The sequence below is a fragment of the Nocardioides sp. SRI_004 genome (assembly GCF_057586415.1).
On record NZ_JBYCZV010000020.1, the window covers coordinates 1 to 56,626 of the forward strand.

Here is a 56,626-nt window from a genome sequence, read left to right on the forward strand (position 1 = left end):
CGTCACCGGGCTCGTCACCGGGCTCGTCACCGGGCTCGTCACCGGGCTCGTCACCGGGCTCGTCGCCGGACGGGGATCCGCCCAGCAGGTCGCCGACGATCGGCAGGCCCGCGACGGGCGACGATCCGCCGCCGAGGAGGTCGCCCAGGACCGGCAGTCCGGCCGTCGGGGATCCCGCCGGGTCGTCGCCGTCGGGCACCGTCACGGTGTAGGTCTTGCCGCCGATGGTCACCTTGCCGTCGCGCACGGCGTACTTGACCCCGTCGACGGTGACGGTGTCGCCCTCGACCGGGTAGGTCTTGCCGCCGATGACGATCGAGCCGGCCGGGGCCTTCGTACCGCCGCCGAGGATGCCGCCCAGGACCGGGATGCCGCTGGTGAGGTCGCCGGTCGGCAGCGCCCCTTCGACGTCTCCGGTCATGACCCCGGCGAGCAGGTCGCCGACGACCGGGATGTCACCGGTGAGGTCGCCGTTCGGCGAGTCGCTCCCGGGCAGGCCGGGGAGTCCGAGCGACTCCAGGGTCTTGATGTTGTCGGTGATCTGCAGGACCTCGAGGACGGCGGCGGGATCGCCGCTGCCGACCTTCTCGAGCGCCGTCTGCCAGAGCAGGCGGAAGGCGTCGAAGTTGTTGCCGGCGAAGGCGAGGTACTCGTCCGGCGTCAGCACGGTCTCGGGCCCGAGGCGGTTCATGATCTCGGTGATCGCGAGGGTGTCGTAGAGGTAGTTCGGGTCGAGCAGCTTCGGCAGCGACGGCAGGGTCGGCAGCCCGTCCTGGATGAGGGCGGTCACCTTCTCCGGCGTGGGCAGCTTGTCGAGGTCGACGCTGAGGGTCTTCGGGTCGATCGGGATCCCCATGCCGCCGCAGCCCGTGAGCAGCGTGACGTAGTCCGTGCCGTGGCCGCGGACGTGCGACGGATTGAAGATCGGGATCCAGCCGAGCGGCCCGCCGTAGATGTCGATGATCGGCATCTCGGAGTTCCCGATCGCACCGCTCGCGAGCGAGAGGATCAGGTTCTTGTAGTCGGGGTCGGTGTGGAACGTCAGGAAGTGCTGGTTGGTGCCGATGACGGGGATGCCGTCCTCGTTCTTCCACATGTGGTCGAGGAAGAAGTCGCAAGCGTCGCCGCCCTGGGTGTGGCCGCCGGAGTGGCCGCCCGAGGAGCTGGTCGAGCCGTTGCTCGCCGAGGTCTGGACGGTCTCCCCACCGAACAGGCCGCCGGTGAAGATCCCTCCGCCGAGGACGTCGGTCCCGAGGAAGCTGCCGACGATCGGCAGGCCCGAGAGTGCGGACCCGGACAGAGTCGTCGAGGTCTTCGTCGAGGTCTTGGTCGAGGTCTTGGTCGAGGTCTTGGTCGAGGTGGTGGTGGGCGTCGTACCGGCGCCACCGGCGTCCGCGTGCGGCGTCGAGGTGACCGAGACGTCGGCGCCCGGGGTCGGCATCACACCGACCTGAGCGGCGGCCGACGAGACGACGCCGAGGGTCGCGGCGAGCGCGACACCGGGGGCGATGAGGGTCCGGGCGGACCGGCTGGCGCGAGCGACCGCGATGCTGCGGACGGTGGCGTCAGGCTCCAGGGGCGTGGCGAGCCCGATGGGCTGCCAGCCCGTGTTGCGCGAAGCGCGGGGTTGCATGGACATGCTGGTTCTCCTGGTTCAGGGAAGTTCGAAGAAAGTGCGACTGCGAACGGTCGAGCGAGCAGAGCGGTTGTCCTTCGAAGGCCGGCCCGTACGTCGGGAGGTGGGCCCTCCGCCGTACGTCGGCGGTGCCGGCTGCCACGTCACTCAGAGGACGTGGCGTCCCTGGTTCAGTCCGGTGAGAAGGCCGGGTCGGCGGCCGGGGTGCCCGGCATCGGACCGGCGGGGCACGCCACCGGAGCGGTCGCGGGACGAGCCGCCAGGGGCTCGGGTGCGACCCGCGCCAGCGGGTGGTCGGGCCGGGGCGCCGAGGCGGCGCCGCCGTTGCCGGGGGTGAAGCCTGCGCCGGACACCGGAACCGGGAGGGCGGTGACGGTGTCCGCTGCGGGCTGCGCCACGGGCGTGAGGGCGGCGGCGTCGGGCGGCGGGACCGCCGGCCCGGACAGGGTGCGCGTGCCGGAGGCCAGGTCCGCGTGCGGCGCGTCGAGGCGGACCGTCACCACGCCGAGGGCGGGACCCGTCGCGGCGTCCGCGGCGGAGGGGGCCGGCCCGGCGCCGGTGGTCGGTCCGGCGGAGTCGCCGGTGCCGGCCGGGTGGGTCACCTGCTCCACGACCGGCGCGATGACGGCGGCCGTCGTACCGACGACCTCGTCGACGGAGCTGGTCACCGCATCGGTCGCGTCGACGGCGAGCTGGCTGGCCAGGCTGAGCGTGCCGACCGCGGTGCGCAGCGTCTGCGCCAGCCCGCCGGCCAGGGGCAGGGGCGCGGCGAGGGTCTCGACGGTGTCGACCGCGTCGTCCGCGGTGCCGACGACCTGGCGGGTGAGGGAGTCGACGAGCGGGGTGACGGTGGCGCGGATCGAGGGAACGTCCTTCAGCGTCAGCTTCTCGCCGGTGGCCTCGACGGTGTCGCGAATGGTGTTCGTCAGGAGGCCGGCCGCGTCGATGCCGGTGCTCGGCGCCGCAGCGGCCGGTGTGTGGGCCCCTGCGGCCGGGAGGGCGGGCAGGGCGTCGACGGCGGCGGCTGGGTCCGGCGTGTGCGCGGGCGTCGTACCGCGGAGGCCGTCGAGGGCCGTGGCGGTCAGGTCTGCGACCTGGCGGAGGGGCTGCGGTGTCGTGGGCTCGTCGGCGTTCGCAAGGAGCTCGCCGACCATCGGCACCTCGGCCCCGGGCTGCGCGGGAGCGGCGGGCTGCTCGCAGGTGGCGTCGTCGCACGCGGCATGGGCGGTGCCGCCGAGGAGGAGCAGCGCGGCCCAGGACAGGCCGAGGAGGACGGCGAGGCGCCAGCAGGTGCGGCGCACGGCCCGCGAGCGCACCTGACCGCCAACGGCGGTCGCAGTGGCTGCTGCCATCTCGGTCTCCCGGAGCTCAAGGGGGTGAGTCCGCCGCGCCACCTCGGGTCCGTGATGCCGGGCCCTGACGTGCAAGAGGCGAACCGTTCTGCTGCCCTCGGTGCTCGGAATGCGACATCAGTCGCCACCTCAGACGATCAACCAGTCCGGGATCTGGGGGATCCCGGCTGTCAAACGGCTGTCAATCTGTGGTCATCCTGCACCCGGGTCTTGGCAACTGTCCAGAAGCTTCCGGGAGAATTTTCGGTGTCGGCCCGGAGCTCAGCCCGCGAGCTCGGCATCGAGCACGGCCAGCAGGGCGCCGAGCTCGTCGGCCCGGACGAGGCGCGCCAGCCACTCGACCATCGTCGCGCGGAACACCGCGGCGCTCCGGACCAGTGCCGGGTCGAGGTAGCCCGTCACCTCGAGGGCGACCACCCCGTGGAGCGAGGCGAGCACGCGCGTGTGCAGCCAGGCCAGGGTGGCCGGCCAGGGGCTGGATCCCGGTCGCTCGGCCAGGGCGAGGACGGTCTGCTCGGCGGCCGGAGGGACGGGAGGCATCCGGACGTCCTGGTGGGTCGTGAGGGCGCGCAGGCACGTGCCGAGGAACGCATCGGAGACCTCTCGGATCGACACCTCGCCACTGCGGGGTCGCGCCAGGACCAGGCGGAACTCGTCCTGGTGGCGCAGCGCCCAGCGACGCAGCCGGACCCAGGCGACGAGCCAGCGCTTGGTCACGTCGTCCGCCGAGATCGCCTCGACGGCCGCGACGAGGTCGGCGGCCACGCTCTCGTCGATCGACGCGGCCACAAGGTCCAGGAGCTCGTCGAGGTTCGTGACGTAGCGGTAGAGACCGGCCGGACTCACGCCCATCGCCGCGGCGACGCCGCGCAGGGTCAGGTCGTGACCCTCGGCCAGGAGGGTGCGAGCAGTGTTCACCATCGCGTCGTACGTCGCGGCGCGTTGCTGCGCCTGACGGTTCGGGTGCGCTCCGCGGACCCCTGTGCCCATCCGTGCCCTCCCGCCCCGATGCGGTGGTCGTACGCTCGAGTGCGAACACCGTTCGCCCTGACGGGCCCTGCGGTGCTCCCTCCCGCGGCCGGCCTGACATCCGAGTCGCCGGGCCGGCCGCGGGGGTGCACTCCGGGACATCGTCCCGACGCATCGCCGACGCTACCAACGGGTTGACAGCCCTGTGCCTGCGGGTTGCCCGCCTGTTCTCGGATGTGGTGACGGGCCCGTCCGAGGCGTCCGGACCTTCGCGGTGCGTTGGCAGGGCGTTCGTCGCGGGCGGGTGACGACGTCGCCACTTCATGGTGTAGTGACCCAGATCACACTGGCTCTCCCGAAGGTGGTTCCATGTCTCGGTCGTCGCTCCGCCTGCTCCTCTCCCTCGGCTCGGTCCTGTCCGCGGCACTGGTCGGCCTGGTCGCCATACCACCCGCCGCGCACGCCGCCGCACCCGTGTACGTCGCCCTCGGTGACTCCTACTCCTCGGGCGTCGGCACCCGCAGCTACATCGACGACGGCACGAGCTGCCAGCGGTCGAACTACGCCTACCCCAAGCTGGTCGCCTCCGCGAAGGGCTACAGCCTGAGCTTCAAGGCCTGCTCCGGCGCCACCACGAGCACCGTCACCAACAGCCAGCTGAGCGCGCTGAGCTCGTCGACGTCGTACGTCACGATCTCGGTCGGCGGCAACGACGCCGGCTTCACCGGCGTCATCACGGAGTGCGCCCAGCCGGGGTGGATGTCGGACTGCGACGGAGCGATCAACACGGCCCAGTCGTTCATCAACAACACGCTGCCCGGCCGGCTGGGCACCCTCTACGCGTCCATCAGGAGCAAGGCCCCGAACGCCGTCGTCGTGGTCGTCGGCTATCCGCGGCTGTTCATGGGCGAGGACTGCAATGCGGCGACCTGGTTCAGCCCCGCCGAGGAGACCCGGCTGAACCAGACGGCGGACCTGCTGAACAGCAAGCTGTCGGCGGCCGCGAGCGCCAAGGGCTTCAAGTGGGCCAACCCCACCTCCCGCTTCGTCGGCCACGCGGTCTGTGACGACGTCGAGTGGCTCAACGGCCTGTCCAACCCGGTCAGCGAGAGCTACCACCCGAACCGGCTCGGACACTCGTCCGGCTACAAGCCGCTGGTGGCGGGGCTGCTCGTCGGCTGACGGACAAAAGACGTCGGGTGCGGCTGCGAGCAGCCGCACCCGACGCCTTTCACAGGATCGGGGTGGTCGGGATCATCCGCCACCGAGGTTGATCGTCTGGGCGTTGCCGACGCGCGGCCTCTGGATCGAGACAGCGCGGTACCAGTAGTACTTCTGGGCGGGCTTGAACACGTTGGAGCACTCCACGACGGCGTAGCCAGCGTTGCCGTTGGCGGGCGTGCCGGAGATGTTGTAGAAGTCCACCTTGTAGGAGCCCTTGACGAAGGCGCTGGATGCGGTCTCGCCGTTGTCGAGGTAGAACTGCACGGCGCTGGCCTGGAAGAACAGCTGCTGGCAGCCGCCTCCCCCCTTGACGACGACGTGCGGGTCGTCGTCCCACGCCTGGGAAGAAGGCGTGGCCAGGAAGCCCGCGGCCAGGGCTGTCGCCGCCACGGCGACGAACCTGGAACGCGTGCGCGTTGACTTGCGGTGAGTGGGTCGATGCTTCACGGAAACCCCCATGGTCGAGGCGCCGACTGACGCCCGGGTGATATCGAACCGGTCTCCCGAGTGTTCTGTTCAACGACGTGGTACGCCTGCGGGCACGGGCGGAGGACCCCTCAGATCCTGTGGATGGCTGCTGGTCCCTGCGGCCCTTGCGCGACCGGCACCGTCGGGTGTGGCTGGTAGAACAGCCGCATGCGGCGATCCTCGGTGGCCACCTCCTTCCTGCTCGTCTCGGCGCTCGGCCTGACGGCCTGCTCCGGCGGCGGCTCCGACGGTGACGACGGCGCGCGCAAGGCCGCGGAGGGGCTTGCCACGGCCCTGGCCGCGGCGGCCGCGCCGGCCGGCGGTGCGAGCACGGCGAGCGATCCGCTGGCCGCGGTGACCTGGACCGGCACGGACCCCGCCTCCGTCGCGAAGGAGTACGCCGCCGTCATCGACGGCATGGACGGGATCGCGCCGAGCGTCGAGGTCGCTGAGGTCGACGGCGAGGCGGACAAGCCGACGGCGACCCTGACCTGGACGTGGCCCGTCGTCGCCGGAGGCGACCCGTGGACCTACGACACGACCGTCGCGCTGGCGGACGGCGACGGGTGGGCCGTCGCGTGGGCACCGAGCATCGTCGAGCCCAGCCTCGCCGACGGGGAGACGCTCGACGCGACCACGCTCCTCGCGCAGCGTGGCGAGATCACCGGCGCTGGCGGCGAGAAGCTGGTCACCGAGCGGCCCGTCGTCCGGATCGGGATCGACCGCACCAAGGTGACGGCCGCCGCGGCACCGGCGTCCGCGCGGGCGCTGGCCGAGCTGGTCGACATCGAGGTCGCACCGTTCGTGAAGGCCGTGAAGGCGGCCGGGGACAAGGCGTTCGTCGAGGCGATCACCTACCGCGCGAATGATATTCCCGCAGCGGTCAGGACGGGGATCGACGGCATCGCCGGCGCCCACCAGGTCACCGGCGAGCAGGCGCTCGCGCCGACCCGCGACTTCGCCGCCCCGATCCTCGGCCGGGTCGGCCCGGTCACCGCCGAGATGGTCGAGAAGGATCCCGACGCCTACCGCCCGGGCGACGTCGCGGGCGTCTCCGGCCTCCAGGCCCGCTACGACGAGCAGCTGCGCGGCACCACCGGCCGCTCGGTCCACGCCGTCCCGGCCGATGGCGGCGAGGAGCGCGAGCTCTTCCTCGCCGAGCCGGCCGCCGGGAAGCCGCTGGCGCTCACCCTCGACCGTCGGCTGCAGACCCTCGCCGAGCGGGTGCTCGGCGGGGTCACGCCCGCCAGCGCCCTCGTGGCGATCCGCCCCAGCGACGGCTCGATCCTGGCGGCCGCCAACGGCGCCGGCACCGGCGGCCAGAACTACGCCACCTTCGGCCAGTTCGCCCCCGGCTCCACCTTCAAGTCGGTCACCTCCCTCGCGCTGCTGCGCGCCGGCCTCACCCCCCAGACGCAGGTGCAGTGCACGCCGACCGTCACGGTCAACGGCAAGCGGTTCAAGAACTACTCCGACTACCCGTCGTCCGCGATCGGCACGATCCCGCTCGAGGAGGCGATCGCGCAGTCGTGCAACACCGCCCTGATCGGTGCCCGCGCGAAGGTGAAGGACGGTGACCTCGCCGACGCGGCCGCGAGCCTCGGCCTCGGCATCGACCACGACCTCGGCTTCCCCGCCTACTTCGGCGAGGTCCCGCCGCCGGCGAGCGAGACCGAGGGCGCCGCCGACCTGATCGGCCAGGGCAAGGTGCTCGCCTCGCCGATGGCGATGGCCACGGTGATCGCGAGCGTGCAGGCCGGCACGACCGTCGTACCCCACCTCGTGGACGGGGTCGACGTCTCCGTGCCGTCGGAGGCCGAGCCGCTCTCGGCCGCCGAGGCCCGGCAGCTCAAGGCGATGCTGCGCCGGGTGGTCACCAACGGCAGCGGCCGCGGCCTGGCCGACCTCCCCGGCGGTCCGGTCATCGCCAAGACGGGCACGGCCGAGTACGCCGACGGCGGCACCATCCGCACGCACGCGTGGATGATCGCCGCCCAGGGCGACCTCGCGGTCGCGGTCTTCGTGCAGACCGGTGAGTCGGGCTCGCGGACCGCGGGGCCGCTGCTGGAGGAGTTCCTGCGCGCGGCTCGCTGAGGGGCCTTGATCGTGGTCGGTGTCGGACGGCCGTGCGCTGGGAGGTCTTGCGCGTGGTCGGTGTCGGGCGGCCGCGCGCTTATCCGCCGAGGCTTGGCCTACGGAAGTCGACTGCGGCGCGGCAGCGCGGCGAGAGCCGTCTCCGGCAGCTTGCTGCCCGCTCTACGGCGAAGCCGAGCTCGCGCCCCGACCATGCAGTGTCGGCTTGCCGCCATTCCAAGGCTTGGCCTACGGAAGTCGACTGCGGCGCGGCAGCGCGGCGAGAGCGCAGCGACGGCAGCTTGCTGCCCCCGCCGGAGCGAAGCCGAGCTCGCGCAAGAAAAATGGAGCGAGCCCCTCATCGCATGGGGTCGACGAGGGGCTCTTGTCGTTATCGGTGCTCCCTCCGAAGTACGACAGGACAACTCTAACCCCGTGCTCAAGCGGGTCAAGGGGGATCATCGGAGAATCCTCCGTTCGGTCGGCGGACCCGGGACCAAGGTCCCCCTCGGCCACCCTGCCGATCCAGCCCGTGAGGTGCCAGAGTGAGGTCATGAGCTTCCGCGAACGCCTCGGCCACCTGCTCCCGGAGTCGCACCGCCAGCTGTACGTCGGGGGCGCGTGGGTCCCCGGGAGCGGCGGTGGCCGGATCGACGTCATCGACCCGGCGGACGGGTCGGTGCTCACCGATGTCGCCGACGGGACGCTCGACGATGCGCGGGCGGCCCTCGACGCGGCGGTCGCGGCGCAGGCGGACTGGGCGGCGACGGCGCCGCGCGAGCGGGGCGAGATCCTGCGACGGGCGTTCGCGCTGGTGACCCAGCATGCCGACGACCTCGCCCTGGTGATGAGCCTGGAGATGGGCAAGCCCATCGCGGAGGCGAAGGGGGAGGTCACCTACGGCGCGGAGTTCCTGCGCTGGTTCTCGGAGGAGGCGGTCCGGATCCACGGCCGGTGGATGCAGAACCCGGCCGGCGGCAGTCGCCTGCTGACGGTGCGCAAGCCGGTCGGTCCGTGCCTGTTCATCACCCCGTGGAACTTCCCGCTCGCGATGGGGACCCGCAAGATCGGTCCGGCGATCGCGGCCGGCTGCACGATGGTGGTCAAGCCGGCGGCGCAGACGCCGCTGACCATGCTCTACCTGGCGGCGCTGCTGGCGGAGGCCGGGCTGCCCGCCGGGGTGCTCAACGTCGTGACGACCAGCGACTCGGGCGGGTTGAGCAGCACGCTGCAGGCCGACGCGCGGCTGCGGAAGGTGAGCTTCACCGGGTCCACCGTCGTCGGCAAGAAGATCGTCGAGCAGTCCGCGGGCCAGCTGCAGCGGGTGTCGATGGAGCTGGGCGGCAATGCGCCCTTCCTCGTCTTCGCCGACGCCGACCTGGACGCGGCCGTCGAGGGCGCGATGGTCGCCAAGATGCGCAACATGGGTGAGGCCTGTACGTCGGCCAACCGCTTCCTCGTGGAGGAGTCCGTCGCGGCGGACTTCGCCGAGCGGCTCGCGCAGCGGATGGGCGCGCTCCGCGTCGGGCGGGGCCAGGACGTCGGGGTGCAGGTCGGTCCGCTCATCGACGAGAAGGCCGTCGCCTCGGTGTCCGCGACGGTGGCCGACGCGGTCGAGCGGGGTGCCCGCGTGCTGACCGGCGGCGAGGCCCCGTCGGGCGACGGCTACTTCTTCCCGCCGACCGTCCTGGTCGACGTACCGGCGGACGCGGACGCGGTGACCAAGGAGACCTTCGGGCCGGTCGCGCCGATCACGACCTTCAGCAGTGAGGACCAGGCGATCGCGCTGGCGAACGCGACGGAGTACGGGCTCGCGGCCTACGCCTACACCCGCGACCTCGCCCGCACGATCCGGCTGGCGGAGCGACTCGAGACCGGGATGCTCGGCATCAACACCGGCCTGGTGTCCAACCCGGCGGCGCCGTTCGGCGGGGTGAAGGCGAGCGGGTTCGGCCGGGAGGGTGGCTTCGAGGGGATCGAGGAGTACCTCGACACGACGTACGTCGCCCTGCCGGTCTCCTGACCCCGGTCGGCGCCGTCGCGGGAGCCGGGCCGATGAAATCGATGGCTGCTGTCGGTCCTCCTCTGCACACTGGAGGACGACCATGACCGATCAGCTCACCCCCCTTCCCCCGACCCGGGCGCGGCGGCTGCCGCGCGCGTTCACGCCGTTCCGGCACGCGTCCTACCGGTGGCTGGGGACGGCGCTGCTGCTGACCTCCTTCGGTGGCGGCGTCTGGGTCGTGGCCCTGGTGTGGGAGGTCATCCGGATCGGCGGTGGCGCCAGCGCGCTCTCCGTCGTCAGCACGGCCGGCGCCGTGGGTGTCCTGCTGCCCGCGCTGCTCGGCGGCGTGGTCGCCGACCGGGTCCCGCAGAAGCTCATCCTGCTCGTCACCACGTCGGTCGAGCTCGCGGGCATGGCGCTCGTCGCGGTGCTCTCGTTCGCGGACCTCACCCAGCTCTGGCACCTCGCCGCCGTCGCGTTCACCGCCGGCTGTGCCATGGCCTTCTACTACCCGGCCTACTCGGCCTGGCTGCCGGCGCTCGTGCCCGAGGAGGACCTGCTCGCCGTCAACGGCTTCGAGGGCATGGTGCGCCCGACGATCGGTCAGGCGCTCGGCCCTGCCGTCGCCGGTGCCGTGGTCGGTGCGGCGTCCTCGTCGGCCGCGATCGCGGTGGCGGCGGGCGCCTACCTGCTCGGGCTGGCCGTCCTGGCGCGGGTCCCCCTGACCGCCGTACGACGCGACCTCCCCACTCCCGACCGCGAGGCCGGGGCGGGAGGGGCGGCGCACGCGGTGGCGAGCGCGGTCGCAGACATGCGCGAGGGCTTCGCCTACATGGTGCGCACGCCGTGGCTGCTGGCCACGCTGCTCTTCGCGTCGATCATGATCCTGGTGATGATGGGCCCGCTCGAGGTCCTCGTCCCGTTCCTGATCAAGGACGAGCTGGGCGGCGGCCCCGGCGACCACGCCGTGGTGATGGCCTGCTTCGGCATCGGTGGCGCCGTCGGCTCGCTCGTGGTCGGCTCGCTGCCGATGCCCCGGCGCTACCTGACCTGGATGAACCTGATGTGGGGCGTCGGCTGCCTGCCCTTCCTGGCGATCGGCTTCGCGACGGCGGTCTGGCAGGTGGCGGCCGCCGCCTTCGTGATCGGCGTGCTCTTCTCGGCGCCGATGGTCATCTGGGGCACCCTGCTGCAGCGGCGGGTGCCGCCGGAGCTGCTCGGCCGGGTCGCCTCGCTCGACTTCTTCGTCTCGATCAGCCTGATGCCGGTCTCGATGGCGCTCGCCGGCCCGGTGGCCGACCTGATCGGGCTGCAGTGGACCTTCGCGATCGCCGCGGTCGTGCCCGGGGTGACCGCTGCGGTCGCCATCGTCTGGGCGCGCCTGCCCGCCGACGAGCTGGCCCACCCGCTGCGCGAGGAGCCGGCCGGCGTCAGTCCCTGAGGCTCTCGAGCACCTCGACGTTGTGGCGGTACCCGACCGTCTCGTAGCCGACGACCGACACCCACGGTGCGAGGGAGAGCACGAGCAGGCACCACTCCAGGTCGACCTCGGCCCGCGCCATCAGCACCGGTGCCACCAGCGTCGCCGCGGTGATCAGCAGCAGGACCAGGTGGAACAAGTGGAACGACCGGGTCAGCACGGTGTAGCCGGTGTAGAAGACCGCGATGAACAGGGCGACGGGGACGACCACGGTCAGCACCGTCGCGGTCAGCCCGATCTCGGCGTGGTGGTCGAGGAAGTACGCCGCCACGTGCAGGCCCGCGCCGATCGCCACGATGCTGCCGAAGAGCCCGATGGCGCCGTACCCGAAGCCGAAGGAGCGCTCCCGGCGGACGTGCAGGATCTCACCCGTCGGCACCACGAAGTAGCACCACCAGGTGCCGAAGGTGAGGGCCGTGCCGGCGACCGTGAACAGGCCGATCTCCCAGGTCAGGCCGCCCTCCGCCAGGACGTTGATGGCGGCCATCGTGCCGATCATCCCCTCGCCGAGCGTGATGATGACCATCAGGCCGTAGCGCTCGGCGATGTGGTGGGCGTGCCACGGGGTGCCGCCCCGACGGTTCTCCGCGTACGCCGGCCCGCCGACCTCGATCAGGAAGGGCACGATGATCAGCGCGAACGTCGTACCCACGGGCAGGTCGACCAGCGCCAGCACGCACCACAGGACCTGGGCGGCGGCGATCGACACGATGTAGGTCCGGCAGGCGGGGCCGCGGTCGGGGTCGTGCCGCCCGGCGCGCCACCACTGGAAGAGCATCGCGACCCGCATCACGACGTAGCCCCAGACGATGACGTCGTTGTCGAGGGTCTCGCCGTGCTCGGTGACGGACTCGAACATCGGGTGGATGCCGAGCGCGAAGATCAGCACGCCGACCATCTGCAGCATGGTGGTCAGCCGGTAGATCCAGTCGTCGGTGTCGTAGGCCGAGGCGAACCAGGTGAAGTTGATCCACGCCCACGAGATGCCGAAGGTCGCGAACGCGAACGCCGCGATCCCGCTGCCGACGTGGTCGGCCGCCAGCGCGTGCGCCAGCTCGTTGGCCGCGGTGCCGAAGGCGACCACGAAGGTCAGGTCGAACAGCAGCTCCAGCGGTGTCGCGACCCGGTGCGACTCGTGCGGGTCGCGGCCGGTCATCCGGCGGCTGCGGTGGCGGACAGCGTGCTCCTGCGGCTCCGGCATGCCGCGCAGTCTAGGAGGACGAGCTCCCCGGGTACGACGACCGGCGACCCAGCAGCGCCAGCACGTGAACCCCGGCCGGGGCCTCCACCGGCACCGGGACGGGCGGAGCGAACCGCGGGTCGTCGCTGAGCGCGACCTGGAGCGCGGTGGGGAGCAGGTCGGCGGCGAGCCGTTCGGGGATCGGCGTGCCCCTGGTCGTCGTACGGCCGACGTCCCAGCCGTGGACGGTGATCTCGAGGGCGGCGATCCGGGCGACCGTGTCGACGGGGAGCGGGTGCCCCGCGACGTCGACGACCGGCGAGGCCGCTGAGAGCCAGGCGGTCAGCAGCGCGCACGCCTTCGCCTGCAGCCGCTGGACGCGCTGCTCGAGCGGTGAGGGGGCGGCGCTGCTGAGTCCGACCGCGCCGTCGGCTGCCTCGGCGAACGCGTCGAGGGCGTCCTCCATGTGGGCGAGCAGGTCGGCGAGGGTCCAGCCGGCGCAGGGCGTGGGCCGGTCGACGTCGGCGCAGGTGATCGTGGCGAGCGCGGCACGGGTGTAGTCGAGCGCGCGCTGCAGCACGTCGAGTCCCGCGACGAGTCCGTCCGGGGCGGGCTCGGCGGTCATGTCGTCGCCCGGTCAGGCCGGCACGTAATCGGCAGGCAGCCGCTCGGGCAGCCCGAACCGCGCGAACAGCCGGTGGTCGAAGAACGCGGTCACGTGCTCCACCCGCAGGTCGTCGCCGGAGCCGGTCATCTGCAGCACCTGCAGGTGGAACGGCTCGAAGTGGCCGTCGGGCTGGCGCATGTAGAGGCCGAAGGCGGGCTGGCCGTTGGCGACCGTCTCGACCATCGGCATGTCGTTGGTGCCGCCGGGGCACTTGGTGCCGATCAGCTCGCCGATCGCGTCGCAGCCGCGGAAGTGGTTGAGGAACGGCGGCATGTCCCAGGTGGCGTCGTACTTGAGCAGCTGGACGATCTGGTCGATGTCCTTGCGCCAGAACGCCTGCAGGTAGGCGTCGAGCAGGGTCCGCTGGGCCTGGTCGAGGTCGGGCTCGACGGTGTCGGGCGTCAGCCCCCGCTCGGCGACCTGGGCGTGGGCGCGCTGGAGCGCGGAGTTCACGGCGGCGGTCGTCGTGTCGAGCGCCGTCGCGGTCTCGGCGGCCGACCAGCGCAGCACGTCGCGCAGGATCAGGACCGCGCGCTGGCGGGCCGGGAGGTGCTGCAGGGCGGCGACGAACGCGAGCCGGATCGTGTCGCGCTCGGCCACCTCGACCGCGGCGTCCGGGATCGGCTCCAGCCACGGCACCTCGTGGTCCTCGAGCAGCTCGTCGGACGGCGCCGAGTCGGCGGTGCCCAGGCCGGTGGGGAGCGGCCGGCGCGGCTTGCTCTCCAGGTTGGTGAGGCAGACGTTGGTGGCGATCTTGTAGAGCCAGGTGCGCACGGAGCTGCGGCCCTGGAAGCTGGCGGAGGCCTTCCACGCGCGCAGGAAGGTCTCCTGGACGAGGTCCTCCGCCTCGTGGACCGACCCGCTCATCCGGTAGCAGTGGGCCATCAGCTCGCGCTGGTAGCGCCCGGTGAGGGTGTCGAAGTCGGCGAGCTCGTCGCTCGCCGGCGCCTTCTGTGTGGTCGGGTCGGCCTGCTCGGTCTTCTGTTCGGTCACCATCGTTCCCATCGCTGCCCCCGTGTCTCGCCAGTGTGCCTGATCTGCTGACCGGGGGCATCCCGAAAACTCATCGGTGGGGATGCAGGAATCCCCGCCTGAGCGGGTGTTCCTGCGCTTGGTGACGGTTGCAACCGGCACTAAGCGCGAGTTTCCCCGCTCCGGCGGGGATTCCTGCACGCCTCCAGCACCCGCTCCGCGGCAGGCAGGGCCACGGCGCGGTCGTCGGGCACGAGCCCGATGCGGGTACGACGGTCGAGCAGGTCCGCGACGTCGGCGGCCCCCTCGTGGGTGATGCCGAAGAAGAGCTCGGCCCAGACGGTCGGGATCGTCGGGTGGCCGGGCGCGATGGGCGCGAGCAGCTCGGCCTCCGACCAGCCGGACGCCTCGACGGCCGCGGTCAGTGCGAGGCCGGCGTCGGCGCCGTACCGGCGGACCAGGCGGGCCGCACCGGGCGAGCCGGCGCGGGCCGCCTCCTCGGCGAGGGCTTCGCGCGGGGCGGCGCCGAGCAGGGGGAGCGTCGCGGTCACGCAGGGGCCGGCGGCGAGGCCGGCCGACGCGACGGCGGCATCGACGGCGTCCTCGGCCATCCGGCGGTAGGTCGTCAGCTTGCCGCCGACGATCGTCACGACGCCGGTGCGCGAGGTGAGGACGGCATGCTTGCGCGACAGGTCGGCGGTCGAGCCCTCGCCGCCGTCGAGCAGCGGGCGGAGGCCGGCGAAGGCGCCGACGACGTCGGAGCGGCGCAGCTGCCGCGAGAAGGACGCCGAGACCACGTCCAGCAGGAAGCCGATCTCGACCTCGGTGGGCTCGGCGACGTCGGGGACGGGGCCGTCGACCGGCTCGTCGGTCAGGCCGACGTAGAACTGGCCGTCGGGCTGCGGCAGGACGAGCACGAACCGGTTGGTCTCGCCCGGGATCGGCGCGAAGACCGCGACCGACAGCTTCGGCAGCGCCTCGGCGCGCAGCACCAGGTGGGTGCCCCGCGAGGGTCGCAGCCGTACGTCGTCGACGAGGTCGCCCGCCCAGACGCCGGCCGCGTTGACGACGGTCCGGCAGGTCACCGACAGCGGCGCACCGGTCAGCTCGTCGCGGAGCTCGACCGCGGTGCCGGTGGCGGACAGGACCCGCGCGTGGGTGTGGACGGCGGCGCCGCGCTCGGCCGCGGTCCGGGCGATGGTCGTGACCAGCCGGGCGTCGTCCTCGAGCTGTCCGTCCCAGCCGAGCAGCCCGCCGCGCAGGCCGTCGGTCCGCAGCGGGGGCGCGAGACGACGAGCCTCGGCGGCCGTGAGCCGGCGCGGCCGGGGGAGGGTGTCGGCGCTGGTGCGCGCCGCCCGGCGGAGCAGGTCGCCACCGAGGAAGCCGGCGCCGGCCAGCAGGCCCATCGGACGGCTCACGCCGGGGGCGAGCGGGATGAGCGAGGGCAGCGGCCGGGTGAGGTGCGGCGCGGTGGTCTCCATTAGGATCCCGCGCTCGACGGCGCTCTCGTGGGCGATCGCGACCTGCCCGGAGGCGAGATAGCGCAGGCCGCCGTGCACCAGCTTGGAGGAGAAGCGCGACGTACCGAACGCCAGGTCGTGGGCGTCGACCGCGAGCACGGTGAGGCCGCGGGAGGCGGCGTCGAGGGCGACGCCGGCGCCGGTGACACCGAGGCCGATCACGACGACGTCGACGTCGGTGGGTGCGCCGGCGAGGCCGGGGGTGATCCTGCGAGGGGTCATGGCGTGAGGCTCCGGACGATGAGGGTGTGGAGCTCGGCGTCGAGGGCGGTGGCGTCCACGGCCTCGTCGAGCATGGTGTGGGCCGAGAGGACGAAGCCGTGGGCGGCGAGCACGAGCCCACGCGCGATCGCGACGGGATCGCCGTCGCGGATGGTGCCGCGGCGTTGGCCCTCGGTGACGGCGCCCGCGAGGACGCCGATGATCAGCTCCTGCGAGCGGCCGCGCCGGGCGAGCAGGTAGGGGAGGATCAGCTCGGGGTCGAGCTCGACGATGCGCGTGAACAGCTCGTTGTCGCGCAGCGCCTCGACCGTGGCGGCCACGGCGTCGGCGACGCGGACCGGGGTCGGCTCACCGGCGAGGTCGACCTGGCCGGCGACCAGGCCGGTCCACTCGCGCGTCATCAGGTCGCCCAGCAGGGCGGGCATGTCGGACCACGCGCGGTAGATCGTCATCCGCGAGACGCCGGCCCGACGCGCGACCTCCGTCAGCGTCGTACGCCGCCAGCCGACGTCGAGGATGCACTCGCGGGCGGCGTCGAGGTAGGCGTTCTGGGTGCCGGGGTCTCGTGACGGTCGCTGCGCGACCTCCTCGACCACCGGGTCGGGCTCGTGGTTGTGACGATGTGACGTCATGTGTAACACTGTAACACATGACGACCGAGCGACCCACCGTCCTCCAGCCCGAGATGCCCGCCACCCGCTGGGGCGACCCGGCCCACGCGACCGGTCTGCCGGACGGCGTCCGCGACCTCGTCGGCCTGGTCTTCCCGATCAAGGACACCCCTGCCCGCGAGGACGTGGCCGTGCCGGCCTCGCGCCTGGCGGACGAGCTGGTCGCCGGACTGCGCGAGCTCCTCGGCGAGGACAACGTGGTCACCGACGACGGGGTCCGCCGCCTCCGCACCCGCGGCAAGTCCACCCCCGACCTGCTCCGCCAGCGGGCCGGCGACCTGGGCGACGCGCCGGACGTCGTCGTACGGCCCGGCGGGCACGACGACGTCGTCGCCGTCCTCGCGTGGGCCCAGGAGAACCGGGTCGCGGTCGTCCCCTTCGGTGGCGGTACGGCGGTCACCGGTGGCCTCGTCGCCGACCCGGACGCCGCCGGGCTGGTCGGCGTGGTCTCGCTCGACCTCGGCCGGATGCGCGGCCTGCTCGCCCTCGATGCCGTCTCCTCGACCGCGACGTTCGAGCCCGGCCTGCGCGGTCCCGAGGCCGAGGCGCTGCTCGCCCAGCACGGCCTGATGCTCGGCCACTTCCCGCAGTCGTTCGAGTACGCCACGATCGGCGGCTTCGCGGCCACCCGCTCCAGCGGCCAGTCCAGCGCCGGATACGGCCGCTTCGACGCGATGGTCGTCGCGCTCCGCGTCGCCACGCCGGTCGGCGAGGTCCGCCTCGGCGTCTCGCCGGCCAACGCGTCCGGCCCCGACCTGCGCGAGCTCTTCCTCGGCTCGGAGGGTGCCTTCGGCGTGATCACCGAGGTCACCGTCCGGGTGCGGCCGCTGCCGGAGGTCAAGGAGTACGAGGGCTGGCGCTGGCGGTCCTTCGCCGAGGGCGCCGACGCGATGCGGCAGCTGGCCCAGGCCGACCTGCTGCCCACGGTCCTCCGCCTCTCCGACGAGAACGAGACCGCGATCAACCTCGCCGACCCCGAGGCGATCGGTGGCGAGGGCGGTGCCGATGGTGAGGGCCCGGGGTGCCTGATGGTCGTCGGCTACGAGGGCACCCCCGCCGCGGTCGCCGCGAAGAAGGCCGCCGTCACCGCCGCGCTCACCGCGCTCGGCGGTGCCCCGCAGGGCTCCGGGCCGGGCGAGGCCTGGGCGCACGGGCGCTTCGACGCGCCGTACCTGCGCGACAGCCTGCTCGACAACGGCGTCCTCGTGGAGACCCTCGAGACGGTCGCCTTCTGGAGCAACCGCGAGAACCTCTACACCCGCGTGAAGACCGCGCTCGAGCAGGCGCTCCCCGGGGCGATGGTGCTCTGCCACGTCTCGCACGTGTACGCCACCGGCTGCTCGCTCTACTTCACCGTCGCCGCCCCGGGTGGCGAGGACCCGCTGGCCGCCTGGCTCCCGGCGAAGGCCGCCGCCTGCGAGGCGATCGTCGCCGCCGGCGCCTCGATCACGCACCACCACGCGGTCGGCACCGACCACAAGCCCTACCTGACCGCCGAGATCGGCGAGGTCGGCGCCGAGGTGCTGCGCGCCGTCAAGAAGGCGGTCGACCCGACGGGCATCCTCAACCCCGGGGTGCTGATCCCGTGAGCACCCGCAGCTTCGCGTTCCTCGTCAACCCGAACTCCGGTGGCGGGTCGGCGCCGAAGGTCGTCGTACCGCTGACGCGGGCGCTGCGCGAGGCCGGCGCGTCGGTCGAGGTCACCTACACGACCTCCGTCGCCGAGACGCCCGCCCTGGTCGACGCCGCGGTCGCGTCCGGTGCGGTCGTCGTCGCCGTCGGCGGCGACGGCATGCTGTCGTCGGTCGCGGGCTCGGTCGCCGCGCGCGACGGGGTGCTGGCCGTCGTACCCGCGGGACGGGGCAACGACTTCGCCCGGATGCTCGGGGTCCCGCACACGACGGCCGAGCAGGCCGCGCTGCTGCTGGAGGGTGCCGAGCGCCGGGTCGACCTGCTGCGCGCCACCTCCGGGGACGGTACGACGCACGTCGTCGCCGGCTCCGTCTACGCCGGTGTCGACGCCCGCGCCGGCGAGATCGTCGACCGCTCCCACTGGCTGCCGTCGAAGCTGCAGTACCCCGTCGCCGCCGTCCGCGCCCTGGCGACCTACCGCCCGATGGAGTGCGCGCTCGAGGTCGACGGCGTCACGTCCCGGCACCTCGCGGCGACGGTCGTCGTCGCCAACTCGCGCTACTACGGCAAGGGCATGGCCATCGCGCCCGCCGCCTCGGTCTCCGACGGCCTCCTCGACGTCATCGTCATCGAGGCCGCCTCGCGCTCCGGCCTGATCCGCTCCCTCCCCAAGGTGTACGACGGCGGGCACGTCGACCTCGACGAGGTGAAGGTGCTGACCGGGCGCCGGGTCACCCTCTCCGGCGCCTACGCCGGCGGTGGGGCGGTGCCCGTCGGCGCCGACGGGGAGGCGCTGGGGCCGCTGCCCGCGTCGGGTGCGCCGATGGTCGTGGAGCTCCTGCCGGAAGCGCTGCGGATCATCGCCTGAACGTCGTACCGTTTCGGCTCCGGCGGAGGGAGCTCGGGTGCCGGTGCGGGTGCGGACAGGACTGGTGGCGCTGCTGCTGGCGCTGCTCGTGGCGCCATGGAGCAGTCGCGAGGACGACCCCGAGGACTGCCCTGCGCCTCTCTCGGACGCCTACCTGCGCTCCGAGGAGGGGCAGCGGTACGTGCGCGAACTCGGGAAGCTGATTGGTTCGACGGACCCGTCCGACTGGTCCGGCGACTCCTACGCGACGTACTTCACCGTGACCTGCGACGGCTGAGGGCCTGTTCGGCGGCGTCTGGGAGTTTCACCGGCCGGCCGGTGAAACTCACGCTTGGACGACGGAGCTTCATCGTCCAAGCGTGAGTTTTGTCGTCCAAGGACGGGAGAATCACCGGCCGGCCGGTGAAACTCCCACCCTGCTACGGGCTCAGCTCGGAGCCGGCAACGACCGGCTGATGATCTCCTTCATGATCTCGCTCGTCCCGGCGTAGATCTGCGAGACCCGGAGGTCGGCCCAGGCCCGCGCGATCGGGTACTCGTTCATGTAGCCGTAGCCGCCGTGCAGCTGGAGGCACGTGTCGGCCACCTTCTGGGCCCGCTCGGAGCACCACAGCTTCGCCATCGCCACGGTCGGGATGTCGAGCTGCTTCTCGAGGTGCAGGCCGATGCACTCGTCGACGAAGGAGCGCGCGACGCGGGCCTCGGTGGCGACCTCGGCCATCTTGAACTTGGTGTTCTGGAAACCCCAGATCGGCCGGTTGAAGGCGTGCCGGTCGTGGACGTAGCGCATGGTCTCCTCGAAGCAGAGCTCCATCGCGGCGACATTGGAGACGGCGACGATGAGGCGCTCCTGCGGGAGCTGCTCCATGAGCTGGATGAAGCCCTGGCCCTCCTCGCTGCCGAGCAGGTTGGTCACCGGGACGCGGACGTCCGCGAAGTTGAGCTCGGAGGTGTCCTGGCCCTTCATGCCGATCTTGTCGAGCACGCGACCGCGGGAGAAGCCGGGGGTGTCGGTCGGGACGATCACCAGCGAGATGCCGGCGGCCGCCTCCTCCGGGTTGGTCTTCACGACCACGACGACGACGTCGGCCTGCGCGCCGTTGGTGATGAAGGTCTTGGAGCCGTTGATGACGTACTCGTCGCCCTCGCGGATCGCCTTGGTGCGCACGTTCTGCAGGTCGGAGCCGGTGCCGGGCTCGGTCATCGCGATGGCGGCGACGGCCTCACCGCTGGCCATCTTGGGGAGCCACTCGTGCTTCTGCTCCTCGGTGCCGTAGTTGAGGATGTAGTGCGCCACGATCCCGTTGTGGAGCGAGACGCCCCACGAGCTGTCGCCGACCCGGGCCTGCTCCTCGATGAGGATCGCCTCGTGGGCGAAGGTCCCGCCGCCCCCGCCGTACTCCTCGGGGATCGACAGGCACAGCAGGCCGACCTCGCCGGCCTTGTTCCACAGGTCGCGGTCGACCTGCTTGTTGGCGATGTAGTTCTCGACGTTCGGCTTGATCTCCTTCTCGCAGAAGGTGCGGGCGAGGTCGCGGAAGTCGTCGAGATCCTGGTTCATCCAGGGAGAGCGGCGGGCCATGGTGATCCTGTCCAGAGGTCGGGTACGGCGCTGGGTACACCGTGTATCACACACAGGGTGCCACGCGGACGACCATGGATACAAGGTGTATCCGCACGCTAGCCTCGACCTGTGGTGGACGTGGTGAAGTGGGTCGACTCGACCGTGCGCCGGCGCAACGCCAAGGAGGCGCTGGAGAGCGACGCGCGCCGCGCCCAGGTCGTGCAGGCGGCCATCGACGCGATCGAGGAGGGCGGGGCGGCGGTCGGCATGGGCCAGATCGCCGAGCGCGCCGGCATCCCTCGCCCCAACGTCTACCGCCACTTCGCGAGCAAGGAGCAGCTCGACGCCGAGGTCGCGCGGTACGCCGCCACCGAGCTCCTGCGCCGGGTGCGCCCGTACCTGTCGACGCCCGGCACGCCCGTCAAGATCATCCGCGGGCTGATCGCCCCGTGCGTCGCGTGGGCCGCCGAGCACCCGCACCTGTTCCGGTTCCTCGCCGCCCAGCAGCAGACCAAGGCGCTGCACCGCGCGCGCCTCGGGCGGACCCGGCTGCTGAGCGAGATCGTCGACGCGGCGCGCTCCTACCTGCACGAGACCCCGCTCTCGGCCGACCCGCCCGAGGGGGTCCTCGTCGGCGTGATGGGGATGGTCGACGCCAGCATCATCTGGTGGTTCGACCACCACGACGAGACCCAGGAGCAGCTCGTCGAGCGGCTGACCCGGCAGGTCGCGGCCGTGCTCGTCGACACCCTCGGGCAGTTCGGCGTCGTGGTGCCCGACGACATGGTGTTCCGGCCCGAGGCCTGAATCTTTTTCGCAGCGACCCGGAATACCGGGTCGCTCCACCGCCTTCTCCCTTCATCATTTCAACTTTCAAATGATGGAGTGGCCATGACGACCTGCCTCACCCGCGCGCCGCGCGCGACCGCCGTCCCCGAGGTCCCGCGCGCCGCCGCACCGGCCGCCGAGGTGCGGACCCGCGTCGTCGTACCCCTGCGCTTCCCGGACGGCTACTCCACCACGGCGGACGTCGTCACCTTCCACGGCCTGGTCGACGGGAAGGAGCACCTGCTGCTCGGGCTCGGCGACTGGCGCGGACGCCTGGCCGCCCTCCCCGACGGTGGTACGCCGCCGCTCGTGCGTCCCCACAGCGAGTGCCTGACCGGCGACGTCTTCGGCTCCGAGCGCTGCGACTGCGGCCCCCAGCTGCGCGAGGCCGTCGAGCGGATCGCCGACGAGGGCGGCTTCCTGCTCTACCTGCGTCAGGAGGGGCGGGGGATCGGGCTCTACGCCAAGCTCGACGCCTACGCGCTGCAGGACGCGGGCCTGGACACCTACGAGGCCAACCTCGCGCTGGGTCGCGGCGAGGACGAGCGCGACTACCGCGCCGCCGCCCAGATGCTGCGTGCGGTCGGCGCCGAGCGGATCCGGCTGCTGAGCAACAACCCCGACAAGGCCGCCCAGCTCGAGGCGTACGGCGTCGCCGTCGACGAGCGGGTGCCCACCGGCGTCCACCTGTCCGAGGCCAACCACCGCTACCTGGCGGTCAAGCGCGACCACACTTCCCACACGCTGGACCTCGGTGATCTGGGAGAATTGACCGCGTGACCCAGTGGCTCGACGAGGACGAGATGGCGGCCTGGCTGCCGCTCATCCGGATCGTGCACGCCCTCCCGCAGGAGCTCGACAGGAAGCTGCGCGAGGAGGTCGGCATCCCGCACAACTACTACGGGATGCTGGCCACCCTCTCGTCGCAGCCCGACCGCACGCTGACGATGGGCGACCTCGCCCGGCTGACCGCGTCCAGCCCGTCCCGGCTCAGCCACGCGATCACCGCGCTCGAGCAGCGCGGCTGGGTCGCGCGGCGGCAGTGCGGTGAGGACAAGCGGCGACAGTTCGTGACGCTGACCGACGACGGTCTCGCCATGCTCGAGGAGGTCGCGCCGAGCCACGTCGCGCACGTGCGCCAGCTCGTCTTCGACCGGCTCACGCCCGAGCAGGTCCGCCAGCTCGCCGCGATCGGCAGCGCGATCGTGGGCAACGCGGAGCTCGGCGAGGCCTGAGCGCCGGCTTGGTGGCCGAAACCTGCGCTTGTTGACGCGTGCAACGGTCAGCAAGCGCGGGAATCCCCGGTCAGCCGGGGATTCCTGCAACCCCACCCGGCCGCACTCTCGTCAGTCATCACCGGCGCGGTGGAACGACCAGACCAGCATCTCGGTCGGCACCCCCGCCGTCACCGTGTACGACGCCCCGTCGGCCAGGCAGAACGCGTCGCCCGCGCTGAGCGGCTCGGCCAGCGAGGAGCGCAGCAGCGCACCGGTGGCGACGAAGGCGTGGACGAGCGGGGCGGCGGGCAGCGCCAGCGACTCCCCGGCGGCGAGCCGTGCGACGTCGAGCGTCGCGCCGGCGACGCCCACGGGGAGCGGTCCGTCGGGGCCGACCGCGCGGACCAGCCCCTCGCCGGGCGCGGCGGGGACGGCCGCCTTCGCGTGCCGGGGGGCGGCGTCGGGGGAGTCGGGCGTGAGCCAGACCTGGACGAAGCGGGCCGGCCCGTCCTGACCGGCGATCTCCGAGTGACGCACCCCCGAGCCGGCGCTCAGCACGCCGCACTCGCCGGCCTCCAGGACGGCCGACGCGCCGGTGCCGTCGCGGTGCTCGAGGGCCCCCGAGACGACCCACGTGACGATCTCGAGAGCGGCGTGCGGGTGCTCCTCGAAGCCGGCCCCGCGACCCAGCACGTGGTCGTCGTGGCACACCATCGGACCGAACGAGAGCCGGTCGGGGTCCAGGTGCGGACCGAACGAGAAGGCGTGGCGCGTGAGCCGCCCGGGGGCGCGCTCGACGAACCGGTCAGTTCCCCTGCGGATCTCGACGTTCACGTGCGACATTGTGGCTGTGTCCGATGGCGCACGCGCGGCAGGCCGTCGTCCGGGCGCCATCGTGGGAGTCATGGGAGGGTGGTCCCAATGGCGGACAGGGTGAGGGACCTGGCCGGCCGGTTGCCGAAGGGATTCCGCTTCGGGACCAGCACGGCGTCGTACCAGATCGAGGGAGCGGTGGCCGAGGACGGCCGCGGGCCGTCGGTCTGGGACACCTTCGCGTCCGAGCCCGGGCGGATCGTGGACGGATCGAGCGGTGCGGTGGCGTGCGACCACTACCACCGCTACGCCGAGGACATCGAGCTGATGCGCCGCCTCGGCGCCGAGGGCTACCGCTTCTCGATCGCGTGGCCGCGGATCCAGCCGACCGGCTCCGGACCGGCCAACGAGAAGGGTCTCGACTTCTACGACCGCCTCGTCGACGGGCTCCTCGAGGCCGGCATCAAGCCGATGGCGACCCTCTTCCACTGGGACCTGCCCCAGGTGCTCGAGGACGACGGCGGGTGGCTCAACCGGATCACGATCGAGCGGTTCGCCGACTACGCCGCGATCGTCGGGGCACGCCTCGGCGACCGGGTCGCCGACTGGGTCCCCGTCAACGAGCCGAACGTGGTCACCCTGATGGGCCACGCCGTCGGCATGCACGCACCCGGCAAGGCGCTCATGTTCGACGCGCTGCCCGTGGGCCACCACCTCCTCGTCGCCCACGGCCGTGCCGCGATCGCGCTCCGTGCGGCCGGTGCGACCAGCGTCGGCTGCGCCAACAACCACGCCCCGATCTGGCCGGCCAGCGACGACCCCGCCGACGTCGGGGCCGCCAAGCTGTTCGACGCCCTCTGGAACGGCCACTACCTCGAGGGCATGCTGCTGGGGCGCTACTCCGACGAGATGATGATGCTGCTCGAGGACCACGTCCGCGACGGCGACTTCGCCACGATGCGCCAGCCCCTCGACTTCTACGGCGTCAACTACTACAACCCGATGCGGATCGGGGCGGCCGACGAGACCTCCGAGCTGCCCTTCGAGTTCCGCGACGTGCTCGGCTACCCGCTCACCGACTTCGGCTGGCCGGTCGTGCCCGACGCGCTGCGCGAGTGGCTGATCATGTTCCGCGCGCGGCTCCGCGCCGCCGTACCCCCCATCGTGATCACCGAGTCCGGCTGCTCCTACAACAAGGGGCCCGACGAGAACGGCATCGTCGACGACCACGAGCGCGTCGATTACCACGCCGCCCACCTCGCAGCGGTCGCCGAGGCCGTCGAGCGCGGCGTCGACGTGCGCGGCTACTACGCGTGGTCGCTGGTCGACAACTTCGAGTGGGCCGAGGGCTACACGCAGCGCTTCGGGCTGGTGCACGTCGACTTCGAGACCCAGGTGCGCACCCCCAAGCGCTCCTTCAGCTGGTACGCCGACCTGGTGGCCCGGCACCGCGTGGAGCACCCCGTCTGAGCGTGCTCCCGGCTGTGTAGCCTGCGATCCATGCGCGCCGTCCAGGTCCTCACCACCACCGGTCCCTCCGACATCGTCGTCACCGAGGTCCCCGACGCGGTGGCCGCGCCGGGGCAGGTGCTGGTCGAGGTCCACACCGTCGGCATCTCCTTCCCGGACCTGCTCCTCAGTCGGGGCGAGTACCAGCTGCGCCCGGAGCCGCCGTTCACGCTCGGCGTCGACTTCGCCGGCGTCGTGGTCTCCGGCGACGGCTTCGAGCCCGGCCAGCGGGTCGCCGGCGTCGGTGGGTACGGCGGCGCCGCGGAGCTGGTCGTCGGCTCGACGGAGAACGTCTTCGTGCTCCCCGACGCGATCTCGTTCGACGAGGCCGTCGCGCTCCCGATGAACTACCTGACCGCCCTGTTCGCCCTCGACGAGCGCGGTGGCCTGAAGGCCGGCGAGACCGTCCTGGTGCACGGCGCCGCGGGTGGGGTGGGCACCGCGACCCTCCAGGTCGCCAAGGGCCTGGGCGCCACCACGATCGCGGTCGCCAGCACGGAGGAGAAGCGGGCGTTCGCGCTCGCGGCCGGGGCGGACCACGCGATCGCCGTCGAGGGCTTCAAGGACGCCGCCCGCGAGATCACCGGCGGCCGTGGCGTCGACGTCGTCCTCGACGTCGTCGGCGGCTCGCTGTTCACCGACTCGCTGCGCTCCCTGGCACCCCTGGGCCGCCTGCTGGTGGTCGGGTTCGCCGCGGGCGAGGGCATCCCGGAGGTCAAGGTCAACCGGCTGCTGCTCAACAACGCGGACGTCCGCGGCGTCGGGTGGGGCGCGTACGCCTTCGCCAACCCGGGCTACATGGCCCGGCAGTGGGCGCAGCTGGTGCCGATGATCGAGGCGGGCGTCGTGAAGCCGCCGATCGGCAAGGTCTACCCGATCGACGGGTTCGGCCAGGCGCTGCTCGACATGGACGCGCGGGCGACGCTCGGCAAGTCGGTCGTCCGCATCCGCGACTGACGCACGCGGTGGTCGAGGAGGTCGCGCAGCGACCGTCACGAGACCCCCGGTCGTCCCCTCAGCGCCGGCCGAGGTCCACGGTCCACCAGTAGCGGCCGTTGCCGCCCCGGACCACGCCCGCGCCGAAGTCGCGGTAGCGGCAGTCCAGCAGGATGCCGCGGTGCAGCGAGCTGGCCAGCCACATCCGCACGACCGCGGAACCGGTGGTCGGGCCGAGAGCGATGACCTCGCCGAGCATGCTCGCGCCGGCGTACCCGGAGTCGGCCACCCTGCGCGACAGCGTCGCCTCGCCGGCCACCCGGTGGCTCAACGTGCCCTGGCGGGCCATCCGGGCGCTGTGGCGGCGGGCGGAGACCCGTAGTGCGGTGGTGACCTTCAGCGTCGGACAGCCGGACTGCATCCGGGCCCGGTTGATGGCCTTCATGGCGTCGCCCTCCATCGTCAGCGTCAGCGTCGACCGGGTCGGTGTGGGGCCGGTGGTCGCCTCGGACGCGACGGCGGAGGGCGTGGCGGGGCCGGCGAGCAGGCCGGCCAGGGCGGCCAGGACCACGAGAGGAGCAAGTCCAAGGGATCGGGGCTCAGCGTGCGAGAGCTTGGACTTGTTCATCAAGGTCCCGAGAGCGGTGGGGCGCACGGGGCTCATCATGGTGGCGGTGTCAACCACCCGGGCACGGACCGCTCGGTCAGCGGCGGCCGAAGTCGACGGTCCAGTACATCCGCAGGCCGTTGAACACCACGCCCACGCCGACCTCGCGCAGCGTGCAGTCGGTGATGTTGCGCTTGTGGCTGGCGCTCGCCCACCAGGCGCGGGTCACGGAGCCGGCGGTCGTGTAGCCGGCGGCGATGTTCTCGGCGACGCGGGTCCAGCCGACGTACCCGGTCTGGGTGATCCGGCGGCCCAGGCTCAGCTCGCCGGGGAGTTGGTGCGACATGGTGCTGGCGGCCGCCATCTTCTTGGAGTGGGTGCGGGCTGCCTGGCGCAGGTCGCTGTTGACCTTGAGCGGCCGGCAGCCGGCGAGTGCGCGCTGCGTGTTGGTCAGCACCACCACCGTGTTCTCCAGGATGTTGTTGACCGTCAGCGTGAGCGACGCACCCCGCAGCTGCGTGGACGTCACGGTGGTGGCCGTGGCTGCCGGCGTGGCGCTGGCCGCGACAGCGGCGGCCAGGACGACGATGGCAGCGATGAAGAGCTTCTGAATCCCCCGGTTCATGACAACGATGGTCCGTGAGTCGGGGAGGTCGTCACATCGATGCTCCGTCCGCCATTCACTAGTCCGAACTGACTAGCGTTACGCGGCGTCCGGACCGCGTCCGCGGTCGCGAGGCCGGATCCGGTCGCAGGGGTGTCGTGCACGCTCACCACTTCCGTCCGAAGTTCTGGGTCCACCACAGCTGGCCCCCGTCGAGGACCACGCCGACGCCCAGGTCGCGCAGCCGGCAGTTGAGGATGTTGCGGCGGTGGCTGGGGCTGGCCATCCATGCCCGGACCACGGCCGCGGGACCGCTGAAGCCGCGGGCGACGTTCTCCGCGACCAGGCTCCAGTTGCGGTAGCCGGCGCGCGTGATCCGCTTGCTGAAGTACGGCTCGCCGGGCAGCTGGTGGGACATCAGGTCGTGCAGCGCCATGGTCACCGTGTGGCCCCGCGCCGACTTGCGCAGGTAGGTGTTCGCCCGCAGCGATGGGCAGCCGTGGCGGCGGCGCTCGACGTTGGTCAGCGCGAGCACCCGGTCCTCGAGCAGCCGCTGCACCAGCACCCGCGTCGGTACGACGTCCTGCACCCCCGCCGTGGACGCGGCCTCGGAGGGGGCGGGCAGCGCGGCGAGCACGAGGCCCAGCACGATGCAGGGCACCAGCCCCAGGAGTCTTGCCATGGCTGGCGGATCGGCCCGGCGGCGTACCCGGATGAGCGCGGAGCGGGGAAATGGGCCCAAGGTCCCGGCGTGTCCGACCGACCGGCCAGCCCGGCCGACCAGCCCGGCCGACCAGCTGGAGCCGGTGATTGACCCGGGTCCTAGGCTCGATCCCGTGAGCATCCTCGACGACGCCCGTCCCGGCATGGACCCCGCCATCCGCCCGCAGGACGACCTGTTCGGCCACGTCAACGGCACCTGGCTCCGCGACGCGGAGATCCCCTCGGACCGGTCCAGCTGGGGCCCGTTCGTCCAGCTCGCCGACCAGGCCGAGGAGGACGTGCGGGCGATCATCACCGAGCTCGCCGCGTCCGGCGACGGTGACGAGGACGCCCGCAAGATCGCCGACCTCTACAACTCCTTCATGGACACCGACCGGGTCGAGGCCGCCGGCCTGGCCCCGGCGCAGCCGCTGGTCGACGCCGTTGCCGGGCTGCGCGACGTGCGCGACGTCGCCGCCTTCCTCGGCGAGTTCGAGCGGATCGGCGGCTACGGCCTGTTCGGCTCGTACGTCGACACCGACGACCGCCAGTCCGACCGCTACCTCTTCCACGTGGTCCAGGGCGGCCTGGGGCTGCCGGACGAGTCCTACTACCGCGAGGAGAAGTTCGCGGAGGTCCGCGACGCCTATGTCGCCTACCTCACCCGCCTGCTGACCCTCGGCGGCCACGAGGACCCGGCCGGTGCGGCGCAGCGGATCCTCGAGCTCGACACCGACCTCGCCAAGGGCCACTGGGAGCGGGCCGAGACGCGCGACGTCCAGAAGACCTACAACCGGCTGACCGCCGACGAGCTCAAGGCGCTGTGCCCGGGCTTCGACTGGGACGCCTACATCACCAACCTCGGCGGCCACCTGAGCGGCCCGCAGGCGACGATCGCGGAGGTCGTGGTCCGCCAGCCGTCGTACCTCCAGCACCTGTCGGGCGTCCTCGAGGCCACGCCGATCGAGGCCTGGCGCGACTGGTTCCTCTCGCGCGTGCTGCGCTCCGCCGCGCCGTACCTCTCCGACGACTTCGTGCAGACCAACTTCGACTTCTACGGCCGCACGCTGTCCGGCACGCCCGAGCTGCGGGCGCGCTGGAAGCGCGCGGTGTCCTTCGTCGAGGGCGCGATGGGCGAGGCCGTCGGCAAGGAGTACGTCGCCCGGCACTTCCCGCCGTCGTCGAAGGCGATGATGGACGAGCTGGTCGCCAACCTGCTGGCGGCGTACCGCCAGTCCATCAGCAAGCTCGACTGGATGACCGAGGAGACGAAGGAGCGGGCCTACGAGAAGCTCGACACCTTCCGGCCCAAGATCGGCTACCCGGTGCGCTTCCGCGACTACAGCGCGCTGGTGGTCGTGCCCGACGACCTGGTCGCCAACGCGCAGTCCGCGGCGGGCTTCGAGACCGACCGCCAGCTCGCCAAGATCGGCGCGCCGGTCGACCGCGACGAGTGGTTCATGCTGCCGCAGACGGTCAACGCCTACTACAACCCCGGGACCAACGAGATCTGCTTCCCCGCGGGCATCCTGCAGAAGCCGTTCTTCAGCCCGGACGCGCTGCCGGCCGAGAACTACGGCGGCATCGGCGCCGTCATCGGTCACGAGGTCGGCCACGGCTTCGACGACCAGGGCGCCCAGTACGACGGCGAGGGCAACCTCAACGACTGGTGGACCCCCGACGACAAGGCCGCCTTCGAGGTGAAGTCGAAGGCGCTCGTCGAGCAGTACGACGGCTTCTCGCCGCGCAACCTGCCCGACGAGAAGGTCAACGGCGCGCTCACCGTCGGCGAGAACATCGGCGACCTCGGCGGCCTGACCATCGCCCACACCGCCTTCCTCATCGCGCAGGGCGGCGAGGCGAGCGTCGAGGACCGCGAGAAGCTCTTCTTCAACTGGGCCTACGTGTGGCGGACCAAGCGGCGCCTCGAGCAGGAGCAGCAGTACCTCACGATCGACCCGCACAGCCCGCCCGAGTTCCGCGCCAACATCGTGCGCAACCTCGACGAGTTCCACGAGGTCTTCGGCACCGCGCCCGGCGACGGCCTCTGGCTCGAGCCGGGTGACCGGGTCCGCATCTGGTGATCGCCGGGTGAGCCAGCAGTCTCGGGAGGACCGGCCGGCGCCGAAGCCGCGCTGGCGGACCTACCGCCGACCCGTCGCCGACGAGGTCGAGCGGGAGAGCCGCGGCCGCGACGGGCGCCCGCTCGCCGGCGACCCGCCGGCCGTCGTACGGGCCCGCTCGCCGCTGAGCCGTGGACAGGTCGCTGCGTGCGTGGTCGGCGGCGTCGCGATCGCCACGGGTGGCTTCCTCTACGCCACGCGCGGCGAGGACGCCCCCGACCCGTACCCCCGCGAGAAGGTCCACGTCCCGATCGTCACCGGGCGCGGCCTCGCCGAGGTCGCAGCCGCGCTCGAGGCGAGGACCGGCTCGACCCAGGTCCTCGACGTGTGGTTCGAGGGCGACGACGCGATCCGGATGTCGGTGCCCCCGGAGCAGGCGGGCGACCTCGCCGAGCTGTGGCGCTGGGACGGCGAGCGGCTCGCGAAGTGGTCGGCCGAGGATCCCGGCGACCGGGTGCCCTTCGACCTGACCTCCCTCGACCCTGCGGTCCTGGTGGCCGTCGACGAGGAGGCGCGCGACCGCAGCGACGGGGACATCAGCGCCAGCCGTGCGCACGTCGTGCGGCCGGTCGCCGACGGTGGGCACTGGATCTACCTGAAGGTGGACGAGGTCGACCACGGTGGCGTCGTCCTGTGGACCGACCTGCGCGGCAACGTCGAGGCCGACCTCGTCAACGAGAGCTGGCGCGACGACTGAGGGCCGGTGGCCGGGGGCTGGTTCGCCACCGGGCTCCACCGCAATCCCCACAATTGCGGTTGCCCGAGGCGAGACCGCCCACCGGACCACGAATATCGCGACTGCCGGGGTCTCCGCGCGATGGTGATTTGTCGTAATTGAGGACACCAGGTCGCAGACACCCGCCCGATGGCATGGCAATTTGAGGGACATGGACCGCTCGGGGCTGATGGGGGACGTGCTGCGGCACCTCGCCGAGGGCACCCCGGAGACCGCGGTCAGCGCCTGCCTCGCGGCCTGGGAGCAGGACGACGACCCGGCGGCCCTGGGCCTGGCCGCGCTGGCGGGGTTCTGGCTCGGTGACTTCGCCGACGCGACGGCGTACGCGCGGGCCGGGCTCGCCGCGGCGGCCGACGACGAGGCCACGGCGATCTGTGCCGCCGCCGTGGCCCTCGCCGCCGACGGCGACGTCGAGGCGGATCCCGGCGAGGCCTGGAGCACGGCCCGCGACCTCGTCGCCGCCGCCGACCTCCGCGAACGCTGGTGGGCGGGGACGCGCTATGTCGTCGCCGAGGCCGCGATGGTCGCGGTGCGCATGGAGGACACGGGCGCGGTCCTCGCTGAGCCGCCGGTGCCTGCCGACGTCTGGTCGGGTCATCCGTTCGCCGTCCTGATGGTGGTCTGCCAGGTCCGGGTCGCTGCCTTCTCGGGTCGGGTGGACGACGCCATGGCGCTGGTCGAGCCGATGCTGGCCGCGGTCGTGCCGGGCAGCCGGCTCGAGACGCTGGTCGGGTCGGTGGTGGCGCTGGTCCAGGGGTACGGCGGCGACGGCGACGGTGTCGCGGCGTCCCTCGCCGTGGCCTCCCACGTGCCGGAGACGCCTCGCGACTTCGTGGACCGCGGCGTGCTGATGCTGCTGGCCTACAGCGCGATGGCCGTCGGCGACACCGCGACGGCCGCCGTGATGACCCTGCGCGCGGGCGCCGACGAGGGGCTCAGCCGCTGCACGATCATCGACCGCGCGCTCGGGCTGGAGATCCTGCTGACGGCGGCGCTCGACGGCCAGGACCTCGAGGCCGCGGCGGCCTGGCTCGCCGGGCTGGAGGAGCTCGCGGGTCACCCGATCGCCGACACCGTCGTGCTGCGTGCCCGGGCCCGCCACGCCCTCGCCGCGGGCGACGCCGACGCCGCCGTGGAGCTGGCGACGCGCAGCGTCGAGGTCTCGGCCGACGACGGCCGCCAGTTCGAGGTGGCGGAGGGCGAGATCCTCGTCGCCCGGGCCGAGCTGGCCCGCCGTGAGGTCGGCGCCGCGTCCCGGCGGCTGCGCGACCTCGTCACCGGGAGCGATGCGACCGGCCACGCCGCCGTACGACGCTCGGCCGGCGCCGCCCTCGCCGCGTCGGGCCGGCGGTTGCCGCCGATCGCCGGCGGCGGCTGGGCCGTGCTGTCCGCGCGGGAGGCCGAGGTCGCGCGCGCGGTGCTCGCCGGCCAGGACGTCGAGGAGATCGCGGCGGCGCTGTTCCTCTCGCCGGGCACGGTCCGCGCCCACGTCTCGCGGGTGCTGTGCGCATTCGGCGTCGCGACCCGCGTCGGCCTGCTCGCCGCCGTCGGCGTCGATGCCGTGGAGCCGGCGGCCCGGCCGACCCTGAGCCCCCGGCAGGAGGAGGTGGCCGCCCTGGTCGCCGCCGGCCGGACCAACAGGCAGGTCGCCGCGGAGATCGGCATCTCGGTCAAGGGCGTCGAGAAGCACGTCGCCGACATCCTGGTCCGCTGGGACGTCGGCTCCCGGTTCGACCTCGCGCGGACCTGGTGGGCGGGTCGGGCCGCGGAGGCCTGAGTCGGCGCCCAGCGCGGAGCGGGGTCAGCGGGGCGGTCGGCCGACCGCACGCCGGACCTGGTCGGCGACGTGCCGGCGCGCGTCGCGGACCGATGCCCGCACCGCGGCGAGAGCCGCTGACGTCGTACGACGGACGGCGCGCCAGGGAGCGAGGACGACCGCGCGCCAGAGGCCGCGGATCGCATGCCCGAGCGGCGTGAGGACGCGGCGGTAGAGCCACACGAAGGGCCAGACGAGGGCCCGGCCGAGGAGGGCGAGGACGCGGCCGGCCGCGTGCCACGCCCACCCGATGACGTCGCCGGCGCCCCGCAGCACCGCGCCGATCGCGCGCAGCAGCGGCTGGAGGAGGAAGCGGCCCACCCCCATGACGAGCGCGACGACCGCGACCACGAGGGCGGTACCGACGGGCTTGAGGACCGCGCGCCAGATCAGCTGGAGGGGTGCGGCCAGGGCCCGGGCCAGCAGGCCGGTCCCGGCCGCGAGCAGGCCGAGGACGACCTCGAGGGGCCGGACGACCAGTGCCCGCAGGATCCTGCCGACGCCGCGGCCGAGCGCCCGGAGCCCGCGGCCGATCGCCGAGACGACCGCGGCGATCGCGCCGGTGACGGCCCTCCACGCGGCGCCGAGGCCACGGCCCAGCAGGCGCAGGGCGTGCGCGAGGGCGCGCGTCACCGGCCGGAGGAGGCGGTCGACCAGCCAGGCGAGGACGGCGCCCACGGCGGCCGCCAGGGGAGGGAGCAGCGCGCGGCCGATCCAGCGCAGCGGAGCGAGGAGGACGGTGGTGACGGGTCGGAGAACCGCGAGGAGGGCGCGACCGAGGGCGCCGAAGGCCCTCTCCAGCGCCGCGCCGCGCAGCACCTCCCACACGGCGCGGACGGGCAGGACGACGCAGAAGGCGACGACCCGGGCCGGCCAGAGCAGCCACGCCACGGGCTCGGGGTCGGCTGCCGGCGTCTTCCGGGGCGTCGGCTCGGCCTCGACGGCGACGGGCGGGGTGTAGGTGGTGTAGTCCTGCTCGCCCGTGGTCATGGGCCCATGATGTCCGGCCGGGTGGGATTCCATGCCTGCTGTCCTGCCCGTCGACCTGTCCGCAGATCTGCCCGGAAATAGGTGCAACCGCTGGCGTCTCGGGTCACCAGCGGTTGCAAGGAAGACATTAGCGGGCCGGTCGGGTCGTGTGCGCGAAATCCCGAAAAGTCGCCGACCATCGGATCTGTGGACAGGGGTTCGGGGAGTGTCGGGCTCCGCTGGTAGACACGAGCCATGACCACCGAAGCCGCGTCCACGGCCACCCGCGACCGCGCCGAGGAGCACCTCCGCGCCCTGGTCGGCCGTCCCGACGCGCGCCTGTACGACGACCAGTGGGCCGCCATCGCCGCGCTGGTCGTCGACCGGCGCCGGGCGCTGGTGGTGCAGCGCACCGGATGGGGCAAGTCGGCGGTCTACTTCGTGGCGACCCTGCTGCTGCGCGAGCAGGGGAGCGGGCCGACGGTGATCATCTCCCCGCTCCTCGCGCTGATGCGCAACCAGATCGCGGCGGCCGAGCGCGCCGGCATCCGTGCGGTCACGGTCAACTCCACCAACGTGGAGCAGTGGGACCAGCTGCACGCCGAGATCGGCGACGGCCAGGTCGACGTCCTGCTGGTGAGCCCCGAGCGGCTCAACAACCCCGGCTTCCGCGACGAGGTGCTGCCCCGGCTGGCCGCGACCTGCGGGCTGCTCGTCGTCGACGAGGCGCACTGCATCTCCGACTGGGGGCACGACTTCCGCCCCGACTACCGCCGGATCCGCACCCTCCTGCAGGACCTGCCGGCGGGCATCCCCGTGCTGGCCACGACGGCGACCGCCAACCAGCGGGTCACCGACGACGTCTCGGAGCAGCTCGGAGCGGACACACTCGTGCTCAGGGGATCGCTCGACCGCGAGTCGCTGCGGCTCGGCGTGGTGCGCCTGAAGACCGCCGAGCAGCGGCTCGCGTGGCTGGCCGACCACCTCTCCGAGCAGCTCGGCAGCGGCATCGTCTACTGCCTGACGGTCGCCGCGACCCAGGAGGTGGCCGACTACCTGCGCAGTCGTGGCCACGCGGTGGCGGCGTACTCGGGGCAGACGGAGCAGACCGAGCGGCTGGCCCTCGAGCAGGCGCTGATCGACGGCGAGGTCAAGGCGCTCGTCGCGACCAGCGCGCTCGGGATGGGCTTCGACGCCTCGCTCGGGTTCGTGGTCAACCTCGGGGCGCCCAACAGCCCGGTGGCCTACTACCAGCAGGTCGGCCGCGCGGGTCGCGGCGGCGACCTGCCGCCCGAGGGCGCGTCCGTGGTGCTGCTGCCGGCGATCGAGGACCGCGACATCTGGGCCTACTTCGCCTCGCTCGCCTTCCCGCGCGAGGAGCTGGTCCGCGAGACCCTGGCCGCCCTGGCGGAGGAGGGCCGACCACTGAGCACGGCCGCGCTCGAGCCGCGCGTCGACCTGTCCCGCAACCGCCTGGAGACGATGCTCAAGGTGCTCGACGTCGACGGCGCGGTCCGGCGGGTGCGCGGCGGCTGGGAGTCGACCGGCCGGCCGTGGGACTACGACGCGGAGCGCTACGCCCGCGTCGCCGCCGCGCGCGAGGTCGAGCAGCGGGCGATGCTCGACTACCTCATGAGCGAGGAGTGCCGCATGCTCTACCTCCGCCGCCAGCTCGACGACCCCGAGGTCCTCGCCGACCCGGGCTGGCGCTGCGGACGGTGCGACAACTGCGGCGGCCTGACCCTGTCCGCCGAGGTGTCGACGGAGGCGGTCTCGCAGGCTGCCGACCGGCTCGCCCGCCCCGGCGTGCCGATCGAGCCGCGCAAGCTGTGGCCCACGGGCATGGCCGCGATCGGCATCGGCCTCTCCGGCAAGATCAACCCGCCCGCCGAGGAGGGCCGTGCGATCGCCCGGTTCACCGACCTGGGCCACGGGCCCGCGCTGCGCGCGCTCTTCGCGGCCGGTGCCGAGGACGGCCCGGTGCCCGACGGCATAGCCCGGGCGATGGTCGGCATGCTGCAGGACTGGCGGCCCGAGGTCGACGCGATCGTCGTCGCCGAGTCCGAGCAGCGCCCCCAGCTCACCGCCGACCTCGCCGCCGGGCTGTCGCGGTTCCTGCAGGTGCCGGTCGTCGGGCGGTGGGCGGTCGTCGACCCGACCGTGGGTCCCGACCGCGGCGCCACCAACTCCGCCCAGCGGGTCGCCGCCGTCCAGCGCCGCTGCGCCCTCCGCCTCGACGAGCACGCCACGGTCGACGGGGCCCGGGTGCTCCTGGTCGACGACCGCACGGTGACCGGGTGGTCGATGACGCTCGCCGTGGTGGCGTTGTACGACGCCGGAGCGGCGGGCGTCGTACCGCTGGTGCTGGCGACGAGCGGGTGAGCGGGTGGGTGGGAGTTTCACCGGCCGGCCGGTGAAACTCATGGTTGGACGACGAAGTTTCATCGTCCAGGCGTGAGTTTCGTCGTCCAGGCTCGACAACGGTCCTCGACACGAACTAGAACGCGTTCTACCCTCGCGCCATGAGCGCCCCCCGGTTCGACCGTCCCCTCCGCGTGATCCAGTGGACCACCGGCAACATCGGCAGCAGGTCGGCGTACGCGATCCTCGCCCGGCCGGACATGGAGCTCGTCGGCGTCTACGCCCACGGCGCTGAGAAGGTCGGCAAGGACGCGGCCGAGCTGTGCGGCTGGCCCGAGCCGACGGGGGTGATCGCCACCGACGACGTCGACGCGCTGCTCGCGTTGCAGCCCGACGCGTGCTGCTACAACCCGCTCTGGCCCGACGTCGACGAGCTGGTCCGCTTGCTCGAGGCCGGGATCAACGTGTGCACCAGCGCCGCCTGGATCACGGGCGGCAAGCAGACCCCGGACGACCGGGCCCGGATCGAGAAGGCCTGCGAGCAGGGGCGGTCGACGATCTTCGGCAGTGGGGCGCACCCGGGCATGACCAACCTGGTGGGGATGGTGCTCAGCGGCTCGTGCGACCGGGTGGACGAGATCCGGATCACCGAGTCGGTCGACTGCTCGACGTACGAGTCGGCCGGCACCCAGATCGCGATGGGCTTCTCGCAGGACCCGGACACCCCCGGCCTCGCGGAGTCGGTGCGTCGCGAGAGCGAGGTCTTCGCCGAGTCGGCGGCGATGATGGCCGACGCCCTCGGCGTCCAGCTGGACCGGATGACCTTCGACGTCACCTTCACCCCCGCGACGGGCGACTCCGACCTCGGCTTCATGACGATCCCGGCAGGAACCGTCGGCGGCGTGATGGGCTACCACCGCGGCTGGGTGGGCGAGCGCAATGTCGTCAGCGTGGGCTTCAACTGGACGATGGGCAGCCATGTCACCCCGCCGAAGCCGCTCGCGCACGGCCACGTCATCCAGGTCTTCGGCCGCCCCAACATGCGTACCGTCCTGCACTGCCTGCCGCCGGAGGACTGGACCGAGCCCGGCTTCATGGGGCTCGGCATGATCTACACGGCGCTGCCCGTGACCAATGCGGTCCCGTACGTCGTCGCGGCCGATCCCGGCATCGTCACCCTCGCCGACCTGCCGCCCATCACCGGGCGGCTGGTGGTCTGAGCCTCCCCGGATCCGGGCGTTCGCGGGCCTAGATTGGCCGGTATGACCGACGACTCCCCGTCCCCGGACCAGCCGGCAGCCGGCAGCAGCGACACCCCGCCGCCGTTCGAGCCGGACAGGACGGTGATGCGCCCCCGCGACCCGCAGCCCCCGGCGGACGCCTTCTACGACGGTGACGGGGACGACGGGGACAGCGCCGGCGACAGCGCCGGCGACCCGGGGGAGACCCAGCCGCTGCGCGCGGACGGCCCGCCGCCGCCCCCGCCGACCATGACGCCCGCGGACGCCCCGTCCACGGAGTTCGCGCCGGCCTCGCCGGTGACGACCGCGATCCCCACCGGCAACGACGGCATCCCGCTCGGCGGCTTCGCCGGGGAGCCCCCGGCGCAGCCAGGCGGCCCGACCGAGCCGGAGTTCCCGATGCGCGCCTCGCGGGCCGGGTTCACCGGCGCGGTCGTCGCGATCGGCACCGGCCTGCTCGCCGCGGCCGTCGTCATCGCGGCGGTCCGGGCGCGCAGCGACGGCGACCTGGACTGGTCCAACTACGGCATCGCCCTCGCGGCCACCGGTGGCCTGCTCGCGATCGCGCTCCTCGGCGCGCTGTCCAGCAGGAAGACCGGCGGCCGGGCGCGCGAGGACGTCGTCACCTGGCCGGGCGTCGTCGGCATCCTCGGCGTCGCGGTCTGCATCGGCATCGGGATCGACGACGACGGCAACTGGGTCGGCTACCTCATCGGCTCCGTGGTCGTGGTGCTCGCCGCGATCGGGTACGTCGCCGCACGCCGCGCCGCCTTCGTGGTGGTCGCGATCGCCGGTCTGGCGCTGATCTACGGCCTCGCGTTCGACGACTTCGTCGCCGACAGCATCGGCGACGGGCACCCGGAGGTCACCGGCGCGGTCCTGGTCTCGGTCTTCGTCGTCGTGGTGACGCTGCTCGGGTGGGCGCTGCCCAGCCGGGCGGTCACCGGCGTGGTCGTGGGGGTCTTCGGGTTGGTCGGGCTGGTCGGGATCATGCTGAGCTTCATCGCGGCGCGCTACTTCGTCCCGTTCTTCTTCGGCGCGGTGGGCGGCTTCGGCGAGGAGCCCGGCGGACCCGACGGTGCCGACGGGGGCCCTGGCTGGTTCGCCGTCACCTTCCACGAGAGCGACGTGTGGTGGGTGCTGGCCTTCGCCGCCGTACTCACGGTCCTGTGGGCCCTGGCCGCCGCGGTCTCCAACCACTCCGGCTTCACCATCCTCGCCATCGCCGCGCCGGCGATCCTCGTCCCGCTCGCCACCGCGGCGCTCGCGGCCGAGCACCCGTCGGTGTGGGCGGGCGTCCTGGCCGGCGCCGGTGGTGTGGTGCTCCTGGGCGGGGTCGTCCTCGCGCGGCTCCGCGGTCGTCGTACGGCCAACGAGCTGAGCCCGGACCCCTCTGTCTGACCCACCCGTTAACGTCCCCGTGTGAGCTTCGTTCCCGTCTCCGGCCCGGCGACCTTCCGGTCCGGTGACGAGGGCGAGCCGCTGATCGAGTTCACCGACGCGGTGCCGGCGCGCCGCACGGTCGCCCTCCCGGTCCGCGCCGCGCTGCCCGTGCTGAGCCGCGCCCACACCGCGGACGACGCGCACCCGAGCGTCGCCCTGCTCAGCGGCGCCGCGCTGCTCGGGCTCCGGCTGGTCGCCGCCGGCAAGGTGGCGCCGACGAGCGGTGACGGGCGCGCGGGATGGCGGGTCGACGGCCTCGACGACCGCGACCACGACGCCGTACGACGCCTGGCCGCCGCCCGCGCGCACGACGACCTGGGCGCCGACGAGGCGGCGGGGCTGGTCCGCCGGGTGCTCGACGCCGTCGCCGACGCGATGCCCCGCGCGGCCCCGGCGGTGCGGACCGCCACCCGTCGCACGACGTCCGCGCCGGACGCCGGCAGCGACGAGCCCGGGCGCGGGCCCGATGACTTCGCCGACCGGGTCCGCCGCCGGCTCGCCGAGCGCACGGCCCGCGAGGAGGAGGCGGCCCGCAGCCGCAAGCGCGTCGCCGACCTGCCCGAGCTGGTGCGGGTCTCGCTCCGCGTCGAGGCCGACGAGGAGGAGCTGGTCGCGGGCTCGGTCCGCGTCGTGCTGCAGGTCCACGACGAGCGGGACCCGCTGCACGTCTGTGACGCGGCGGTGCTGTGGACGGGCTCCGAGGAGGAGCACGGCTTCGGGCCGCGGGCGAGGATCCACGCGAGCATCGCGTTGCGTGGCGCGGCCGACGTGTGGCCGGTGGCCGACCGCTTCCTCGGCCTGGCCGTGCCCGACCAGCTGACCCTCGACGGCGACGAGATCTCCAGCCTGCTCACCCAGGTCGGCGCCCTGCGCGAGATCGGCGTCGACGTGCACTGGCCGCGCGCCCTCGGCCCCGAGCTCACCACCCGTGCGGTCCTCGACCGGCAGCGCGACAAGGGCGACCCGGGGCCGCGCAACCCCGAGCTGCCGCTGCAGGAGAGCCCGTTCTCGGCCGAGGGGCTGTTCGCGTTCTCGTGGCAGGTCGCGCTGCACGGCGAGCCCCTGACCGACGAGGAGATGGCCGAGCTGGCGCGTGCCGCGAGCCCGGTCGTCAAGCTGCGCGGGGCGTGGACGATCGTCGACCCGACCACCGCGCTGCGGGCCCGCAAGCGGCTGATCCGCAAGGCCACCGGTGCCCAGGCGCTCGCCGCGGCGCTGACCGGCACCACCGAGGTTCCCGCCGCCGACGAGGACCCCGGCACGGCCGAGGTCATCGTCGGAGCGAGCCTGCTCCGGGTGCGCGAGCAGGTCCTCGCCGCGGCGACCCGCGAGCCCCTTCGGGAGCCGCCCGGGCTCGATGCCCGGCTGCGCGACTACCAACGCCACGGGCTGACCTGGCTGGCCGACCTGACCGGCCTCGGGCTCGGCGCCTGCCTGGCCGACGACATGGGCCTCGGCAAGACGATCACCCTGATCGCGCTCCACCTGCACCGCCGGTCGGCCGGCCTCACCGGTGACGCGCCGACCCTCGTCGTGTGCCCGGCCAGTCTGCTCGGCAACTGGGAGAGCGAGGTGCACCGCTTCGCGCCCGGCGTCGCCGTGCGCCGCTTCCACGGCGGGTCGCGCTCGCTCGACGACCTCCGCGGGGGGTTCGTCCTGACGACGTACGGCACCCTCCGCCGCGACGCCGCCACCCTCGCCGCCGTCGAGTGGGACCTCGTCGTGGCCGACGAGGCGCAGCACGTCAAGAACTCCCGGACGACGACCGCCCGCGCCCTGCGCCAGCTGCCCAACCGCGCCCGGGTCGCCCTGACCGGCACCCCGGTCGAGAACGACCTCACCGAGCTGTGGTCGATCCTCGACTGGTGCGTGCCGGGCCTGCTCGGCAGCCGCCAGGCGTTCCGGCGGGTGTGGGGCGCCCCGATCGAGTCCGGCACGGAGCCGACGAAGGCGCGCCAGTTCGCCGACCTGATCGGGCCGTTCCTGCTGCGCCGCCGCAAGTCCGACCCGGGCATCGCGCCGGAGCTGCCACCCAAGACCGAGACCGACCACCTGCTTGGGCTGACCCGCGAGCAGGTGGTGCTCTACGAGGCGTTCGTGCGCGACTCGATGGAGCGCATCGAGCGCGCCGACCCCGAGACCCGCCGCGGCCTGGTGCTCGCGCTGCTCACCGGCCTCAAGCAGATCTGCAACCACCCCGCGCAGTTCCTACGCCAGAATTTGGAGCCGAGCGCGTCTCCGGCGTCAGGGGCGAGCAAGCTCGTGGCGACTTCCTCCCGCCGCGCTGCCGGCGGGTCCGGAGCGGTGCGCCTGCAGGGACGCTCGGAGAAGCTCGAGCTGCTCGACGAGCTGGTCGCCACCGTCCTCGCCGAGGGCGGTGCGGTGCTCGTCTTCACCCAGTACGTCGCCATGGCCCGCCTGATCGAGCAGCACCTCTCGGCGGCGGGCGTGCCCCACCAGTTCCTCCACGGCGGCACGCCCGTCGCGCAGCGCGAGGCCATGGTGCGCCGCTTCCAGGCCGCCGACGACGAGCACGGCGTGCCGGTGTTCCTGCTCTCCCTCAAGGCCGGTGGCACGGGCCTCAACCTCACCCGTGCCGACCACGTCATCCACGTCGATCGCTGGTGGAACCCCGCCGTCGAGGAGCAGGCGACCGACCGCGCCTACCGGATCGGGCAGACCAAGCCGGTGCAGGTGCACCGGATGATCACCCAGGGCACCATCGAGGAGCGGGTCGCCCAGCTGCTCACCCGCAAGCGCCAGCTCGCCGACGCCGTCCTGGCCCGCGGCGACGCGGCGCTGACCGAGCTGAGCAACGAGGAGCTGCGCGACCTGGTCACCCTGCGCCGCTCCGCGCGCGAGGCAGCCGAAGCCGCCGAGGCGGCCGAGACCGAGCAGGACGCCGACTGATGCGCACGACCTACGCGCGTCGTACCCAGCCTCCCCGCGGGGTCCGCACCTGGTGGGGCAAGGCCTGGCAGCGCGCGGCCGAGGAGGCGGCGTACTCCGATGCCGAGCTGCGCCCCGGCCGTGCCCACGCCCGCCGCGGCGACGTCGGCGGGATCACCGTCGACACCGGCGCCCTGGTCGCCGCCGTGCGCGACGGCGACGACGCGTGGACGGTCGAGGTCGCGGTTCCGGTCCTCGACGAGGACGGCCGCCGCGCATTCGTCGAGGCGGTCGCCGCCGAGTCCGGGCGGATCGCGGAGCTGCTCGCCGGCAACCTGCCGCACGACCTCGTCGAGCACGCCGAGGAGGTGGGCGTCGAGCTGCTCCCGTACGGCGGCGAGCTGGTGGCGACCTGCACCTGCCCCCACTACCTGGACCCCTGTCCGCACGCGATCGCGGTGCTGGTGCAGGCCGGCTGGCTGGTCGACGCCGACCCGCTCGTCCTGCTCGCGCTGCGCGGCCTGGACCGCGAGGCGCTGCTCGCCGCCCTCCACGCCCACGCCGTCGGCGGGTCCGGCACGGCCCCCGGTGAGGAGCGCGTGGGCGACCTGGCTGACGACGTCGAGCTCGCCGTCGACGCGGCGCTCCGGGCGCGGGCGATGATCGAGGCGTTCGAGGCCGACGCCGACGGTGCTGGCGGCTGATGCCGCGGCCGCTCGCCGCCTGCTGATGTAACACGCTGTTCGCCGATCTACCCGGCGATTCTCAGGACAATTCCTGCCCGGAGACGGCGTGTCGGCCCTGACAACCGCCGCCCAGTTCGGCCGACAGCGTGTTACATCCCCGGCCCGGGGCAGGCCGACCAGCCACGGGACCGGTCAGCGTCCGATCGCCAGCGCCCGCAGCTCCGCCTGGTAGTCCGCGTACGCCGCCCGCATCGCCGCCGCCGGCCAGTCGCGGGGGAGCAGCGCGGCGGGGAGGAGGGGGTCCGAGGCGAGGTGGCGCACGACCTGCGCGGCGACCGCGAGCCGCGGGGCCGGGTCGGTCGTGACCGCCAGGAGGTCGACCAGCTGCCGACCGGAGGCGGCCCAGGCGCGCAGGTCCCAGAGCCCGGCGGCGAGGGCGACCGGGTCCTCGTCGGGGGTGGCGGTGAAGGTGCTGAGGACGGCGTCGTCGGCGTACGACCGCGGGCGGCGCAGGTTGGCGGGCCGGGTCCAGACGCCTTCGCGCAGCTCTGCCAGCCGGTACGACGCCAGCCGCTCCCGCAGCGCGGCCCGCTCGGGGCCGGGTCGGCCGGCGACGACCACGACCGCGAGCTCCCACCCGCCGTCCCAGGGGGTCTCGGCGTCGAGGACCGCCTCGTCCTGGCGGCGCTGGCGTGCCGCGAGCCGTTCGCCGAGCAGGTAGTCGCCGGCGTCACGGTGCAGGTCGCCGGCCGCCACCGCCCGGGTGAGCGCGACGCGCGTGGTGGAGGCCGGGATGCCGAAGTGCTCGCCGGCGCGGACCAGGTCGGCGGCCGCCATCCGGTCGGGGTGGGACCCCAGCAGCAGGCTCAGCACCACCGAGCGCGCCGGGAGCGGAGCGAGGACCACCACGCGCAGGATCCTGCCACGCTACAGATCTCGACACAACCGTCGCCAAAGATGTAACGTCGCCGTCATGACCGATGCCGCCGGCTGGCGCCGTCCCGCGCACGAGGGCCCCGACTCGCCGTACCGCTCGGCGGCTCCCCGCAGCGACGACGTGCCGGCCTACCGGACGCTGACCTACGAGGTCGACGGCCGCGTCGCGCGGCTGACCTTCAACCGCCCCGAGCAGGGCAACTCGATCACCCCCGACACCCCGGTCGAGCTCGCCGATGCGGTCGAGCGCGCCGACCTCGACCCGCGGGTGCACGTGATCGTGCTGAGCGGCCGCGGCAAGGGATTCTGCGGCGGCTACGACCTCGCCGCCTCTGCCGAAGGACTCCTCGATGGGCAGATGACGGGAGCGACTCCCCGCGAGGGCACCGTCCTCGACCCCACCGTCCAGATGCACAACCACGATCCCGCCGGCACGTGGGACCCGATGGTCGACTACGCGATGATGAGCCGGTTCACCCGCGGCTTCGCGAGCCTGCTGCACGCCGACAAGCCCACGGTGGCGAGCATCCACGGCTTCTGCGTCGCCGGCGGCACCGACATCGCCCTGCACTGCGACCAGATCGTGATCGCCGCCGATGCCAAGATCGGCTACCCGCCCACCCGCGTGTGGGGCGTCCCGTCCGCCGGCCTGTGGGCGCACCGGCTCGGCGACCAGCGCGCCAAGCGGCTCCTGCTCACCGGCGACACCCTCACCGGGCGCGAGGCCGTCGAGTGGGGCCTCGCCATCGAGGCGCCCGAGCCCGAGGACCTCGAGGAGCGCACCGAGGCACTGGTGCAGCGGATCGCCGCGATGCCGCTCAACCAGCTGATGATGGTCAAGCTCGCCCTCAACTCCGCGCTCCTCGCGCAGGGCGTGCAGAACAGCCAGATGATCAGCACCGTCTTCGACGGGATCTCGCGCCACACCCGCGAGGGCTACGCCTTCCAGCAGCGCGCCGCCGAGGCCGGCTTCCGGCAGGCGGTCCGCGAGCGCGACGGGGCGCCGTACGACGACGGCGGCCCGCGGACCAGCAATGTCACGAACCAGCCCACCGACAGGGGATGAGAGCGATGAGCAGCACGCACGAGGTCACCAACCAGGTCCCGCCGCTCGTCGGCCACGACACCTCCGCCGACCCCGCCCTGCTCGAGGGCATCGAGCGCGAGGGCGCCGGCTGGGCGCTGCCGGAGATCCGCGAGGTCGGCCGCCTCGCCGGCACCCCGGAGGCGATGGACTGGGGCCGCCTGGCCGAGCGGGTGCCGCCGCGGCTGCTGACGCACGACCGCTACGGGCGCCGCATCGACGAGGTCGAGTACGTGCCGTCGTACCACCAGCTCATGGAGACCGCCGTCAGCCACGGCATCCATGCCGCCCCGTGGGCCGACGACCGTCCCGGCGCGCACGTCGCCCGCGCCGCGAAGTTCTACGCCTGGAACGTCGACGCCGGCCACGGCTGCCCGATCTCGATGACCTACGCCGTCGTACCGGCCCTGCGGGCGAACCCCGAGCTGGCCGCTCGCTTCGAGCCGCTGCTCACCAACCGTGCCTACGACTTCGGCCTGCGCGACCCGGAGACCAAGCGCGGCCTGATCGCCGGCATGTCGATGACCGAGAAGCAGGGCGGCTCCGACGTCCGCGCCAACACCACGACCGCGACCCCGCAGGCCGACGGCAGCTACCGGGTCGTCGGGCACAAGTGGTTCACCTCGGCACCGATGTCCGACATGTTCCTGACCCTCGCCCAGGCGCCGGGCGGCCTGTCCTGCTTCCTGCTGCCGCGCGTGCTGCCCGGCGGCGAGGCCAACCCGATCCGGTTCATGCGGCTCAAGGACAAGCTGGGCAACAAGTCCAACGCGTCCTCGGAGATCGAGTACGACAACGCCGTCGGCTGGCTCGTCGGCGAGGAGGGCAAGGGCGTCAAGACCATCGTCGAGATGGTGAACATGACCCGTCTCGACTGCGTCATCGGCTCGGCGTCGGGCATGCGGACCGCGCTCGTGTACGCCGCCCACCACGCCCGCCACCGCGCCGCGTTCGGCAAGCTGCTCATCGACCAGCCGCTGATGCGCAACGTCCTCGCCGACCTCGCCGTCGAGTCGGAGGCCGCGACCACCGCGATGATGCGGCTGGCCGGCGCCAACGACCGCGCGGTCCACGGCGACGCAGGCGAGGGCGCGCTGCGCCGGCTCGCGCTCGCCGCGACCAAGTACTACGTCTGCAAGCGCGGCCCGGTCCTCGCCAACGAGGCGCTCGAGTGCCTGGGCGGCAACGGCTACATCGAGGACTTCGACCTGGCCCGGATCTACCGCGAGCTGCCGCTGCTCTCCATCTGGGAGGGCTCCGGCAATGTCGCCGCGCTCGACGCGCTGCGCGCCATCGGCCGCGAGCCGGAGTCGCTCGACGCGTTCTTCACCGAGGCCGAGCTGGCCCTCGGCAGCGACCAGCGGTACGACGACGCGGTGACCTCGCTGAAGAAGGAGCTCACCCAGTTCGACGACATCGAGCTGCGCGCCCGCCGGCTGGTGGAGCAGATCGCGGTCGTCTTCCAGGCCGGCCTGCTGATCCGCAACGCCCCCACCGCCGTCGCCGACGCCTTCTGCGCCACCCGCCTCGCCCGCGACTGGGGCAGCGCGTTCGGCACGATGCCCGCCGGCCTCGACCTCGCCCCGATCCTGGAGCGCACCGAACCCGGCTTCTGAGGCGCCCCTGGTTCGCCGCGCAACTACCGAATTCGTCGTCCCGACCGGGGATTCACGACAATTCCGGTTGGTGCGTGGCGACCCCGAGGGCGGCCAGCGCCATCGAGCCCAGCAGCTCGCGCAGCCGGACGTCGGGGATGCCGTGGCCGGCGCGGGGGGTGGAGTTGAGGAGGCCGAAGGCGGCCTGGGCGGCGGCGTGCGCGCTCGGCTTGTCGAGGTCGTCGCGCAGGGCACGGAGCTGGTCGGCCCACAGCGTGATGTAGGCGCGCTGCAGGCGGCGTACCTGCTCCCGGGCGTCCTCGGGCAGCGACTCCCAGTCCCGGTCCTGTACGACGATCAGCGCTCGCTGCGTCGTCGCGAACTGCACGTGCCAGTCGACCAGCCCGCGCAGCGCTGCGGCCGGGTCGCCGTCGCCGGCCGCGACGCGCTCGCGGCCGACCGCGAGCAGCTCCTCGCTGATCGAGGTCAGCATCTCGGCCAGCATCGCCTGCTTGGACGAGAAGTGCTTGTAGAGCGCGGGGCCGGAGATGCCGCACGCGGCGCCGAGCTCGGCGACCGAGACCCCGTGGAAGCCTCGCGCGGCGAAGAGGTCCGCCGCTGTGGCCAGGATCTGCTCACGACGGGACTCGGCCATTGCGACAGGCTAGGGCATGTCGAACGTGCCACATCCGACAACCAACCGGGGCGGACAGGCGTCTCACCTCCTGCAAGCAGCGAGGAGGAACAGGGATGTCGTCAGTGGGGCAACGTCGGAGCGCGGCCTGGGTGGTCGTCGGCCTGGTGGCCGTGGTGCTCACCACCATGGTCGCCGGCCTGCTGCCGCGGCTCGCCTCGGACGTCGTGGGTGACCCGGCAGCGGCGAAGGCGGCGCCCGTCGCGGCGGAGGTCGACCCGTCGCCCGACCGCGGGCCCGGCGATAGGGCCGACGCGCCGCCCGAGGAGACCCCGCCGCCCGCACCGGCCGGCCCGCCCGAGCGGGCCGGGAAGCGCGGCACCGTCTACCTGACCTTCGACGACGGCCCGGACCCGCGCTGGACGCCGCAGGTGCTGGACGTCCTGCGCCGGCACGGCGTGCACGCGGTCTTCTTCGAGGTGGGGCAGAACGTGGCGGCGTACCCGGACCTCGTCGCCCGGGTCCGCGCCGAGGGCCACCTCATCGGCAACCACACGTGGAGCCACGCGAAGCTGACCGACCTGCGGAGCCGGGCGATCCGCGACCAGCTCGACCGGACCGACGCCGCGCTGGGGGGCCGGGCCCGGTGCGTGCGACCGCCGTACGGCGCCACCGACCCGCGCGTCGCCGACGTGATCGGTGCCCGCGGCCAGCGCACGGTGCTGTGGGACGTGGACCCGGAGGACTGGGCGAAGCCGGGCACGGACCGGATCGTGCGCCGCGTCCTGGCGCAGGTCCACGACGGCGCGCTCGTGCTGATGCACGACGGCGGTGGTGACCGCAGCCAGACCGTCGCCGCCCTCGAGCAGGTGATCACCCGGCTCCAGGAGCGGGGCTACGGGTTCGGCCTGCTCGACTGCTGAGGGCCGGGCGGGCGGGATCAGCAGTTGTCGTCGATGTAGCCGTCCACCGTGTCGGACGGCGGCGGCGAGTCCTGGACGGCGGCGGTGAACTCCTCCACCGACCCGCTCGCCTGGACGAGCAGCTCGACGTGCACCAGCTCGGACACGGCGCTCTCGGGCAGGTTGTCGGGCACACCCAGCGCGTCGAGGCCCTCGAAGGCCGAGAGGATCCGCTCCCAGTCCTCCTCGCTGCCGGGCTGCGCCCCGTCGATCGCGCCGTCGATCTCGGCGAGCACGTCGCAGAACGCGGCGACGTCGGCGCCGCGCGGATAGGTCTCGTTCTCGACCTCGCCGGCGCCGCCCTCGGTGGAGCTGCCCTCGGACGAGCCCTCGGGTGCGCTGCCCGATGCGCTGCTCGACGGGCTGCCGGACGGGCTGCCGGACGCCGACGGCGCGTCGTCCGGCTCGTCGCTGTCGGAGCACCCGCTGGTGAGGACGGTCAGGAGGACGGCCGCGGTGACGGCGAGGCTGCGCTTCACGCACCCACCGTAGGGGGTTGCCACCACAGGTTAATGATCGTTAACCTAGCCCTCGTGTCCGAGACGACGACCACCGAGGTCCCCGCGAGCGAGCCCAGCCTCAACGAGCCCAGCCTCAACGAGCCCAGCCTTCGGGAACTGAGCGCCGAGCTGCGCGAGCGGCTCGCCCGGGTCCGCCAGGGCGGCAGCGAGGCGGCCCGCACCAAGCACACCGACCGGGGCAAGCTGCTCCCGCGCGACCGCGTGGACGGCCTGCTCGACCCGGGGAGCCCGTTCCTCGAGGTGGCGCCGCTGGCGGCGTACGGCATGTACGGCAAGGACGGTGACGACTACGCCGTCCCGTCGGCCGGCGTCGTCGCGGGCATCGGTCGCGTGCAGGGCCGCAACTGCCTGGTCGTCGCTAACGACGCCACCGTCAAGGGCGGGACGTACTACCCGATCACGGTGAAGAAGCACCTGCGCGCGCAGGCGATCGCGGCCGAGAACGACCTGCCGTGCATCTACCTCGTCGACTCCGGCGGCGCCTTCCTGCCGATGCAGGACGAGGTGTTCCCCGACAGGGAGCACTTCGGCCGGATCTTCTTCAACCAGGCCAACATGTCGGCCCGCGGCATCCCGCAGCTCGCCGCGGTCATGGGCTCGTGCACCGCCGGTGGCGCCTACGTCCCCGCGATGTCCGACGAGACCGTCATCGTGAAGAACCAGGGCACGATCTTCCTCGGCGGCCCGCCGCTGGTGAAGGCCGCGACCGGTGAGGTCGTCAGCGCGGAGGACCTCGGCGGCGGCGACGTGCATGCGCGGAGGTCCGGGGTCGTCGACCACCTCGCCGACGACGACGCGCACGCCCTGCGCATCCTGCGCGGGATCGTCGACACGCTCCCCGCCCCCGCCGCGCGTGAGCGTGTCGAGGTCGAGGAGCCGCTGGAGGCGCCGGAGACGATCTACGACGTCGTGCCGTCGAGCACCCGGACGCCGTACGACGTCCGCGAGGTGATCCGCCGCCTCGTCGACGGCAGCCGGCTGCAGGAGTTCAAGCAGCTGTACGGCGAGACGCTCGTCTGCGGGTTCGCCCGCATCCACGGCCACCAGGTCGGCATCGTCGCCAACAACGGCATCCTGTTCAGCGAGTCCGCGCTCAAGGGCGCCCACTTCGTCGAGCTCTGCAACCAGCGCGGCATCCCGCTGCTGTTCCTGCAGAACATCACCGGCTTCATGGTCGGGCGCGAGTACGAGAACCGCGGCATCGCCCGCGACGGCGCCAAGCTGGTCACCGCCGTCGCCTGCTCGGTCGTGCCCAAGCTGACCGTCGTCATCGGCGGCAGCTTCGGGGCCGGCAACTACGGCATGTGCGGACGGGCCTACGACCCGCGCTTCCTCTGGATGTGGCCGAACTCCCGCATCTCGGTGATGGGCGGCGACCAGGCGGCCAACGTGCTCGCCACCGTCGCCGGGCGTGAGGACGACGACGCGTTCAAGCAGCCGATCCGCGACCAGTACGAGACCCAGGGCTCGCCGTACTACGCCTCGGCGCGGCTCTGGGACGACGGCGTCATCGACCCGGCCGACACCCGGCGGATCCTCGGCATGGCGCTCGAGGTCACGACGGCCGTGCCCACGCCCGATCCCTCCTACGGAATCTTCCGGATGTGATTGCGATGAACGAGATCCGCTCCGTCCTCGTCGCCAACCGCGGCGAGATCGCCCGCCGGGTGTTCCGCACCTGCCGCGAGCTCGGCATCCGCACGGTCGCCGTCCACACCGAGGTCGACGCCGACGCGCTGCACGTGCGCGACGCCGACGTCGCGATCCTCGTGCCGAGCTACCTCGACGGCGACGCGGTCCTGGCCGCCGCCAAGGAGGCGGGTGCCGACGCGATCCACCCCGGCTACGGCTTCCTGTCGGAGAACGCCGGCTTCGCCCGCGCCGTCACCGGCGCCGGCATCGCCTGGATCGGCCCGACGCCCGAGGTGATCGAGCAGATGGGCCGCAAGGACGCCGCCCGCGACCTCGCCGTGGCGGCGGGCGTCCCCGTCGTGCCGTCGTACGACGTGGACGACGACCCCGCGACGTTCGCCTACCCGGTGCTGGCGAAGGCCGCGGCCGGTGGCGGCGGCAAGGGCATGCGGGTGGTCCGATCGGCCGCGGAGCTGCCCGAGGCCGTGGCCGCCGCGAAGCGGGAGGCGATCAACGCCTTCGGCGACGACACGATCCTGATCGAGAAGTACGTCGAGCGCGGTCGCCACATCGAGGTCCAGGTCCTCGGCGACACCCACGGCCACGTGGTCCACCTCGGCACCCGCGAGTGCTCCGTCCAGCGCCGCCACCAGAAGGTCATCGAGGAGGCGCCGGCCCCGGCGCTCGCCGACGACCTGCGCGAGCGGATCCACGCCTCCGCCGTCGCGCTGTCCGCGTCGGTGGGCTACGTCAACGCGGGGACGATCGAGTACCTCCTCGACGCGGCCACCGGCGACTTCTACTTCCTCGAGATGAACACCCGCCTCCAGGTCGAGCACCCGGTCACCGAGATTCACAGCGGCACCGACCTCGTGGCGCTGCAGCTGGCGGTCGCCGCCGGCGAGCCGCTGCCGTTCGACCAGGCCGGGCTGGGCTTCCGCGACCACGCACTCGAGGCCCGGATCTACGCCGAGGACGCCTTCGGCGGCTTCCTCCCGCAGGCCGGTACGGCGGCCGTCGTCTCGTGGCCCGCGCGGGCTCGCGTCGACCACGCCCTCGAGTCCGGCCAGGTCGTGAGCACCTCGTACGACCCGATGCTCGGCAAGGTGATCGTCTCCGGCCCCGACCGCGAGGCCGCCCGGCGGGCGCTCGTCGCCGCCCTCGACGAGACCGCGATCCTCGGTCTCACCACCAACACCGGCTTCCTGCGGGAGCTGGCATCGAGTGAGGTCTTCGCCGAGCCCGGCGGCATCGACACCGCGTGGCTGGACCGCAACCAGGTGCCCGCCCCGGACCCCGCCCCCGCGCGGCAGATCGCGGCCCGGCTGTGGTTGGACGCGCACAGCGAGCCGTCGGGTCCGTTCGCGGGCGACGGCTTCCGGATGGGTGGCGCGCCCGCAGCACCGGTCGTGGAGTTCGACGAGCCCGCCACCGCTGCCCCGCGGGTCCCCGCCGGCACGGTCGCGCGCGTCACCCAGCACCAGGTCGAGCTCGCCCTCCACGGCCAGCGCTACGTCTTCACCCGGCCCGACGCCAGCACCGACCACGGCGTGGCGGCCGGCGACGGCACGATCGTCGCGCCGATGCCCGGCACCGTCCTCGACGTCCGGGTCGCCGAGGGCGACACCGTGACCGAGGGCCAGGTGCTCGGGGTCGTGGAGGCGATGAAGATGGAGCTCGCGCTCAAGGCGCCGTACGACGGCACGGTCGCCTCGGTCGGCGCGAGCACCGGGCAGCAGGTGGCGCTCGGTGCCGTGCTGTTCGTGGTCGAGGAGGCCCACGCATGAGCGCCCTGCCGATGGTCGTCCCCGAGCCGGGCCTGCCCACGAAGGTCACCATCTACGAGGTCGGTCCCCGCGACGGCCTGCAGAACGAGAAGACCTCGGTGCCCACCCGGGTCAAGGCCGAGTTCGTGCAGCGGCTGCTGCAGGCGGGCCTGCCGATCGTGGAGGCGACCAGCTTCGTGCACCCGAAGTGGGTGCCGCAGCTCGCCGACGCCGCCGAGCTGATGACCGGCCTGACCGCCGACCTCGGCGACCGGGCGTGCGAGCTGCCGGTGCTCGTCCCCAACGAGCGCGGTCTCGACCGTGCCGTGGAGCTGGGCATGCGCCACGTCGCGGTCTTCGCGTCGGCCACGGAGACCTTCGCGGAGAAGAACCTCAACCGCACCCTCGAGTCCCAGTTCGAGATGTTCGCCCCCACCGTCGCCCGCGCCGTGGCGCAGGGGATGGACGTCCGCGGCTACGTCTCGATGTGCTTCGGCGACCCCTGGGAGGGTGCGGTCCCGGTCGATCAGGTCGTCGCCGTCGGCAAGCGCCTGCTCGACCTCGGCGTCGGCCAGCTCAGCCTCGGCGACACGATCGGCGTCGCGACGGCCGGCCACGTCCGCGCGCTGGTGCAGGCGTTCGTCGCGGCCGGCGTCCCCACCGACCGGCTGGCCCTGCACTTCCACGACACCTACGGCCAGGCGCTGACCAACGTGCACGCCGGCCTGCAGGAGGGCGTGACGACGTACGACGCCTCCGCGGGCGGCCTGGGCGGCTGCCCCTACGCGAAGAGCGCCACCGGCAACCTGGCCACCGAGGACCTGGTCTGGTTCCTCACCGGCCTCGGGATCGAGCACGGTGTCGACCTTGCCGCGGTGGTCGCGACGAGCACCTGGATGGCCGGCCAGCTCGGACGACCGAGCCCGTCGGCCGTCGTACGAGCGCTGGGGTCTGCCGGCTGAGGCTCCTGGCTTGCCGCGCAACTACCGAAATTGTCGCGGATTGCCCGGCAACACGACGAATTCGGTAGTTGCGCGGCCAACCCCCGGGACCGGCGAGCTCGGCGCAACGGGTGCCCCTCTACCGTTGGCGCATGAGTCGAGGACGCGCCTGGGGATGGGCGGCAGCGTTGCGGGAGGGGTCCACGACGCCCTGGCGGGAGTGGCCGGACGACGGCAGCGCCGACGGCGAGCCGCTCGCCGGTGACCTGCCGGGCGCCCAGCAGCTCGGCCTCCTGCGCCGGCTCAACGTCGCGGCCGAGGCAGCCGGCCGGCGGGTGCCGGTGGCGATGGCCGACCGCGTGCTCGCTGCCGGGGTCTCCGGCCGCGGACGGGGCGAGCTCCCGCTGCTCGGCGCCGACGACCCCGAGCGCTTCGGCCCCCGACCGGTCGACCCGGACACCCTCCCCGACGACGAGCTGCTCCGGGTCGCTGCCGGCCTGATCGCCGACGACGTCGCCGCGACGGCCGGCGCGCCGACGCCCGAGCCGACGCTGGTCGAGCGCGCCCGCGCCGCCCGCCGGCCGTGGACGAAGGCGTTCGTGGTGGTCGGTGTCCAGTGGCGCGCCGACTCCGTCCGCGCGGGACTCGCCGCTGCAGGCCGGCCGCAGGGCGGGCGCCGCCCGACGGCGTACCTCCTCGCCGACGACCTCGCCACCGTCCTCGTCCACGCCTGGACCGCCCGCGCCTTCGACCAGGGCGGCCCGACCTGGCACGACTTCCTGCGCAACTCCTCCAGCTTCGGCCACCTGCCGCCGCGCGCGGACCTGCCGCGGATGGCCCGCTCCGCGACGCACAAGTACGGCGCCGACCGGGTCACCGTCGTGCTCGACCCCGCCGCGCTGGCGGCCGAGCTCGGCACCGCCCGCCTGCAGGAGCCGCCGCGGCTGGGCGCGAACGCGATCGACCTGGTCCGCAGGGTCGGCGAGCCGCTCGGCCTGCTCGTCGACCGGGCCGAGCGTCCCGAACTCCTGCGCGCCGCCCTCGCCCCCCGGCTGGCCGGCCGAGGTGGTGCGGCGCCGACCGTCCCGGCCCGGTTCGGCGGCTGGCTCAGCAGCATGGCCGAGCGCACCCGCCACGACCTCGAGGCCGCTGGCTACCCTGTCCTCGGCGACCTCGACCGGCTGCTGCCGGGCCCGCTGCCCGCGGAGCCCGTGGCCCCGGTCGACGCCGAGGTGCTGGCACTCGCGCTCGGGCTGCTCCTCGACCCGGTGACCACCCAGCAGGAGGCAGACGCGTGAGCTCGAAGGTCCTGCTGCACGTCGGTACGCCGAAGACGGGCACGTCGTACCTCCAGGACGTGCTCTTCCAGAACCGCTCGAAGCTGCTGCGCCAAGGGGTGCTCTACCCCGCCGAGCGCTTCGACGCGCACTTCCTCGCCGCGCTCGACCTGATGCGGCTGCGCTGGGGCGGGCTGGAGCGGGAGGCCGTCGGCGCCTGGGACCAGCTCGCCGCGCAGGTCCGCGAGCACGACGGCACCGCGATCATCAGCCACGAGATCCTCGCCACGGCGTCGCGGGGCCAGGTCAAGCGGGCCCTGGCGTCGTTGGGCCACGAGCCCGGCGGGGGCGGCACCGAGGTCCACCTGATCATCTCGGTGCGCGACCTCGTCCGGCAGATCCCCGCCGAGTGGCAGGAGAACGTCAAGCACCGCGCGACCTTCCGCTACGCCCGCTTCCTCGAGCTGATCCGCGACCCGGAGCGCAGCCACCGCGTCGGTGCGTGGTTCTGGGGCGTCCAGGAGATCCCCGACATCCTCGCCCGGTGGGGAGCGACGATCCCGCCGGAGCGGATCCACATCGTGACGGTCCCGCGCCCCGGCGGTCCGAAGGAGCTGCTCTGGCAGCGATTCAGCACCGCCTTCGGCCTCGACGACCTCGACCTCGACCTCGGCACCGAGCGGGCCAACCCGAGCCTCGGCGTCCCGGAGTCGGCGCTGCTGCGGCGGATCAACCGCGCCGCCACCCGCGACCTCCCGCCGGTCCACTACCGGCCGCTCGTCCGTGAGCTGCTCGCCCACCAGACCCTGTCGAAGCGGACCGACTCCCCGCGGCTGAGCCTGCCGCCGAGCGAGTACCCCTGGGTCGCCGAGCTGACCGACTCCTGGATCACCGAGCTCGCCGAGCGCCGGTACGACGTCGTCGGCGACCTCGAGGACCTCCGCGGGACCGCGCCCGACCCCGAGCGCTGGGCCGATCCCGACAAGCCGGCCGAGCGCCAGGTCGCGCAGGCGGGGCTCGAGGCGATCCGGGCGCTCCTCGTCGAGGCCGCCGAGCGGCAGGCGGAGGCCGACCGGCTGCGCACGAAGCTCGAGGAGACCCGGCGCGAGCTGATCCGCGCCCGGACGCCGCGACTCATGCGCACCATGGAGTGGACGGTGCAGCGGCTCGAGGGCAGCCCCCGCGGCCGCCAGGCGCTCGGCGCCTACCGCAAGGCGCGGGGCAGGAACTCCCTGTCGGCGTAGCGGCCGACCCGCCACGTGCTCCACCCGTCGGCCACCAGGCCGACCGCGCCGCCGACGACGGGCACCCGCTTGCCGACGGTGGTCGCGATGCGCTTGCCGATCACCCGGCCGATCAGCTCGTTGGCGAGCACGGTCGCGATGGTCTGGTCCAGCCCCGGGTCGTGCTGCGGCGCGGTCGCCACGGCCATCGGGGGAGCGGGCAGCTGGTGCTTCTTCACCATCTTCATGACTGTCTCCTCGCCGAGGACCGTCTCGAGGATCGCGTTGCGGACCCGCGGGTCGTCGAGGTCGTAGCCGCGCAGGTGCGCGATCCCGGCCACCATCCGGCACTGGATGAGCGCCAGCCCGGCGATATTGGCCGGCGCGACGATCGCCGCCGTCACCAGGCCGCCGAGGTTGGTCGCGAGGCCCTCCACGCCGGCGTACGCGACGTGGTTCTGGATGATCTCCCGCACCGCCCTGTCGACGTTGCCGTGCTGCTCGCGCAGCTGCGCCTCGGCCGCGTGGGCGGCCGGCGGCAGGGGCCCGACGCCTGCGATGGCCCGCTGCAACGCCTCCCGCACGAACGACTGCGTGAGTCCGGGCGCCAGGTGGGTCACCCGGGGAGCGATCTGCCGGGCCGCCTCGACGGCGAGGCCCTTCTTGAGACGGGAAGCCATGTCCCTGATCGTAGGGTGGAGGGGTCAACCACCCGACGTGAGGAATCCGATGCGACCGCTCGCCCGACCGCTCGTCGTCACCGCGACGGCGCTGCTCCTGGGGCTCTCCCTCACCGGCTGCGGCTCCGACGACGACAAGGCCTCGGGCGACGCCACCCCCTCGGCCGCCGGGTCCTCCTCGGCGGCGACGGACGGGCCGGTCGGCGCGGCCACCGACGACACCGCCGGGACCGAGGGAGCGACGGCGCCGAGCCCGCTGCCGGCCGACAGCGAGCTGTGCACCGCCCTGGCCGACATCATCGAGGTCGTCGACCCGATCACCGCGGCGCCCGACGAGAGCCAGTGGGCCGAGATCCAGGACGTGTACGCCGCCCTGGGCGAGGTCGACCTGCCCGCCGGCACCCCCGCCCGCGACCGCGAGGGCCGTGACGCCTCGGTCCGGGCGATCACGTCGCTGAGCTGGGCCGAGGCGAAGAGGGCGTTCGCGAGCGACAGCGGCGAGGTTCCCGGCCTCACGGCCGAGGAGAACGCGAAGGCGGCCGAGTTCTTCAACTGGGCCGGCCAGCAGTGCCCGTCGGTGCTCGGAACCGCCGACGGGGGCACCGCAGCCCCGTCGTCGATCACCACGCAGTGACCGCGTCCGGGCCGGTCGAGCCGCCGCCGACGCCCTGGGTCTTCCCGAGCCGGGAGGACCTCGCGGCGCTGCCGGTGCTCGACGACCCCGCCGACGGCGACCCGGACGACGACCCCGACTTCGCCGCGCACGACAGCAGCGACCTGGTGGCGGTCGGCGCGGACCTGGAGCCGGGGACCCTGCTGGCGGCGTACCGGGCGGGCCTGTTCCCGATGCCCGAGGGCCGCTCGGTGGGGTGGTGGTGCCCGGCGCACCGCGGCGTGCTGCGCCTGGACGCGATGCGGGTGTCGCGGTCGCTGCGCCGCTCGGCGCGCACGTTCGAGATCCGGGTCGACACCGCCTTCGGGGAGGTGCTCGCCGCCTGCGCCGACCCGCGCCGCCCGCACGGGTGGATCGACCGCCGGGTCGCGCGGGCCTACACCGAGCTGCACCGCCTGGGCTGGGCGCACTCCGTCGAGGCGTGGCGCGACGGCCGCCTCGTCGGTGGCCTGTACGGCGTCGCGGTGGGCGGGCTGTTCGCCGGGGAGTCGATGTTCCACCACGAGACCGACGCGTCGAAGGCTGCGCTGCTCGGCCTGGTCCGGCTGCTGGCGAGCGACGCCGACGGCGCGGCCGGGCGCCGGCTGGTCGACGTGCAGTGGGCGACACCGCACCTCACCAGCCTCGGCGTGGAGCAGGTCTCCCGGGCGTCGTACGTCGGTGGGCTGGAGTCGCTGCTGGCGGTCCCGGACGCCGACTTCCGAAACCTGTGCATAGGC

The 56,626-nt window shown here is 73.2% G+C and carries 49 protein-coding genes (1 of these 49 cut by a window edge); 30 read left to right on the forward strand and 19 right to left on the reverse strand.

Annotated elements, in window-relative coordinates; translation table 11 throughout:
• From AC2YHB_RS22085 to AC2YHB_RS22095, 3 genes are all read right to left on the reverse strand, one after another.
• The coding region (locus tag AC2YHB_RS22085; protein ID WP_487354619.1) for a hypothetical protein at positions 1-1,639 on the reverse strand (1,639 nt) is incomplete at its 3' end.
• A 167-nt stretch (positions 1,640-1,806) separates the two neighbouring features.
• Complete coding sequence (locus tag AC2YHB_RS22090) at positions 1,807-2,988, reverse strand: hypothetical protein (protein WP_487354620.1); 1,182 nt, start codon at positions 2,986-2,988, stop codon at positions 1,807-1,809.
• 261 nt (positions 2,989-3,249) lie between these two features.
• The gene (locus AC2YHB_RS22095; protein WP_487354621.1) at positions 3,250-3,909 is read right to left on the reverse strand and encodes a TetR/AcrR family transcriptional regulator; all 660 of its coding nucleotides are present in this window, start codon (positions 3,907-3,909) and stop codon (positions 3,250-3,252) included.
• A 417-nt stretch (positions 3,910-4,326) separates the two neighbouring features.
• On the opposite strand from AC2YHB_RS22095, the gene AC2YHB_RS22100 reads away from it, so the two are divergent.
• A complete protein-coding gene (locus AC2YHB_RS22100; RefSeq protein ID WP_179648437.1) occupies positions 4,327-5,139 on the forward strand; it encodes an SGNH/GDSL hydrolase family protein in 813 nt (270 codons plus the stop codon).
• A gap of 72 nt (positions 5,140-5,211) precedes the next feature.
• Here the strand turns inward: AC2YHB_RS22100 and AC2YHB_RS22105 are convergent, their stop codons facing one another.
• Complete coding sequence (locus AC2YHB_RS22105) at positions 5,212-5,571, reverse strand: hypothetical protein (RefSeq protein WP_036549393.1); 360 nt, start codon at positions 5,569-5,571, stop codon at positions 5,212-5,214.
• Positions 5,572-5,817: 246 nt separating this feature from the next.
• On the opposite strand from AC2YHB_RS22105, the gene AC2YHB_RS22110 reads away from it, so the two are divergent.
• From AC2YHB_RS22110 to AC2YHB_RS22120, 3 genes are all read left to right on the forward strand, one after another.
• Positions 5,818-7,743 (forward strand): penicillin-binding transpeptidase domain-containing protein, encoded by a 1,926-nt coding sequence (locus AC2YHB_RS22110; protein WP_487354622.1) that lies wholly within the window; start codon positions 5,818-5,820, stop codon positions 7,741-7,743.
• Positions 7,744-8,275: 532 nt separating this feature from the next.
• Positions 8,276-9,745, forward strand: a complete 1,470-nt coding sequence (locus tag AC2YHB_RS22115) for an NAD-dependent succinate-semialdehyde dehydrogenase (protein WP_487354623.1) — start codon at positions 8,276-8,278, stop codon at positions 9,743-9,745.
• An 82-nt stretch (positions 9,746-9,827) separates the two neighbouring features.
• Positions 9,828-11,168 carry an MFS transporter gene (locus AC2YHB_RS22120; RefSeq protein ID WP_207007422.1) on the forward strand — a complete coding sequence of 447 codons (1,341 nt, stop codon included), beginning with the start codon at positions 9,828-9,830 and terminating at the stop codon, positions 11,166-11,168.
• Here the strand turns inward: AC2YHB_RS22120 and AC2YHB_RS22125 are convergent.
• The 5 genes from AC2YHB_RS22125 to AC2YHB_RS22145 all read right to left on the reverse strand — a co-directional run bounded on the left by AC2YHB_RS22125 (position 11,158) and on the right by AC2YHB_RS22145 (position 16,400).
• Complete coding sequence (locus AC2YHB_RS22125) at positions 11,158-12,408, reverse strand: low temperature requirement protein A (protein ID WP_242530402.1); 1,251 nt, start codon at positions 12,406-12,408, stop codon at positions 11,158-11,160. The genes AC2YHB_RS22120 and AC2YHB_RS22125 overlap by 11 nt on opposite strands.
• A 10-nt stretch (positions 12,409-12,418) precedes the next feature.
• Positions 12,419-13,012, reverse strand: coding sequence for a TIGR03086 family metal-binding protein (locus AC2YHB_RS22130; protein ID WP_179648431.1), 594 nt, complete (start codon positions 13,010-13,012; stop codon positions 12,419-12,421).
• Positions 13,013-13,024: 12 nt separating this feature from the next.
• Positions 13,025-14,050 carry a sigma-70 family RNA polymerase sigma factor gene (locus AC2YHB_RS22135; protein ID WP_179648430.1) on the reverse strand — a complete coding sequence of 342 codons (1,026 nt, stop codon included), beginning with the start codon at positions 14,048-14,050 and terminating at the stop codon, positions 13,025-13,027.
• 137 nt (positions 14,051-14,187) lie between these two features.
• A complete protein-coding gene (locus AC2YHB_RS22140; protein WP_487354624.1) occupies positions 14,188-15,768 on the reverse strand; it encodes a glycerol-3-phosphate dehydrogenase/oxidase in 1,581 nt (526 codons plus the stop codon).
• Positions 15,765-16,400: a TetR/AcrR family transcriptional regulator gene (locus AC2YHB_RS22145; protein WP_487354625.1), complete on the reverse strand. Its 636-nt coding sequence runs from the start codon at positions 16,398-16,400 to the stop codon at positions 15,765-15,767. The genes AC2YHB_RS22140 and AC2YHB_RS22145 overlap by 4 nt, the downstream gene beginning before the upstream one ends.
• A 17-nt stretch (positions 16,401-16,417) precedes the next feature.
• On the opposite strand from AC2YHB_RS22145, the gene AC2YHB_RS22150 reads away from it, so the two are divergent.
• From AC2YHB_RS22150 to AC2YHB_RS22160, 3 genes are read left to right on the forward strand one after another with little or no spacing between them, the layout of a single operon-like run.
• Entirely contained in the window at positions 16,418-18,028 is a 1,611-nt protein-coding gene (locus AC2YHB_RS22150; protein ID WP_487354626.1) for an FAD-binding oxidoreductase, read from the forward strand.
• On the forward strand, positions 18,025-18,939 hold the full coding sequence (locus AC2YHB_RS22155) for a diacylglycerol kinase family protein (RefSeq protein ID WP_207007418.1): 915 nt from the start codon (positions 18,025-18,027) through the stop codon (positions 18,937-18,939). The genes AC2YHB_RS22150 and AC2YHB_RS22155 overlap by 4 nt, the downstream gene beginning before the upstream one ends.
• 37 nt (positions 18,940-18,976) lie before the next feature.
• Positions 18,977-19,216: a hypothetical protein gene (locus AC2YHB_RS22160; protein ID WP_487354627.1), complete on the forward strand. Its 240-nt coding sequence runs from the start codon at positions 18,977-18,979 to the stop codon at positions 19,214-19,216.
• Positions 19,217-19,366: 150 nt separating this feature from the next.
• On the opposite strand, the gene AC2YHB_RS22165 is transcribed toward AC2YHB_RS22160, so the two are convergent.
• Positions 19,367-20,500: an acyl-CoA dehydrogenase family protein gene (locus tag AC2YHB_RS22165; RefSeq protein WP_218864645.1), complete on the reverse strand. Its 1,134-nt coding sequence runs from the start codon at positions 20,498-20,500 to the stop codon at positions 19,367-19,369.
• Positions 20,501-20,632: 132 nt separating this feature from the next.
• Here AC2YHB_RS22165 and AC2YHB_RS22170 point away from each other — a divergent pair, with 132 nt between their 5' ends.
• From AC2YHB_RS22170 to AC2YHB_RS22180, 3 genes are all read left to right on the forward strand, one after another.
• Entirely contained in the window at positions 20,633-21,310 is a 678-nt protein-coding gene (locus tag AC2YHB_RS22170; RefSeq protein WP_179648424.1) for a TetR/AcrR family transcriptional regulator, read from the forward strand.
• Between the two features lie 84 nt (positions 21,311-21,394).
• Entirely contained in the window at positions 21,395-22,111 is a 717-nt protein-coding gene (locus AC2YHB_RS22175; RefSeq protein WP_179648423.1) for a GTP cyclohydrolase II, read from the forward strand.
• Positions 22,108-22,566, forward strand: coding sequence for a MarR family winged helix-turn-helix transcriptional regulator (locus AC2YHB_RS22180; protein ID WP_036549375.1), 459 nt, complete (start codon positions 22,108-22,110; stop codon positions 22,564-22,566). The genes AC2YHB_RS22175 and AC2YHB_RS22180 overlap by 4 nt, the downstream gene beginning before the upstream one ends.
• 111 nt (positions 22,567-22,677) lie before the next feature.
• Here AC2YHB_RS22180 and AC2YHB_RS22185 read toward each other — a convergent pair whose 3' ends face one another.
• Positions 22,678-23,382, reverse strand: coding sequence for a pirin family protein (locus tag AC2YHB_RS22185; protein ID WP_179648422.1), 705 nt, complete (start codon positions 23,380-23,382; stop codon positions 22,678-22,680).
• A gap of 87 nt (positions 23,383-23,469) precedes the next feature.
• Between AC2YHB_RS22185 and AC2YHB_RS22190 the strand changes: the two genes are divergently transcribed.
• Both AC2YHB_RS22190 and AC2YHB_RS22195 read left to right on the forward strand, forming a co-directional pair.
• On the forward strand, positions 23,470-24,831 hold the full coding sequence (locus AC2YHB_RS22190; RefSeq protein WP_179648421.1) for a GH1 family beta-glucosidase: 1,362 nt from the start codon (positions 23,470-23,472) through the stop codon (positions 24,829-24,831).
• Between the two features lie 30 nt (positions 24,832-24,861).
• Positions 24,862-25,827, forward strand: a complete 966-nt coding sequence (locus AC2YHB_RS22195) for an NADPH:quinone oxidoreductase family protein (RefSeq protein ID WP_036549370.1) — start codon at positions 24,862-24,864, stop codon at positions 25,825-25,827.
• Positions 25,828-25,885: 58 nt separating this feature from the next.
• On the opposite strand, the gene AC2YHB_RS22200 is transcribed toward AC2YHB_RS22195, so the two are convergent.
• The 3 genes from AC2YHB_RS22200 to AC2YHB_RS22210 form a co-directional block, all read right to left on the reverse strand.
• Positions 25,886-26,377 carry a CAP domain-containing protein gene (locus tag AC2YHB_RS22200; RefSeq protein ID WP_487354628.1) on the reverse strand — a complete coding sequence of 164 codons (492 nt, stop codon included), beginning with the start codon at positions 26,375-26,377 and terminating at the stop codon, positions 25,886-25,888.
• A gap of 133 nt (positions 26,378-26,510) precedes the next feature.
• A complete protein-coding gene (locus AC2YHB_RS22205) occupies positions 26,511-27,038 on the reverse strand; it encodes a CAP domain-containing protein (protein WP_179648419.1) in 528 nt (175 codons plus the stop codon).
• Positions 27,039-27,183: 145 nt separating this feature from the next.
• On the reverse strand, positions 27,184-27,699 hold the full coding sequence (locus AC2YHB_RS22210) for a CAP domain-containing protein (protein ID WP_179648418.1): 516 nt from the start codon (positions 27,697-27,699) through the stop codon (positions 27,184-27,186).
• Between the two features lie 154 nt (positions 27,700-27,853).
• On the opposite strand from AC2YHB_RS22210, the gene AC2YHB_RS22215 reads away from it, so the two are divergent.
• The 3 genes from AC2YHB_RS22215 to AC2YHB_RS22225 all read left to right on the forward strand — a co-directional run bounded on the left by AC2YHB_RS22215 (position 27,854) and on the right by AC2YHB_RS22225 (position 32,355).
• Entirely contained in the window at positions 27,854-29,803 is a 1,950-nt protein-coding gene (locus tag AC2YHB_RS22215) for a M13 family metallopeptidase (protein ID WP_308645520.1), read from the forward strand.
• A 7-nt stretch (positions 29,804-29,810) separates the two neighbouring features.
• On the forward strand, positions 29,811-30,539 hold the full coding sequence (locus AC2YHB_RS22220) for a hypothetical protein (RefSeq protein WP_179648417.1): 729 nt from the start codon (positions 29,811-29,813) through the stop codon (positions 30,537-30,539).
• A gap of 190 nt (positions 30,540-30,729) precedes the next feature.
• On the forward strand, positions 30,730-32,355 hold the full coding sequence (locus tag AC2YHB_RS22225) for a helix-turn-helix domain-containing protein (RefSeq protein WP_179648416.1): 1,626 nt from the start codon (positions 30,730-30,732) through the stop codon (positions 32,353-32,355).
• A gap of 24 nt (positions 32,356-32,379) precedes the next feature.
• Here AC2YHB_RS22225 and AC2YHB_RS22230 read toward each other — a convergent pair whose 3' ends face one another.
• On the reverse strand, positions 32,380-33,384 hold the full coding sequence (locus AC2YHB_RS22230) for a hypothetical protein (protein ID WP_179648415.1): 1,005 nt from the start codon (positions 33,382-33,384) through the stop codon (positions 32,380-32,382).
• Between the two features lie 234 nt (positions 33,385-33,618).
• Here AC2YHB_RS22230 and AC2YHB_RS22235 point away from each other — a divergent pair, with 234 nt between their 5' ends.
• The 5 genes from AC2YHB_RS22235 (at position 33,619) to AC2YHB_RS22255 (ending at position 42,001) form a co-directional block, all read left to right on the forward strand.
• The gene (locus tag AC2YHB_RS22235; RefSeq protein WP_179648414.1) at positions 33,619-35,745 is read left to right on the forward strand and encodes a RecQ family ATP-dependent DNA helicase; all 2,127 of its coding nucleotides are present in this window, start codon (positions 33,619-33,621) and stop codon (positions 35,743-35,745) included.
• A 140-nt stretch (positions 35,746-35,885) separates the two neighbouring features.
• The gene (locus tag AC2YHB_RS22240; RefSeq protein WP_179648413.1) at positions 35,886-36,944 is read left to right on the forward strand and encodes an NAD(P)H-dependent amine dehydrogenase family protein; all 1,059 of its coding nucleotides are present in this window, start codon (positions 35,886-35,888) and stop codon (positions 36,942-36,944) included.
• A gap of 42 nt (positions 36,945-36,986) precedes the next feature.
• On the forward strand, positions 36,987-38,366 hold the full coding sequence (locus AC2YHB_RS22245; protein WP_179648412.1) for a hypothetical protein: 1,380 nt from the start codon (positions 36,987-36,989) through the stop codon (positions 38,364-38,366).
• Between the two features lie 21 nt (positions 38,367-38,387).
• Positions 38,388-41,318, forward strand: a complete 2,931-nt coding sequence (locus AC2YHB_RS22250; RefSeq protein WP_487354629.1) for a DEAD/DEAH box helicase — start codon at positions 38,388-38,390, stop codon at positions 41,316-41,318.
• Entirely contained in the window at positions 41,318-42,001 is a 684-nt protein-coding gene (locus AC2YHB_RS22255; protein WP_487354630.1) for an SWIM zinc finger family protein, read from the forward strand. The genes AC2YHB_RS22250 and AC2YHB_RS22255 overlap by 1 nt, the downstream gene beginning before the upstream one ends.
• Before the next feature lie 174 nt (positions 42,002-42,175).
• Here AC2YHB_RS22255 and AC2YHB_RS22260 read toward each other — a convergent pair whose 3' ends face one another.
• A complete protein-coding gene (locus AC2YHB_RS22260; protein ID WP_242530398.1) occupies positions 42,176-42,892 on the reverse strand; it encodes a PaaX family transcriptional regulator C-terminal domain-containing protein in 717 nt (238 codons plus the stop codon).
• A gap of 64 nt (positions 42,893-42,956) precedes the next feature.
• On the opposite strand from AC2YHB_RS22260, the gene AC2YHB_RS22265 reads away from it, so the two are divergent.
• Together AC2YHB_RS22265 and AC2YHB_RS22270 are read left to right on the forward strand one after the other, a co-directional pair.
• Positions 42,957-43,985, forward strand: a complete 1,029-nt coding sequence (locus AC2YHB_RS22265) for a crotonase/enoyl-CoA hydratase family protein (protein ID WP_179648409.1) — start codon at positions 42,957-42,959, stop codon at positions 43,983-43,985.
• 5 nt (positions 43,986-43,990) lie between these two features.
• Positions 43,991-45,619, forward strand: a complete 1,629-nt coding sequence (locus AC2YHB_RS22270; RefSeq protein ID WP_179648408.1) for an acyl-CoA dehydrogenase family protein — start codon at positions 43,991-43,993, stop codon at positions 45,617-45,619.
• Positions 45,620-45,671: 52 nt separating this feature from the next.
• On the opposite strand, the gene AC2YHB_RS22275 is transcribed toward AC2YHB_RS22270, so the two are convergent.
• On the reverse strand, positions 45,672-46,253 hold the full coding sequence (locus AC2YHB_RS22275) for a TetR/AcrR family transcriptional regulator (protein ID WP_036549345.1): 582 nt from the start codon (positions 46,251-46,253) through the stop codon (positions 45,672-45,674).
• 104 nt (positions 46,254-46,357) lie between these two features.
• Here AC2YHB_RS22275 and AC2YHB_RS22280 point away from each other — a divergent pair, with 104 nt between their 5' ends.
• A complete protein-coding gene (locus AC2YHB_RS22280) occupies positions 46,358-47,155 on the forward strand; it encodes a polysaccharide deacetylase family protein (protein ID WP_487354631.1) in 798 nt (265 codons plus the stop codon).
• Positions 47,156-47,172: 17 nt separating this feature from the next.
• On the opposite strand, the gene AC2YHB_RS22285 is transcribed toward AC2YHB_RS22280, so the two are convergent.
• Positions 47,173-47,673 carry a hypothetical protein gene (locus AC2YHB_RS22285; protein ID WP_487354632.1) on the reverse strand — a complete coding sequence of 167 codons (501 nt, stop codon included), beginning with the start codon at positions 47,671-47,673 and terminating at the stop codon, positions 47,173-47,175.
• A 54-nt stretch (positions 47,674-47,727) separates the two neighbouring features.
• Here AC2YHB_RS22285 and AC2YHB_RS22290 point away from each other — a divergent pair, with 54 nt between their 5' ends.
• From AC2YHB_RS22290 to AC2YHB_RS22310, 5 genes are all read left to right on the forward strand, one after another.
• Complete coding sequence (locus AC2YHB_RS22290) at positions 47,728-49,323, forward strand: carboxyl transferase domain-containing protein (protein WP_487354633.1); 1,596 nt, start codon at positions 47,728-47,730, stop codon at positions 49,321-49,323.
• Between the two features lie 5 nt (positions 49,324-49,328).
• Positions 49,329-51,134, forward strand: coding sequence for an acetyl/propionyl/methylcrotonyl-CoA carboxylase subunit alpha (locus tag AC2YHB_RS22295; protein ID WP_487354634.1), 1,806 nt, complete (start codon positions 49,329-49,331; stop codon positions 51,132-51,134).
• Positions 51,131-52,075, forward strand: coding sequence for a hydroxymethylglutaryl-CoA lyase (locus AC2YHB_RS22300; RefSeq protein WP_487354635.1), 945 nt, complete (start codon positions 51,131-51,133; stop codon positions 52,073-52,075). The genes AC2YHB_RS22295 and AC2YHB_RS22300 overlap by 4 nt, the downstream gene beginning before the upstream one ends.
• Before the next feature lie 131 nt (positions 52,076-52,206).
• Positions 52,207-53,352 carry a hypothetical protein gene (locus AC2YHB_RS22305; protein ID WP_179648403.1) on the forward strand — a complete coding sequence of 382 codons (1,146 nt, stop codon included), beginning with the start codon at positions 52,207-52,209 and terminating at the stop codon, positions 53,350-53,352.
• The gene (locus AC2YHB_RS22310) at positions 53,349-54,575 is read left to right on the forward strand and encodes a hypothetical protein (RefSeq protein ID WP_179648402.1); all 1,227 of its coding nucleotides are present in this window, start codon (positions 53,349-53,351) and stop codon (positions 54,573-54,575) included. Before AC2YHB_RS22305 ends, AC2YHB_RS22310 begins: the two co-directional genes overlap by 4 nt.
• Here AC2YHB_RS22310 and AC2YHB_RS22315 read toward each other — a convergent pair.
• Positions 54,536-55,234 (reverse strand): EcsC family protein, encoded by a 699-nt coding sequence (locus tag AC2YHB_RS22315; RefSeq protein ID WP_179648401.1) that lies wholly within the window; start codon positions 55,232-55,234, stop codon positions 54,536-54,538. The genes AC2YHB_RS22310 and AC2YHB_RS22315 overlap by 40 nt on opposite strands.
• Before the next feature lie 49 nt (positions 55,235-55,283).
• Here AC2YHB_RS22315 and AC2YHB_RS22320 point away from each other — a divergent pair, with 49 nt between their 5' ends.
• Both AC2YHB_RS22320 and aat read left to right on the forward strand, forming a co-directional pair.
• On the forward strand, positions 55,284-55,868 hold the full coding sequence (locus AC2YHB_RS22320) for a hypothetical protein (RefSeq protein WP_179648400.1): 585 nt from the start codon (positions 55,284-55,286) through the stop codon (positions 55,866-55,868).
• A protein-coding gene (gene aat, locus AC2YHB_RS22325; RefSeq protein ID WP_308645518.1) for a leucyl/phenylalanyl-tRNA--protein transferase crosses the window boundary here: on the forward strand, positions 55,865-56,626 show its 5' portion. It continues 3 nt past the right edge of the window; the window shows 762 of its 765 coding nt (coding positions 1-762); it begins with the start codon at positions 55,865-55,867; its stop codon lies beyond the right edge, outside the window. Before AC2YHB_RS22320 ends, aat begins: the two co-directional genes overlap by 4 nt.

Coding starts and splice junctions, on each gene's coding strand:
- AC2YHB_RS22195 (WP_036549370.1), top strand. CDS start 24,862: ATGCGCGCCGTCCAGGTCCTCACCACCACCGGTCCCTCCGACATCGTC.
- AC2YHB_RS22190 (WP_179648421.1), top strand. CDS start 23,470: ATGGCGGACAGGGTGAGGGACCTGGCCGGCCGGTTGCCGAAGGGATTC.
- AC2YHB_RS22300 (WP_487354635.1), top strand. CDS start 51,131: ATGAGCGCCCTGCCGATGGTCGTCCCCGAGCCGGGCCTGCCCACGAAG.
- AC2YHB_RS22120 (WP_207007422.1), top strand. CDS start 9,828: ATGACCGATCAGCTCACCCCCCTTCCCCCGACCCGGGCGCGGCGGCTG.
- AC2YHB_RS22320 (WP_179648400.1), top strand. CDS start 55,284: ATGCGACCGCTCGCCCGACCGCTCGTCGTCACCGCGACGGCGCTGCTC.
- AC2YHB_RS22205 (WP_179648419.1), bottom strand. CDS start 27,038: ATGAACCGGGGGATTCAGAAGCTCTTCATCGCTGCCATCGTCGTCCTG.
- AC2YHB_RS22115 (WP_487354623.1), top strand. CDS start 8,276: ATGAGCTTCCGCGAACGCCTCGGCCACCTGCTCCCGGAGTCGCACCGC.
- AC2YHB_RS22225 (WP_179648416.1), top strand. CDS start 30,730: ATGGACCGCTCGGGGCTGATGGGGGACGTGCTGCGGCACCTCGCCGAG.
- AC2YHB_RS22150 (WP_487354626.1), top strand. CDS start 16,418: ATGACGACCGAGCGACCCACCGTCCTCCAGCCCGAGATGCCCGCCACC.
- AC2YHB_RS22245 (WP_179648412.1), top strand. CDS start 36,987: ATGACCGACGACTCCCCGTCCCCGGACCAGCCGGCAGCCGGCAGCAGC.
- AC2YHB_RS22275 (WP_036549345.1), bottom strand. CDS start 46,253: ATGGCCGAGTCCCGTCGTGAGCAGATCCTGGCCACAGCGGCGGACCTC.
- AC2YHB_RS22145 (WP_487354625.1), bottom strand. CDS start 16,400: ATGACGTCACATCGTCACAACCACGAGCCCGACCCGGTGGTCGAGGAG.
- AC2YHB_RS22270 (WP_179648408.1), top strand. CDS start 43,991: ATGAGCAGCACGCACGAGGTCACCAACCAGGTCCCGCCGCTCGTCGGC.
- AC2YHB_RS22095 (WP_487354621.1), bottom strand. CDS start 3,909: ATGGTGAACACTGCTCGCACCCTCCTGGCCGAGGGTCACGACCTGACC.
- AC2YHB_RS22110 (WP_487354622.1), top strand. CDS start 5,818: ATGCGGCGATCCTCGGTGGCCACCTCCTTCCTGCTCGTCTCGGCGCTC.
- AC2YHB_RS22255 (WP_487354630.1), top strand. CDS start 41,318: ATGCGCACGACCTACGCGCGTCGTACCCAGCCTCCCCGCGGGGTCCGC.
- AC2YHB_RS22235 (WP_179648414.1), top strand. CDS start 33,619: ATGACCACCGAAGCCGCGTCCACGGCCACCCGCGACCGCGCCGAGGAG.
- AC2YHB_RS22305 (WP_179648403.1), top strand. CDS start 52,207: ATGAGTCGAGGACGCGCCTGGGGATGGGCGGCAGCGTTGCGGGAGGGG.
- AC2YHB_RS22165 (WP_218864645.1), bottom strand. CDS start 20,500: ATGAACCAGGATCTCGACGACTTCCGCGACCTCGCCCGCACCTTCTGC.
- AC2YHB_RS22230 (WP_179648415.1), bottom strand. CDS start 33,384: ATGACCACGGGCGAGCAGGACTACACCACCTACACCCCGCCCGTCGCC.
- AC2YHB_RS22140 (WP_487354624.1), bottom strand. CDS start 15,768: ATGACCCCTCGCAGGATCACCCCCGGCCTCGCCGGCGCACCCACCGAC.
- AC2YHB_RS22210 (WP_179648418.1), bottom strand. CDS start 27,699: ATGGCAAGACTCCTGGGGCTGGTGCCCTGCATCGTGCTGGGCCTCGTG.
- AC2YHB_RS22100 (WP_179648437.1), top strand. CDS start 4,327: ATGTCTCGGTCGTCGCTCCGCCTGCTCCTCTCCCTCGGCTCGGTCCTG.
- AC2YHB_RS22090 (WP_487354620.1), bottom strand. CDS start 2,988: ATGGCAGCAGCCACTGCGACCGCCGTTGGCGGTCAGGTGCGCTCGCGG.
- AC2YHB_RS22295 (WP_487354634.1), top strand. CDS start 49,329: ATGAACGAGATCCGCTCCGTCCTCGTCGCCAACCGCGGCGAGATCGCC.
- AC2YHB_RS22125 (WP_242530402.1), bottom strand. CDS start 12,408: ATGCCGGAGCCGCAGGAGCACGCTGTCCGCCACCGCAGCCGCCGGATG.
- AC2YHB_RS22135 (WP_179648430.1), bottom strand. CDS start 14,050: ATGGTGACCGAACAGAAGACCGAGCAGGCCGACCCGACCACACAGAAG.
- AC2YHB_RS22315 (WP_179648401.1), bottom strand. CDS start 55,234: ATGGCTTCCCGTCTCAAGAAGGGCCTCGCCGTCGAGGCGGCCCGGCAG.
- AC2YHB_RS22240 (WP_179648413.1), top strand. CDS start 35,886: ATGAGCGCCCCCCGGTTCGACCGTCCCCTCCGCGTGATCCAGTGGACC.
- AC2YHB_RS22265 (WP_179648409.1), top strand. CDS start 42,957: ATGACCGATGCCGCCGGCTGGCGCCGTCCCGCGCACGAGGGCCCCGAC.
- AC2YHB_RS22130 (WP_179648431.1), bottom strand. CDS start 13,012: ATGACCGCCGAGCCCGCCCCGGACGGACTCGTCGCGGGACTCGACGTG.
- AC2YHB_RS22175 (WP_179648423.1), top strand. CDS start 21,395: ATGACGACCTGCCTCACCCGCGCGCCGCGCGCGACCGCCGTCCCCGAG.